At 69.3% G+C, this 55789-nt stretch carries 52 protein-coding genes and 6 pseudogenes (2 of these 58 cut by a window edge); 34 read left to right on the plus strand and 24 right to left on the minus strand.

From position 1 onward, the window contains the following. The 3 genes from ACZ7G1_RS04785 to ACZ7G1_RS04795 form a co-directional block, all read left to right on the plus strand. On the plus strand, positions 1-838 hold the 3' portion of the coding sequence (locus tag ACZ7G1_RS04785) for an ABC transporter permease (protein WP_470875218.1). 278 nt of this gene lie to the left of the window's left edge; only the last 838 of its 1116 coding nucleotides appear in the window; its start codon lies off the left edge, out of view; it ends in the stop codon at positions 836-838. Further along, complete coding sequence (yjfF, locus tag ACZ7G1_RS04790; protein ID WP_470875217.1) at positions 835-1842, plus strand: galactofuranose ABC transporter, permease protein YjfF; 1008 nt, start codon at positions 835-837, stop codon at positions 1840-1842. The genes ACZ7G1_RS04785 and yjfF overlap by 4 nt, the downstream gene beginning before the upstream one ends. Before the next feature lie 97 nt (positions 1843-1939). Continuing rightward, the gene (locus tag ACZ7G1_RS04795) at positions 1940-3007 is read left to right on the plus strand and encodes an aldose epimerase family protein (RefSeq protein ID WP_470875216.1); all 1068 of its coding nucleotides are present in this window, start codon (positions 1940-1942) and stop codon (positions 3005-3007) included. Between the two features lie 74 nt (positions 3008-3081). Here ACZ7G1_RS04795 and mmsB read toward each other — a convergent pair whose 3' ends face one another. Genes mmsB through chvE form a run of 3 tightly spaced genes read right to left on the minus strand, consistent with a single transcriptional unit; the run spans position 3082 to position 7018 of the window. Then, positions 3082-4326 (minus strand): multiple monosaccharide ABC transporter permease, encoded by a 1245-nt coding sequence (gene mmsB / locus ACZ7G1_RS04800; RefSeq protein WP_470875214.1) that lies wholly within the window; start codon positions 4324-4326, stop codon positions 3082-3084. Next, the gene (mmsA, locus tag ACZ7G1_RS04805) at positions 4323-5867 is read right to left on the minus strand and encodes a multiple monosaccharide ABC transporter ATP-binding protein (RefSeq protein WP_470875420.1); all 1545 of its coding nucleotides are present in this window, start codon (positions 5865-5867) and stop codon (positions 4323-4325) included. Before mmsA ends, mmsB begins: the two co-directional genes overlap by 4 nt. Before the next feature lie 41 nt (positions 5868-5908). After that, positions 5909-7018, minus strand: a complete 1110-nt coding sequence (gene chvE, locus ACZ7G1_RS04810; RefSeq protein ID WP_470875212.1) for a multiple monosaccharide ABC transporter substrate-binding protein — start codon at positions 7016-7018, stop codon at positions 5909-5911. A gap of 223 nt (positions 7019-7241) precedes the next feature. Here chvE and ACZ7G1_RS04815 point away from each other — a divergent pair, with 223 nt between their 5' ends. The 4 genes from ACZ7G1_RS04815 to araD all read left to right on the plus strand — a co-directional run bounded on the left by ACZ7G1_RS04815 (position 7242) and on the right by araD (position 12688). After that, positions 7242-8288, plus strand: a complete 1047-nt coding sequence (locus ACZ7G1_RS04815) for a LacI family DNA-binding transcriptional regulator (RefSeq protein ID WP_470875210.1) — start codon at positions 7242-7244, stop codon at positions 8286-8288. A 289-nt stretch (positions 8289-8577) separates the two neighbouring features. After that, entirely contained in the window at positions 8578-10284 is a 1707-nt protein-coding gene (araB, locus tag ACZ7G1_RS04820; protein ID WP_470875208.1) for a ribulokinase, read from the plus strand. Between the two features lie 194 nt (positions 10285-10478). After that, a complete protein-coding gene (gene araA, locus ACZ7G1_RS04825; protein WP_470875206.1) occupies positions 10479-11987 on the plus strand; it encodes an L-arabinose isomerase in 1509 nt (502 codons plus the stop codon). Next, positions 11984-12688 (plus strand): L-ribulose-5-phosphate 4-epimerase AraD, encoded by a 705-nt coding sequence (gene araD, locus ACZ7G1_RS04830; RefSeq protein WP_470875204.1) that lies wholly within the window; start codon positions 11984-11986, stop codon positions 12686-12688. Before araA ends, araD begins: the two co-directional genes overlap by 4 nt. A 73-nt stretch (positions 12689-12761) precedes the next feature. Here araD and ACZ7G1_RS04835 read toward each other — a convergent pair whose 3' ends face one another. The 4 genes from ACZ7G1_RS04835 to ACZ7G1_RS04850 all read right to left on the minus strand — a co-directional run bounded on the left by ACZ7G1_RS04835 (position 12762) and on the right by ACZ7G1_RS04850 (position 19154). Continuing rightward, positions 12762-14201, minus strand: coding sequence for an endo-1,4-beta-xylanase (locus ACZ7G1_RS04835; protein ID WP_470875202.1), 1440 nt, complete (start codon positions 14199-14201; stop codon positions 12762-12764). Positions 14202-14466: 265 nt separating this feature from the next. After that, the gene (locus ACZ7G1_RS04840) at positions 14467-15915 is read right to left on the minus strand and encodes a glycoside hydrolase family 43 protein (RefSeq protein WP_470875200.1); all 1449 of its coding nucleotides are present in this window, start codon (positions 15913-15915) and stop codon (positions 14467-14469) included. After that, entirely contained in the window at positions 15912-18131 is a 2220-nt protein-coding gene (locus tag ACZ7G1_RS04845; protein ID WP_470875198.1) for a beta-glucosidase, read from the minus strand. The genes ACZ7G1_RS04840 and ACZ7G1_RS04845 overlap by 4 nt, the downstream gene beginning before the upstream one ends. Positions 18132-18140: 9 nt before the next feature. Beyond that, positions 18141-19154 carry a LacI family DNA-binding transcriptional regulator gene (locus ACZ7G1_RS04850; protein ID WP_470875196.1) on the minus strand — a complete coding sequence of 338 codons (1014 nt, stop codon included), beginning with the start codon at positions 19152-19154 and terminating at the stop codon, positions 18141-18143. Positions 19155-19416: 262 nt separating this feature from the next. Between ACZ7G1_RS04850 and ACZ7G1_RS04855 the strand changes: the two genes are divergently transcribed. From ACZ7G1_RS04855 to ACZ7G1_RS04900, 10 genes are all read left to right on the plus strand, one after another. Next, complete coding sequence (locus tag ACZ7G1_RS04855) at positions 19417-20712, plus strand: extracellular solute-binding protein (protein WP_470875194.1); 1296 nt, start codon at positions 19417-19419, stop codon at positions 20710-20712. Further along, positions 20705-21694 (plus strand): carbohydrate ABC transporter permease, encoded by a 990-nt coding sequence (locus tag ACZ7G1_RS04860; RefSeq protein ID WP_470875192.1) that lies wholly within the window; start codon positions 20705-20707, stop codon positions 21692-21694. The genes ACZ7G1_RS04855 and ACZ7G1_RS04860 overlap by 8 nt, the downstream gene beginning before the upstream one ends. Next, positions 21691-22521, plus strand: coding sequence for a carbohydrate ABC transporter permease (locus tag ACZ7G1_RS04865; RefSeq protein ID WP_470875190.1), 831 nt, complete (start codon positions 21691-21693; stop codon positions 22519-22521). The genes ACZ7G1_RS04860 and ACZ7G1_RS04865 overlap by 4 nt, the downstream gene beginning before the upstream one ends. Before the next feature lie 87 nt (positions 22522-22608). Further along, positions 22609-23976, plus strand: coding sequence for a glycoside hydrolase family 30 protein (locus tag ACZ7G1_RS04870; RefSeq protein ID WP_470875188.1), 1368 nt, complete (start codon positions 22609-22611; stop codon positions 23974-23976). 44 nt (positions 23977-24020) lie between these two features. After that, positions 24021-25073 carry an endo-1,4-beta-xylanase gene (locus ACZ7G1_RS04875; protein ID WP_470875418.1) on the plus strand — a complete coding sequence of 351 codons (1053 nt, stop codon included), beginning with the start codon at positions 24021-24023 and terminating at the stop codon, positions 25071-25073. Further along, positions 25070-26116, plus strand: coding sequence for a Gfo/Idh/MocA family protein (locus ACZ7G1_RS04880; protein ID WP_470875187.1), 1047 nt, complete (start codon positions 25070-25072; stop codon positions 26114-26116). Before ACZ7G1_RS04875 ends, ACZ7G1_RS04880 begins: the two co-directional genes overlap by 4 nt. Next, positions 26113-26973, plus strand: coding sequence for a DUF6807 domain-containing protein (locus ACZ7G1_RS04885; RefSeq protein WP_470875185.1), 861 nt, complete (start codon positions 26113-26115; stop codon positions 26971-26973). Before ACZ7G1_RS04880 ends, ACZ7G1_RS04885 begins: the two co-directional genes overlap by 4 nt. Continuing rightward, a complete protein-coding gene (locus ACZ7G1_RS04890) occupies positions 26970-27704 on the plus strand; it encodes a cupin domain-containing protein (protein WP_470875416.1) in 735 nt (244 codons plus the stop codon). Before ACZ7G1_RS04885 ends, ACZ7G1_RS04890 begins: the two co-directional genes overlap by 4 nt. Next, positions 27704-29182, plus strand: a complete 1479-nt coding sequence (locus ACZ7G1_RS04895; protein WP_470875184.1) for a non-reducing end alpha-L-arabinofuranosidase family hydrolase — start codon at positions 27704-27706, stop codon at positions 29180-29182. Before ACZ7G1_RS04890 ends, ACZ7G1_RS04895 begins: the two co-directional genes overlap by 1 nt. 151 nt (positions 29183-29333) lie before the next feature. Further along, positions 29334-29729 (plus strand): hypothetical protein, encoded by a 396-nt coding sequence (locus tag ACZ7G1_RS04900; RefSeq protein WP_470875183.1) that lies wholly within the window; start codon positions 29334-29336, stop codon positions 29727-29729. A 35-nt stretch (positions 29730-29764) separates the two neighbouring features. On the opposite strand, the gene ACZ7G1_RS04905 is transcribed toward ACZ7G1_RS04900, so the two are convergent. Then, a complete protein-coding gene (locus ACZ7G1_RS04905) occupies positions 29765-29992 on the minus strand; it encodes a DUF7660 family protein (RefSeq protein WP_470875414.1) in 228 nt (75 codons plus the stop codon). Between the two features lie 139 nt (positions 29993-30131). Between ACZ7G1_RS04905 and ACZ7G1_RS04910 the strand changes: the two genes are divergently transcribed. Next, positions 30132-30647: a hypothetical protein gene (locus ACZ7G1_RS04910; RefSeq protein ID WP_470875181.1), complete on the plus strand. Its 516-nt coding sequence runs from the start codon at positions 30132-30134 to the stop codon at positions 30645-30647. Between the two features lie 176 nt (positions 30648-30823). Here ACZ7G1_RS04910 and ACZ7G1_RS04915 read toward each other — a convergent pair whose 3' ends face one another. Then, the gene (locus tag ACZ7G1_RS04915) at positions 30824-31210 is read right to left on the minus strand and encodes a DoxX family protein (protein WP_470875180.1); all 387 of its coding nucleotides are present in this window, start codon (positions 31208-31210) and stop codon (positions 30824-30826) included. A gap of 489 nt (positions 31211-31699) precedes the next feature. Here ACZ7G1_RS04915 and ACZ7G1_RS04920 point away from each other — a divergent pair, with 489 nt between their 5' ends. Beyond that, on the plus strand, positions 31700-32338 hold the full coding sequence (locus tag ACZ7G1_RS04920) for an HAD family hydrolase (protein WP_470875178.1): 639 nt from the start codon (positions 31700-31702) through the stop codon (positions 32336-32338). Between the two features lie 231 nt (positions 32339-32569). After that, complete coding sequence (locus tag ACZ7G1_RS04925; RefSeq protein WP_470875176.1) at positions 32570-33097, plus strand: ferredoxin; 528 nt, start codon at positions 32570-32572, stop codon at positions 33095-33097. Positions 33098-33111: 14 nt separating this feature from the next. Here the strand turns inward: ACZ7G1_RS04925 and ACZ7G1_RS04930 are convergent. After that, positions 33112-33788, minus strand: a pseudogene (locus ACZ7G1_RS04930) (transposase). Positions 33789-34041: 253 nt separating this feature from the next. Here ACZ7G1_RS04930 and ACZ7G1_RS04935 point away from each other — a divergent pair. Continuing rightward, the gene (locus tag ACZ7G1_RS04935) at positions 34042-34548 is read left to right on the plus strand and encodes a hypothetical protein (RefSeq protein ID WP_470875175.1); all 507 of its coding nucleotides are present in this window, start codon (positions 34042-34044) and stop codon (positions 34546-34548) included. Here ACZ7G1_RS04935 and ACZ7G1_RS04940 read toward each other — a convergent pair. Continuing rightward, positions 34493-35281 carry a DUF4436 family protein gene (locus ACZ7G1_RS04940; RefSeq protein ID WP_470875413.1) on the minus strand — a complete coding sequence of 263 codons (789 nt, stop codon included), beginning with the start codon at positions 35279-35281 and terminating at the stop codon, positions 34493-34495. The genes ACZ7G1_RS04935 and ACZ7G1_RS04940 overlap by 56 nt on opposite strands. A gap of 42 nt (positions 35282-35323) precedes the next feature. Between ACZ7G1_RS04940 and ACZ7G1_RS04945 the strand changes: the two are divergent. Next, positions 35324-35619, plus strand: a pseudogene (locus ACZ7G1_RS04945) (helix-turn-helix domain-containing protein); the annotation flags it as partial. A gap of 35 nt (positions 35620-35654) precedes the next feature. After that, on the plus strand, positions 35655-35969 hold the full coding sequence (locus ACZ7G1_RS04950; RefSeq protein ID WP_470875173.1) for a hypothetical protein: 315 nt from the start codon (positions 35655-35657) through the stop codon (positions 35967-35969). A 101-nt stretch (positions 35970-36070) separates the two neighbouring features. On the opposite strand, the gene ACZ7G1_RS04955 is transcribed toward ACZ7G1_RS04950, so the two are convergent. Beyond that, on the minus strand, positions 36071-38872 hold the full coding sequence (locus ACZ7G1_RS04955; RefSeq protein ID WP_470875171.1) for an AfsR/SARP family transcriptional regulator: 2802 nt from the start codon (positions 38870-38872) through the stop codon (positions 36071-36073). 558 nt (positions 38873-39430) lie between these two features. Next, positions 39431-39718, minus strand: a complete 288-nt coding sequence (locus ACZ7G1_RS04960; RefSeq protein WP_470875169.1) for a lysine transporter LysE — start codon at positions 39716-39718, stop codon at positions 39431-39433. 299 nt (positions 39719-40017) lie between these two features. Here ACZ7G1_RS04960 and ACZ7G1_RS04965 point away from each other — a divergent pair, with 299 nt between their 5' ends. Next, positions 40018-40413 carry a GNAT family N-acetyltransferase gene (locus tag ACZ7G1_RS04965; protein ID WP_470875167.1) on the plus strand — a complete coding sequence of 132 codons (396 nt, stop codon included), beginning with the start codon at positions 40018-40020 and terminating at the stop codon, positions 40411-40413. 45 nt (positions 40414-40458) lie between these two features. On the opposite strand, the gene ACZ7G1_RS04970 is transcribed toward ACZ7G1_RS04965, so the two are convergent. Then, complete coding sequence (locus ACZ7G1_RS04970) at positions 40459-40695, minus strand: hypothetical protein (protein ID WP_470875165.1); 237 nt, start codon at positions 40693-40695, stop codon at positions 40459-40461. A 354-nt stretch (positions 40696-41049) separates the two neighbouring features. Further along, positions 41050-41172: pseudogene (locus tag ACZ7G1_RS04975) on the minus strand (IS5/IS1182 family transposase); the annotation flags it as partial. Between the two features lie 159 nt (positions 41173-41331). Between ACZ7G1_RS04975 and ACZ7G1_RS04980 the strand changes: the two are divergent. The 3 genes and pseudogenes from ACZ7G1_RS04980 to ACZ7G1_RS04990 all read left to right on the plus strand — a co-directional run. Beyond that, positions 41332-42210, plus strand: a complete 879-nt coding sequence (locus ACZ7G1_RS04980) for a hypothetical protein (RefSeq protein ID WP_470875163.1) — start codon at positions 41332-41334, stop codon at positions 42208-42210. 35 nt (positions 42211-42245) lie between these two features. Next, positions 42246-42665 (plus strand): annotated as a pseudogene (locus ACZ7G1_RS04985) (transposase family protein); the annotation flags it as partial. Continuing rightward, positions 42644-43346 (plus strand): annotated as a pseudogene (locus tag ACZ7G1_RS04990) (transposase family protein); the annotation flags it as partial. The pseudogenes ACZ7G1_RS04985 and ACZ7G1_RS04990, both read left to right, overlap by 22 nt. Positions 43347-43380: 34 nt before the next feature. Here the strand turns inward: ACZ7G1_RS04990 and ACZ7G1_RS04995 are convergent. Next, positions 43381-43596, minus strand: a complete 216-nt coding sequence (locus tag ACZ7G1_RS04995) for a Rid family hydrolase (protein WP_470875161.1) — start codon at positions 43594-43596, stop codon at positions 43381-43383. A 269-nt stretch (positions 43597-43865) separates the two neighbouring features. Here ACZ7G1_RS04995 and ACZ7G1_RS05000 point away from each other — a divergent pair, with 269 nt between their 5' ends. After that, positions 43866-44057 carry a hypothetical protein gene (locus ACZ7G1_RS05000; RefSeq protein ID WP_470875160.1) on the plus strand — a complete coding sequence of 64 codons (192 nt, stop codon included), beginning with the start codon at positions 43866-43868 and terminating at the stop codon, positions 44055-44057. 406 nt (positions 44058-44463) lie between these two features. On the opposite strand, the gene ACZ7G1_RS05005 is transcribed toward ACZ7G1_RS05000, so the two are convergent. Beyond that, positions 44464-44835: a DUF4288 domain-containing protein gene (locus ACZ7G1_RS05005; RefSeq protein ID WP_470875159.1), complete on the minus strand. Its 372-nt coding sequence runs from the start codon at positions 44833-44835 to the stop codon at positions 44464-44466. A 506-nt stretch (positions 44836-45341) separates the two neighbouring features. Next, positions 45342-46253 (minus strand): LysR family transcriptional regulator, encoded by a 912-nt coding sequence (locus ACZ7G1_RS05010; protein WP_470875157.1) that lies wholly within the window; start codon positions 46251-46253, stop codon positions 45342-45344. Between the two features lie 119 nt (positions 46254-46372). Here ACZ7G1_RS05010 and ACZ7G1_RS05015 point away from each other — a divergent pair, with 119 nt between their 5' ends. Next, on the plus strand, positions 46373-46879 hold the full coding sequence (locus tag ACZ7G1_RS05015) for a nuclear transport factor 2 family protein (RefSeq protein WP_470875155.1): 507 nt from the start codon (positions 46373-46375) through the stop codon (positions 46877-46879). 101 nt (positions 46880-46980) lie between these two features. Beyond that, a complete protein-coding gene (locus ACZ7G1_RS05020; protein WP_470875153.1) occupies positions 46981-47757 on the plus strand; it encodes an SDR family oxidoreductase in 777 nt (258 codons plus the stop codon). Positions 47758-47969: 212 nt separating this feature from the next. Here ACZ7G1_RS05020 and ACZ7G1_RS05025 read toward each other — a convergent pair whose 3' ends face one another. Continuing rightward, on the minus strand, positions 47970-48431 hold the full coding sequence (locus tag ACZ7G1_RS05025) for an RICIN domain-containing protein (protein ID WP_470875152.1): 462 nt from the start codon (positions 48429-48431) through the stop codon (positions 47970-47972). A 1173-nt stretch (positions 48432-49604) separates the two neighbouring features. On the opposite strand from ACZ7G1_RS05025, the gene ACZ7G1_RS05030 reads away from it, so the two are divergent. Beyond that, complete coding sequence (locus tag ACZ7G1_RS05030; RefSeq protein ID WP_470875150.1) at positions 49605-50153, plus strand: hypothetical protein; 549 nt, start codon at positions 49605-49607, stop codon at positions 50151-50153. Between the two features lie 303 nt (positions 50154-50456). Here the strand turns inward: ACZ7G1_RS05030 and ACZ7G1_RS05035 are convergent. After that, positions 50457-51202 (minus strand): annotated as a pseudogene (locus ACZ7G1_RS05035) (IS630 family transposase); the annotation flags it as partial. A 177-nt stretch (positions 51203-51379) separates the two neighbouring features. Continuing rightward, positions 51380-51937: a hypothetical protein gene (locus tag ACZ7G1_RS05040; protein ID WP_470875149.1), complete on the minus strand. Its 558-nt coding sequence runs from the start codon at positions 51935-51937 to the stop codon at positions 51380-51382. A gap of 409 nt (positions 51938-52346) precedes the next feature. On the opposite strand from ACZ7G1_RS05040, the gene ACZ7G1_RS05045 reads away from it, so the two are divergent. The 3 genes from ACZ7G1_RS05045 (at position 52347) to ACZ7G1_RS05055 (ending at position 54736) form a co-directional block, all read left to right on the plus strand. Next, on the plus strand, positions 52347-52784 hold the full coding sequence (locus ACZ7G1_RS05045) for a peptidase inhibitor family I36 protein (RefSeq protein ID WP_470875148.1): 438 nt from the start codon (positions 52347-52349) through the stop codon (positions 52782-52784). Between the two features lies 1 nt (position 52785). After that, positions 52786-53682 (plus strand): hypothetical protein, encoded by an 897-nt coding sequence (locus ACZ7G1_RS05050; RefSeq protein ID WP_470875146.1) that lies wholly within the window; start codon positions 52786-52788, stop codon positions 53680-53682. A gap of 286 nt (positions 53683-53968) precedes the next feature. Next, on the plus strand, positions 53969-54736 hold the full coding sequence (locus tag ACZ7G1_RS05055) for an SCO4225 family membrane protein (protein ID WP_470875145.1): 768 nt from the start codon (positions 53969-53971) through the stop codon (positions 54734-54736). A gap of 92 nt (positions 54737-54828) precedes the next feature. Here the strand turns inward: ACZ7G1_RS05055 and ACZ7G1_RS05060 are convergent, their stop codons facing one another. The 3 genes from ACZ7G1_RS05060 to ACZ7G1_RS05070 all read right to left on the minus strand — a co-directional run. Further along, positions 54829-55200 carry a ClpX C4-type zinc finger protein gene (locus tag ACZ7G1_RS05060; RefSeq protein ID WP_470875144.1) on the minus strand — a complete coding sequence of 124 codons (372 nt, stop codon included), beginning with the start codon at positions 55198-55200 and terminating at the stop codon, positions 54829-54831. A 75-nt stretch (positions 55201-55275) separates the two neighbouring features. Then, the gene (locus ACZ7G1_RS05065; RefSeq protein ID WP_470875142.1) at positions 55276-55677 is read right to left on the minus strand and encodes a hypothetical protein; all 402 of its coding nucleotides are present in this window, start codon (positions 55675-55677) and stop codon (positions 55276-55278) included. Positions 55678-55754: 77 nt separating this feature from the next. Further along, on the minus strand, positions 55755-55789 hold the 3' end of the coding sequence (locus ACZ7G1_RS05070) for a hypothetical protein (protein ID WP_470875140.1). The gene runs 193 nt beyond the window's last position; the window shows 35 of its 228 coding nt (coding positions 194-228); its start codon lies off the right edge, out of view; it ends in the stop codon at positions 55755-55757.

Consider the following 55789-nt stretch of genomic DNA (forward strand, 5'->3'; position numbering starts at 1 on the left):
CTCGACGGTCGCCATCTCCGGCGCCCTGGCCTGCGAGCACATCGCCACGGCGAAGGACCCCGGAAGCCTGCCCACCGTCATCACGGCGATCGCGACGGCCCTCGGCGTGGCCGCCGCCATCGGACTCCTCAACGGCTTCCTCGTCGCCCGCCTCGGCGTCCAGCCCATCGTCGCCACGCTCGTCCTCATGGTCGCCGGGCGCGGCGTGGCCCAGCTCATCACCGACGGCCAGATCATCAGCGTCTCCAGCAGCGCCTACAAGATGATCGGCGGCGGCTACTGGCTCACGCTCCCCTTCGCCGTCCTGCTCGCCGCCGCCCTCGTCGCCGTGACCTCCCTCGTCACCCGGCGGACCGCGCTCGGCATGCTCATCGAATCCGTGGGCGGCAACCCCGTCGCCAGCCGCCTCGTCGGCATCCGGGCGTCCGGCCTCCTCGTCACCGTCTACATCGTCAGCGCCGTGTGCGCCGCCGTGGCCGGCCTGATGATCAGCTCCAACGTGTCCAGCGCCGACGGCAACAACGCGGGCCTGTGGATCGAACTGGACGCCATCCTCGCCGTGGTCATCGGCGGCACCGCCCTCACCGGCGGCCGCTTCACCCTCGGCGGCACGGTCCTGGGCGCCCTCGTCATCCAGACCCTCTCGACCACGATCTACACCCTCGGCGTACCGCCCGAGACCACCCTCGTGTTCAAGGCCCTGGTCGTCATCGTCGTCTGTCTCGTCCAGTCGCCCGCGTTCCGCGCGCGGCTCTCACGCAGTCGCCGCCCGGCCGCACCGGACCCGGCCCCCGCCGCCGGCGACGTCGCGGGCCGCCGGCAGGAGGTCCACCCGTGAGCACCACCCTCAGCTCCCTCACCAAGCCGCTCCAGCAGTTCTCGGTACGGCACGCCACCCGCCTGCCGCTCATGGTGACGGCCACCCTGCTCGTCGCGATGTTCACGGTCGGCTCCCTGAACTACGAAGGCTTCTTCTCCGCGCAGGTCCTGCTCAACGTCCTCATCGACAACGGCTTCCTGCTCGTCGTCGCCATCGGCATGACCTTCGTCATCCTCACCGGCGGCATCGACCTGTCCGTCGGCTCCATGGTGGCCCTGTCGACCATGCTGACGGCCTGGCTCGTCGAACAGAACGGCCTGCCGCTCGCCCTAGCGATACCCGTCGTCCTGCTCGTCGGGGCCGGCGGAGGCGCGCTGATGGGCTGGGTCATCCACGCCTTCGAGATCCAGCCCTTCATCGTCACCCTCGCCGGCATGTTCCTCGCCCGCGGCCTCTGCTACATGATCAGCACCGAGTCCATCTCCATCACCGACCCGACGACCACACGGATCGCCCAGACCCGGGTGCTCCTGCCCGGCGGCCTGTTCGTCTCGCCCGCCGTGGTCATCGCCCTCGTCGTCCTCGCGCTCGCCTTCGTCGTCCTGCACCACACCCGCTTCGGCCGCAGCGTCTACGCCCTGGGCGGCAACGAGTCCTCGGCGCGCCTCATGGGCCTGCCCGTGGGACGCACCAAGGTCGCGGTGTACGCCGTGAGCGGCCTCTGCTCCGCCCTCGGCGGCCTGCTGTTGACCTTCTACATGCTGTCCGGCTACGCCCTGCACGCCGTCGGCATGGAACTCGACGCGATCGCGGCCGCCGTCATCGGAGGGACGCTGCTCACCGGAGGCTCCGGCTTCGTCCTGGGAACGGCCCTCGGCGTGACGGTCCTCGGCCTGATCCAGACCGTCATCAGCTTCCAGGGCACGCTCAGCTCGTGGTGGACGCGCATCGTCATCGGCAGCCTGCTGTTCGTCTTCATCCTCCTCCAGCGGCTCTTCGGCGGGACCCGCCCGGCGGAGTGACCTCCCCGGCGGACCGACCGCGCAACGACCGCGCCCGGAACGGGGGCAGGGACTCCCTGCCCCCGTTCCGGGCACTACCCCACGGACAAGGAACCCCATGAACCCGTATCCACCCGCCCTCACCGGAGTCCCGCCGGTCTGCCGGCCCTGCGGGGACTCCGGAGACAGCTGGACCTTCGGCTTCCCCGGCGGCATCACGGCGGAGGTGCACACCCGCGGCGCCCGCCTCCACGGACTGTGGGTGCCGGACCGGTTCGGCACCCTCGCCGACGTCGTCCTCGCCCCCCGCGACCCGGCCCTGACGGCCACCACCGCCCGGTACTTCGGCGCCACCGTCGGCCGCTACGCCAACCGCATCGCCCACGGCAGGTTCTCCCTGGACGGGAAGCCGTACCAGCTGACCACGCAGGAGGACGGCCACTCCCTGCACGGCGGAACCGACGCCTTCGACACCCGGATCTGGGAAGCCGAGAGCGTGCACACCGCCGAGTGGACCGGCGTCCTCCTGCACCTCCGAAGCCCCGACGGCGACCAGGGCTTCCCGGGCAACCTGGACGTCACGGTCAGCTGCCTCGTCAGCCGCGACAACGAACTCTCCTTCACCTACGCGGCCGTCACCGACGCCCCCACCCTGGTCAACCTGACCAACCACGCCTACTTCAACCTGGAGGGCGAGGGCGCGGGGGACATCCTCGACCACGAACTGACCGTCGACGCCACCCACTACACACCGGTCGACGCCGACCTCATCCCCTCCGGCGACCACCGCCCGGTCACCGGCACCGCGTTCGACCTCCGCCGCCCGCTCGGCATCGCCCGGGCCCTGGCACGCCCCGGCGTGGACGGCGGGTACGACCACAACTTCGTCCTGAGCCCGCACGGCGGCGCGACACCGCGCCGGGCCGCCTTCCTCCACGCGCCGGCCACCGGCCGCTGCATGGAGGTGCTCACCACGGAACCCGGACTCCAGATCTACACGGCCGGGCAGTTCGACGGAACGGTCCTCGGCAAGAGCGGCACCCCCTACCGGGCGGGCGCCGGCATCGCCCTGGAGACCCAGCACTTCCCCGACTCCCCGAACCGCCCCGGCGACCCCTCCCCGGTGCTGCGCCCCGGCGACGAGTACCGGTCGAGCACGGTGCTGCGGTTCAGCACCCGCTACTGACCGGGCGCCGAAACGCCGACATGGCTGTGCCCGCCGGTGGGGAACCGGCGGGCACAGCCATGTCGGGAGCGGTGTCAGGCGCCTGCCCTGCGCTTGTTCCACACGTCGAAGCCGACCGCGGCGAGGAGGACGAGGCCCTTGATGACCTGCTGCCAGTCGGTGCCCACCCCGACGAGGTTCATGCCGTTGTTGAGCACGCCGAGGACCAGGCCGCCGATGATGGCTCCCAGGACGGTCCCGACGCCACCGCTCATCGACGCGCCGCCGATGAACGCGGCGGCGATGGCCTCCAGTTCGAAGTTCACGCCGGCCTTCGGCGAGGCCGCGTTGAAGCGCGCCGCGAAGACGAGTCCGGCGAGCGCCGCGAGCATTCCCATGTTCAGGAACACCGCGAACGTCACCTTCCGGTCCTTGACCCCGGAGAGCTTCGCCGCGGGCAGGTTCCCGCCGATGGCGTACACGTGACGGCCGATCACCGCGTTGCGCATCACGTACCCGAAGGCCACGAGCAGCGCGGCCAGGATCAGGAGGACGACCGGGGCGCCCTTGTAGCTGGCGAGCAGCATGGTGGTGACCAGGACCGCGGCGACCAGCGCCGTCATCTTGAGCGCGAACAGACCGGTGGGCAGGGTCTCCAGGGCGAACTCGCGCTGGCGGCGACGGTCCCGGACCTCCTGCACCACCACGTAGGCGACCAGCCCGAGGCCGAGGAGCAGCGTCAGGTTGTGGTAGTTGGTCTTCGGCCCGACCTCGGGCAGGAAGCCGTTGGCGACCTTCTGCAGCCCGTCCGGGAACGGGCCCAGGGTCTGCCCCTTGAGGAAGATCTCGGTGAGCCCGCGGAACAGCAGCATGCCGGCCAGCGTCACGATGAACGACGGTATGCCGACGTACGCGATGAAGAACCCTTGCAGCGCGCCGGCGACGGCTCCCAGCAGCAGCGTGAGGAGCACCGCCACGGGCCAGGACACATGGTGCTCGACCATGAGTACGGCTCCGATGCCGCCGACCAGCGCCATCAGGGAACCCACCGACAGGTCGATGTGCCCGGAGATGATGACGATCATCATCCCGATGGCCAGGATGAGGATGTAGCTGTTCTGCAGCACCAGGTTGGAGACGTTGCGCGGCAGCAGGAGGTCGCCGCCCGTCCAGACCTGGAAGAGGATCACGATCAGACCGAGCGCGAAGAGCATCCCGTACTGGCGCATGTTCCGCCGGACACCGTCCAGGAGCACCCGGACCATCGGTGTCCCGGCGGCCGGGGACCCGCTGCCCCGGGCGGCGGGGGCGGTCGTTTTCGTACTGGCGTCGGTGCTCATGCCTGGTGTCCTTCGTCGGATGGTGCGGTGTCCTGCGTCATGTGCCGCATCAGGACTTCCTGGGTGGCGTCCGCGCGGCCGACCTCGCCGGTCAGCCGTCCGGCGGCCATGGTGTAGACGCGGTCGCACATGCCCAGCAGTTCGGGCAGTTCGGAGGAGATGAAGAGAATCGCCTTGCCCTCGGCGGCGAGCCGGTCGATCACGGTGTAGATCTCGTACTTGGCTCCCACGTCGACCCCGCGGGTGGGCTCGTCGAGGACCAGGACGTCCGGTCCGGCGAGGATCCACTTGCTGAGGACGACCTTCTGCTGGTTGCCGCCGGAGAGCCGGCCGACCGGTTCGAGGACGTTCGGCGCCTTGATGTTCATGGTCCGCCGGAACCGTTCGGCCACCCTGCGTTCCTCGTGCCCGTCGACGATTCCGCGGCGGGCGAGGGCGCCGAGGGACGCGAGCGAGATGTTCCGGCTCACGGAGTCGCCGAGGTCGAGACCGTAGTGCTTGCGGTCCTCGGTGACGTACGCGATGCCGTGCGCGACCGCCTCGGGGACGGTGTGCGTCCGTACCTCCCGGCCGTTCCTGAGCACCGTGCCGCGCTCGTACCGGCCGTAGGAGCGCCCGAAGACGCTCATGGCGAGCTCGGTACGGCCGGCCCCCATGAGCCCGGCGACCCCGACGATCTCACCGCGGCGGACCTGGAGCGAGACCCCGTCGACCACCTTGCGGCCCCGGTCCAGCGGGTGACGCACGGTCCAGTCCCGGATCTCCAGGGCGGGAGCGGCGTCGGCCGCGCCCTCGTACGGGGTGCGTTCGGGGAAGCGGCTGTCGAGGTCCCGGCCCACCATGCCGCGGATGATCCGCTCCTCGGTGGTGGCCGGGTCCCGGACGTCGAGGGTCTCGATGGACCGCCCGTCGCGCAGGATCGTGACGGAGTCGGCGATCCGGGAGATCTCGTTCAGCTTGTGCGAGATGATGATCGAGGTGATCCCCTGGTCCTTCAGCTCGCTCATGAGGCGCAGCAGCTTCGCGCTGTCCTCGTCGTTGAGCGCCGCGGTGGGCTCGTCGAGGATCAGCAGCCGGACGTCCTTCGCCAGCGCCTTGGCGATCTCCACGAGCTGCTGCTTGCCGACGCCGATGTCGGCGACCCGGGTCTCGGGGTGCTCGTCGAGGCCGACCCGCCTGAGCAGTTCGGACGCGCGGCGCAGCGCCTCGTGCCAGTCGATGACCCCCCGCCGGGACGGTTCGTTGCCGAGGAAGATGTTCTCGGCGATCGACAGGTAGGGGACGAGCGCGAGCTCCTGGTGGATGATGACGATGCCGCGCCGCTCGCTGGCCCGGATGTCCCTGAAGCGGCAGGGCTCGCCGTCGAAGAGGATCTCGCCCTCGTAGGTGCCGTGCGGGTGGACGCCGGAGAGCACCTTCATGAGGGTCGACTTCCCGGCGCCGTTCTCCCCGCACAGGGCGTGCACCTCGCCGCGAGCCACGGACAGGGTGACGTCGGAGAGCGCCTTGACGCCGGGGAAGGTCTTGACGATGGAGCGCATTTCGAGGACGGGGCCCTCGGGCGTGGGGGCGGGGGTGGAGGTCACTTCAGGGCGCCCGCGTCGATGTAACCGGAGTCGACCAGGACCTTCTGGTAGTTCGTCTTGTCGACGCTGACCGGGTCGAGCAGGTAGGCCGGGACGACCTTCTTGCCGTTGTCGTAGGTCTTGTCGTCGTTGATCTCCGGCTTCTTGCCGTCGAGGACGGCGGTCACCATGTCGGCGGCGACCTGCGCGAGGGCGCGGGTGTCCTTGTAGACGGTCTGGGTCTGCTCGCCCGCGATGATCGACTTCACGGAGGCGACCTCCGCGTCCTGTCCGGTGACGATCGGAAGCGGCTTGGCGGCGCTCCCGTAGTCGTCGGACTTCAGGGCGGACAGGATGCCGATGGAGATGCCGTCGTAGGGGGAGAGGACGGCGTCGACCCGGGACGAGGCGTACGCGGAGGTCAGCAGGTCGTCCATGCGCTTCTGGGCCGTGCCGCCGTCCCAGCGCAGCGTGGTGACCTGGTTCAGCTGGGTCTGCCCGGAGCGCACGACCAGCTGCTTCTTGTCCATGTACGGCTTCAGCACCTTCATGGCGCCGTTGAAGAAGTACTTGGTGTTGTTGTCGTCGTTGGAGCCGGCGAACAGCTCGATGTTGAAGGGGCCCTTCTTGGCGCCGGCCTTCAGCCCCAGCTTGTCGACGATGTACGTGGCCTGCAGCTCGCCGACCTTCTCGTTGTCGAAGGAGGCGTAGTAGTCGATGTGCGGGGAGCCCAGGATGAGCCGGTCGTAGGAGATCACCGGGATGTGGGCGTCGGCCGCCTGCTGGAGGACGTTGGACAGGGCCTCGCCGTTGATGGCGGCCACGACGAGGGCGTCGACGCCCTGGGTGATCATGTTCTCGATCTGGGCGACCTGCTGGTCGGGGTCGTCCTCGCCGTACTGCAGGGTGGTGGAGAACCCGGCCTTCTTCAGGCTCTCCGTCATGTTCTTGCCGTCGGCGATCCACCTCTCGGAGGACTTGGTGGGCATCGCGATGCCGATGGTGAGGTCCTTCTTGTCCTTCGTCTCCTGGCTGCCGCCCTCGCTGTTCTGCCCGCAGGCGGTCAGCAGCAGGGCACAGCCGGTGGTCACGGCCAGGAGGGCGGATGCGGATCGGAACTTCTTCATGGGGGATACCCATCCCGTCGTCGAGGGCGGCTCCGACCGGGGCGGGCTCGGGGGTGGCGCGTGTCCTCGCACCACCGGGACGGCACCGTTCCGGTTGGGGGGTCCAGGGCGTCGGCACCCTGGTCGAGCTAGATTGTTAGCGCTCACAACGCCGTGATACAAGAGGCGATAAGGTTTTTCTCGCATCGATACACAGCCGTGAGCACGGAGAAGGGAGGCGAACGTGGCGCAGTCCGCGGAAGACGTCCGCCCGCCGACGATGGCCGACGTCGCACGAGAGGCGGGGGTTTCCCACCAGACCGTCTCCAGGGTGCTGAGCGGACACCCCAACGTGCGCGAGGCCACCCGCGACCAGGTCACCCTGGCCATCGAGCGGCTCGGTTACCGCCGCAACTCCGCCGCCCGCGCCCTGGTGACCCGCCGCACGAGGACACTGGGCGTCATCGCCGTCAACACCGCCCTGTACGGCCCCGCCAGCACCCTGACCGGCCTGGAGGAGGCGGCACGGGAGGAGGGCTACCTCGTCTCGACCGTCAGCCTGCGCACCGGAGCGGGGCAGGGGCTCAAGGACGCCATCGACCACCTCGCGGCCTGGGGCGTGGAAGGCGTCGTCGCCATCACTCCGCAGCGCTCCCACGTGCAGGCGCTCGCCGAACTCGACGCGCCCTTCCCCGTGGTCACCGTCGAGGGCGGACATCAGCTCGACCTGCCCGGCGTCTCGCTCGACCAGGAGCTCGGCGCCCGCATGGTCACCGAGCACCTGCTCGCCGCCGGGCACCGCACCGTCTGGCACGTGGCAGGCCCCGAGGACTGGCTGGAGAGCGAGGCCCGCACCGCGGGCTGGCGCGCCGTCCTGGAGGAGAACGGCATCCGCCCGCCCCGCGTGCTCGCGGGGGACTGGAGCCCGCTGTCCGGCTACCGGGCCGGACAGGAACTGGCGGGCCTCGCCCTGGCCCGCCGCGGCACGACACCGGTCACGGCCGTCTTCGTCGCCAACGACCAGATGGCGCTCGGCGTCCTGCGGGCGCTGCGCGAGGGCGGCATCCGCACCCCCGCACAGGTGGCCGTCGCTGGCTTCGACGACATCCCGGAAGCCGAGTACTTCCCGCCGCCGCTGACGACGGTCCGCCAGGACTTCGCCGCGATCGGACGCCGCAGCATCCAGCTCCTCGTGGACCACATCGAAGGCCGCGCCAAGAAGCCCGAACACCTCCTGGTGCAGCCGCAGCTCATCATGCGCGCGAGCACGCGCCCCTCGAACGAAGCCTGACGCGGCGGGCGACCCGCGCCGACGCCTCCCGGGTGCAGGCGCCTCCCGGGCGTCGTCGCCTCCCGGGCGCTGGCGGCGGGCTCGCCGCCGGCGGGCGCGGGAGTGCCGACGCGTCCGCGTCCGGCGGCGAGCCCCAGGCGTCGGCCTCCTCAAGTGAGCGCTCACTTTTGAGGCCCTCTTTTCTCGCCGAATATTCCACAGAACCGCGCTCAGCTCTTGTCCAACACGATTGTGAGCGTTAACAATCTGGGTGCTCCCCTGGCCCCGCTCATGACGAGAGAGACGTATCGTGACCCCACATGCCCTTTCCGACCCCGCGGCCCCACACCACCCCGAGGCCTGCACCATCGGAGTCGACTTCGGCACCCTCTCCGGGCGCGCCGTCGTCGTCAGGGTCCGGGACGGCGCCGAACTCGGTTCGGCGGTCCACGAGTACCGCCACGCCGTCATCGAGGACCGCCTTCCCTCCACCGAGGCCCCCCTGCCCCCCGACTGGGCGCTCCAGCACCCCGAGGACTGGCGCGACGTCCTGCGCACCGCCGTACCGGCCGCGCTCGCCGACGCCGGAGTCGACGCGGCCCACGTCATCGGGATCGCCACCGACTTCACCGCCTGCACGGTCCTGCCGACCACCCCGGACGGCACCCCGCTCGCCCTGACGCCCGAGTGGGCCGACCGGCCGCACGCCTGGCCCAAACTCTGGAAGCACCACGCCGCCCAGGAGCAGGCCGACCGCATCAACGCCCTCGCGCACGCCCGCGGCGAGAAGTGGATCGCACGGTACGGCGGCAAGATCTCCTCCGAGTGGCAGTACGCCAAGGCCCTCCAGGTCCTGGAGGAGGACCCGGCCGTCTACGCCGCCTGCGCCCGCTGGATCGAGGCGGCCGACTGGATCGTCTGGCAGCTGACCGGCGCCGAATCCCGCAACACCTGCACCGCCGGCTACAAGGGCATCCACCAGGACGGTGCCTACCCCACGCCGGAGTACCTCGCCGAACTCCACCCGGAATTCGCCGACTTCCCCGCCACCCGCCTGGAGCACCCGCTGTCACCCCTCGGTTCCCGGGCCGGCGCGCTGAGCGTCGAGGCGGCACGCTGGACCGGGCTCCCCGAAGGCATCGCCGTCGCCGTCGGCAACGTCGACGCCCACGTGGCCGCACCCGCGGCGGGCGCCGTGGAGAACGGCCGGATGCTCGCCATCATGGGCACCTCCACCTGCCACGTACTCAACGGCGACACCCTCGCCGAAGTCCCCGGCATCTGCGGAGTCGTCGACGGCGGCATCGTCGACGGCGCCTACGGCTACGAGGCCGGCCAGAGCGCGGTCGGCGACATCTTCGCCTGGTGGCTCCGGCAGGGCGTACCGGACCACTACCGCGCCGAAGCCGAGGCGTCGGGCGAGGACCTGCACCAGCTCCTCACCCGCAAAGCCGCCGGCCAGCCGGTCGGCGCACACGGCCTGGTCGCCCTCGACTGGATGAACGGCAACCGCTCCACCCTCGTCGACCACCACCTCTCGGGCGTCATCGCCGGCCTCACCCTCGACACCCGGCCCGAGGACGTCTACCGAGCCCTGCTCGAAGCCACCGCCTACGGCACCCGGACCATCGTCGAGACCTTCGAGGACGGCGGCATACCCGTCGAGGAGTTCATCGTCACCGGAGGCCTGCGGAAGAACGCGCTGCTCATGCAGATCTACGCCGACGTGCTCCGCCGCCCCGTCTCCCTCGGCACCTCCGAACAGGGACCGGCGCTCGGCTCCGCCATCCACGCCGCCGTCGCCGCGGGCGCCTACCCCGACGTCCGCTCCGCCGCCGCCGTGATGGGCAGCGTCCAGCGCCACGCGTACCTGCCCGACCCGGCACGCGCGGACGCCTACGACGCGCTCTACGGCGAGTACCGCGCCCTGCACGAGCACTTCGGCACCGGCCCGGACCTCCTCCTGCACCGCCTGCGCCGCATCCGCAACACCGCACGCCTCGCCGTGAACGCCTGACCGGGGGCACCTCCCCGCCCACGGTCCCACCGGCCGGCCGGGGCACCTCCCCGCCTCCGGCCGCCACCACCGGCCGGCCGGGGCGCCTCCCCGCCCCGGCCCGCCTTCTCAGCCCCCCTCTCCACCCCGCCGTCCCCACCCAGCCTTCTCCACCCAGCCTTCTCCACCCCGCACCTCCGAGGAGCACACCCGACATGACGCTCGCCCAGCCCGACCGCGAGATCTGGTTTCTCACCGGCAGCCAGTCCCTCTACGGCGACGAGACCCTGGCCCAGGTCGCCGACCAGTCCCGCGCCATCTTCGACACCCTCGACGGCCAGCCGCAGATGACCGTCCGTCTGGTGTGGAAGCCGGTCCTCACCGACGCCGCCGCCATCCGCAGGATGTGCCTCGAGGCCAATGCCGACGACCGCTGCATCGGCCTGATCGCCTGGATGCACACCTTCTCCCCGGCCAAGATGTGGATCGCGGGACTCGACGCCCTGCGCAAGCCCCTGCTGCACCTGCACACCCAGGCCAACCGCCAACTGCCCTGGTCCACCATCGACATGGACTTCATGAACCTGAACCAGGCCGCCCACGGCGACCGCGAGTTCGGCTTCGTCCAGACCCGCCTCGGTGTCCCGCGCAAGACCGTGGCCGGCCACGTCTCCACCCCCGAGGTCGTCGACCGCATAGCCGGATGGGCCCGCGCCGCCGTCGGCCGCGCCGAGCTCACCACCCTGAAGCTCGCCCGGTTCGGCGACAACATGCGCGACGTCGCCGTCACCGAGGGCGACAAGGTCGAGGCGCAGCTGCGGTTCGGCGTCTCGGTCAACACGTACGGCGTCAACGACCTCGTCGCCGTGGTCGACGCAGCCCCCGAGGACTCCGTATCCGCCCTCGTCAAGGAGTACGGGGACCTCTACGCCCTCGCTCCCGAGCTGCGGCCCGGCGGCGAGCGCCACGACTCCCTGCGGTACGCCGCCCGCGTCGAGGCAGGTCTGCGCACCTTCCTCACCGAAGGCGGGTTCCGCGCCTTCACCACCAACTTCGAGGACCTCGGGGGACTGCGGCAGTTGCCCGGGCTCGCCGTACAGCGCCTGATGGCGGACGGCTACGGCTTCGGCGGCGAAGGCGACTGGAAGACCTCCACCCTGCTGCGCACGCTGAAGGCGATGGCCCACGGCCTGCCAGGCGGCACCTCGTTCATGGAGGACTACACCTACGACCTCACACCGGGTCAGGAGCTCATCCTCGGCGCCCACATGCTCGAGGTCTGCCCTTCGCTGACGACGGCGAGGCCCAGCTGCGAGATCCACGCGCTCGGCATCGGCGGGCGCGAGGACCCGGTCCGTCTCGTCTTCGACGCCGACCCGGGCCCGGCCGTCGTCGTGGGTCTGGCCGACATGGGCGACCGCTTCCGCCTGGTCGCCAACCACATCGACGTCGTCACCCCGCCCGAGCCGCTGCCCAAGCTCCCCGTGGCCCGGGCCGTCTGGCGCCCCCACCCCGACCTGCGCACCTCCACCGAGGCCTGGCTGACGGCCGGAGCCCCGCACCACACCGTCCTCACGACCGCCCTCGTCGGCGAGGAGCTCGACGACCTCGCCGAGATGCTGCGGACCGAGCTCGCGGTCATCGACGAGGACACCACCGTACGGCGGTTCACGCGCGAGCTGCGCTGGAACCAGGCGTACCACCGTCTGGCGCAGAGCCTGTGAGCGCCAAGGACCTGCGCCGGGAGGTGCTGGAGGCCAACCTCCGCATTCCGGAGGCCGGCCTCGCCACCCTCACCTGGGGCAACGTGAGCGGTGTGGACCGGGACGCCGGCGTCTTCGTCATCAAGCCCTCGGGCGTGGCCTACGACGTGCTGAGCGAGGAGGACCTGGTCGTCGTCTCCCTCTCCGACGGGAGCGTCGTGGAGGGCCGTCTGCGACCGTCCACCGACACGGAGACGCACCGGAGCCTCTACCTGGCCTTCCCCTCGATCGGAGGCGTGACCCACACGCATTCCACCCACGCCGTCGCCTTCGCCCAGGCCCGGCGTCCGATACCGGTGCTCGGCACGACCCACGCGGACACCTTCAACGGTCCCGTCCCGGTCACCGAGCCCCTCACCGCCGAGCAGTGCGCCACGGACTACGAGTACAACACCGGCCAGGTCATCGTGGACCTCCTCGAACGCGACGACACCCGGGCCCGGGAAGTCCCCGGCGCGCTGGTCGCCCACCACGGCCCCTTCACCTGGGGTGCGAGCGCCACCAAGTCCCTGGAGCACGCCATCATCTGCGAGGCGGTGGCGGAGATGGCCCTCCACACCATCGCCCTGGGCACGGTCGAACCTCCGCAGCACGTCCTCGACCGCCACTTCACGCGCAAGCACGGCCCCGACGCCTACTACGGCAATCCGCCCTCCGCCTGAACCCGTGAACGCACCGAGGGGAGCCAGGATGATCCTGGCTCCCCTCTTTCAGGCCGTGTGCGGGTCGTACGGGTCAGGCGCGGGTCCAGCGCTGGTTGGTGCCGTTCCAGCACGTGTACAGCTGGATCAGCGTGCCGTTGGCGGTGCCGTTGGCGGCGGCGTCGAGGCAGAGGCCGGACTGGACGCCGACGATGGTGCCGTCGGTGTTCAGGCGCCACTTCTGGTTGTCGCCGCCCCAGCAGCTGTAGATCTGCACCTTGGAGCCGTTGGCGGTGCCGGCGGCGTCGAGGCACTTGTCGCCGTAGACCCTGAGTTCACCGGCGGAGGTGAGGGTCCACTGCTGGTTGGTGCGGCCGTTGCAGTCCCAGAGCTGGACCTGGGTGCCGTCGGTCGTGGAAGAGCTCGGCACGTCCACGCAGCGGCCCGAGGCGACGCCCTTGATCGGTCCGGCGCCGGGGGTGGGGTTCGGGTTCGGGTTCGAGGAGCCGCCGTTGAGGGCGTTGAGTACGGAGGTGTACGCGGCCTTCTTGCTGCCGTCGCCGTTGAACAGCAGCGGCGTGTCCCCGGCTCGCCAGGAGTCGGTGTCGCGCACGCCCCAGACGGTGATGCCGAGGCAACGCGGCACGGCCAGGCAGTCGTTGGTGACGTTGGCGTAGGTCGTGCCCGAGGCGCCCTGGATGTCGAGCTCGGTGACGGCCACGTCGACGCCGAGGGCGGCGAAGCTCTGGAGGGTGGTGCGGAAGTTGCTGTTGTAGGGGCTGTCGCTGTTGAAGTGCGACTGGAAGCCGACGCAGTCGATCGGCACACCGCGCTGCTTGAAGTCCTTGACCATGGAGTACATGGCCTGGGTCTTGGCCCAGGTCCAGTTCTCCACGTTGTAGTCGTTGTAGCAGAGCTTGGCGGCCGGGTCGGCGGCGCGCGCCGTGCGGAACGCGACCTCGATCCAGTCGTTTCCGCTGCGCTGCAGGTTGGAGTCGCGCCGCGCTCCCGAACTGCCGTCGGCGAACGCCTCGTTCACGACGTCCCACTGGGCGATCTTGCCCTTGTAGTGGGTCATCACGCCGGTGATGTGGTTGTTCATCGCCTGACGCAGCGCGCTGCCGCTGAGGCTCTGCATCCAGCCCGGCTGCTGGGAGTGCCAGGCAAGGGTGTGGCCGCGCACCTGCTTGCCGTTCTGCACCGCCCAGTTGTAGACGCGGTCGCCGGCGGCGAAGTTGAACTGTCCCTGCTGGGGCTCGGTGGCGTCGATCTTCATCTCGTTCTCGGCCGTCACCGAGTTGAACTCGCGGGCCGCGATCGACGTGTACGCCGAGTCGCCGAGCCTGCCCGAGGCGATGGCGGTGCCGAAGTAGCGGCCGCTCTGCGCGGCCGCGGCGCCCAGCGTGCTCTCGGCGGCTTGGGCGGCAGGCGCCGCGAGGACGGTGGCGGAACCGAGGGCGCCGACGATCAGCGCCGCCCACAGGCCGGTCGCTTTCCGGCGGACGGTGGACCGGGGAACGGGGTGTGAACGCATGGAGAGACCTCCAGGAATGAATCCACGGATGGGTGGGGGAGTGCGGCGGAACGAATCCGCGCCGATGATGTCCGCGTCCACGGAAAGGGACTGCGGAAAGGCGCGGTGACGCCTGGGAAACAGTCTGGAAATACGTTCTGGGCATGTCAATGGTTTCGAAGATGTTTCGAGACCGGGGAATTCCACTGGGGTGGCCAAAAAGCGGCCCCCGTCGAAAGTGTTTCGACGGGGGCCGCTCGCCTGATAAACGAATACGTGGGTCGGTTCAGTTTTCCCGCTCGGGATACGTGAGGGCGAACCACGGGAAATGTGCCTCGTTCGCGGAGGAACGCCCCTGGGAGGAGGCGTACGGACCCAACTGGACACTCGTGAACAGCGGTCTGAGGAAGGTCGCCTCGACGGTGGCCAGGTCCTGCCAGGCGCCGTCGGGCGCCGCGTGGACGAAGGTGTGGCGGAAGCCGCGGATACGGACCCCCAGGCGAACGGGGCCAGGGGGGACGGGGACGGATGCCAGGACTTCGGGCCCGCGGCGGAGGCTGAGACCCTCCGCGGTGCGCAGCAGGAGGAGGTGCTTGTCGTCGTCGACGACGACGGCGAGGCCGGCCTCCTCGCCCGGGCCGGCCGGGGTGAACCGCAGCTCGGTGGACACGTCGCAGTCGGGCTGTTCCTGGGGTCTGACCAGGAGGGACGGGACGGCGGGCGCGCCGAGGCGTTCGGGGCGGAGCCGGAGACGCAGCCCGTCGCCCGTGGTCCAGAACGGCTCGCGGGGGGTGCGCAGCGTGCTCCAGTCGGCGGAGAGGGTGCCGAAGTCGTCGTGCAGGGGGCGCGATTGACCGGCGTGGGCGACGGGGGAGAAGGCGGGCCGACCGTCCTGCCAGGTGACTCGGCTGAGGAAGGTCTCACGACCGAGGGCTGAGCCCGGGCGGATGCCCAGAAGGACGGCCCGCCAGTCCCCGTACGGCGTCTGGACGAGGTCGGCGTGGCCGGTGCAGGTGACGGCGCCCTTCGGAACCGGCGGCAGGACCGGGTTCCCGGGGACGCCCTCGTAGGGGCCGGTCACGTCGTCGGCGCGGGCGGCCACCACGCTGTGGTCCACATCGGTGCCGCCCTCGGCGGTGAGCAGCAGGTAGGCGCCGTCGATCCGGTAGAGGTGCGGGGCCTCCGCCCACCGGGCGTCCGGGTGGCTTCCCGACCACAGGACGTACTCGGGACCCGTGAGCCGTCGCTCGCCGGGCACGTACTCGCGCATCCAGATCTCGGTGTGGCCGGCGGCCTCGTCCCGCACGCGGGCCGCGGTGAACCAGGCCCGGCCGTCGCCGTCCGGCCCGTCGTCGAAGAACAGCGACGGGTCGAAGCCCTCGCCCTCCAGCCAGTCCGGCTCCGACCACGGTCCGGCCGGGTCGGTCGCCGTGACGACGAAATGACCGGGACCGTCCATCAGCGTGCAGACGAGGTGGAAGATCCCGTCGTGGTGACGGATCGTCGGCGCGAACAGGCCGCGTGACGGCCCGCACCCGTCGAGGTCGAGCTGGGACGGCCGGTCGAGGGCGGACCCGAGACGCCGCCAGGTCACGAGATCGCGACTGTGGAACACGGGTAGTCCCGGGAACCACTCGAAGCTGGACGTCACCAGGTAGTAGTCGGCCCCCACCCGGCAGACGGACGGATCGGGCCGGAACCCGGGCAGTACGGGGTCACCGAACGATCCGGTCACGGCGCCGGAACGATCTCGACCGGCACGGACAGGACGCGGTCGGCCCCCGGGTGACGCACGGGGCCTCGCAGGGTGAAGGACCCCTGGAGCGGAAGGTCGCCGCTGGACCGTCCGACGGCCACGCCGATCTCTCCCGGTTCCACTCGTCTGCGCAGGTCGACGCCGGTGAAGGAGGTCCGGTCGGCGTGGACGGAGAAGGTGAGCCGGGCGGCCTCGCCCGGCCGCAGCTCGACCCTGCCGAACCCGGCGAGCCACCGCCGCGGCCGGACGACGGACGCCTCGGGGTCCGAGAGGTACAGCTGGACCACGTCGGTGCCGGCGACCTCGCCGACGTTGCGAACGGTCACCGCGACGGAGACGGCTCCGTCGGTCGGGGCGGCGGCGTCCACCGAGAGATCCGAGTAGTCGAAACGCGTCCAGCTCAGCCCGTGACCGAACGGGAACAGCGGAGTCGGGTCCACCGAGCTCCAGTCGGTGCGACCGCCCAAGGTGGAGTGCAGATAGGTGCCGGGCTGTCCGCCGACCTGGCGGGGGAGGGACACCGGGAGCCGCCCGGACGGTTCCGCGGCCCCGCTGATGATCCGGGCCAGCGCCGTCCCGCCCTCCTCACCGGGGAAGAAGGCCTGGACGACGGCCGCCGCGCGGTCGGCGAGCGAGCCGAGCGCGTACGGCCGGCCGGACACGAGGACCAGGACGGTCGGCACCCCGGAATCGAGCACGGCGGAGGCGAGCGCGGCCTGGTCGCCGGGCAGGTCGAGGGTCTCGGCGTCGCAGCCCTCACCCGAAGTGCCCCGGCCGAACATGCCGGCCCGGTCACCGAGTACCAGCACGTTCACCTCCGGATCGTCCGCGGTGACGGTGAACCCGGCCGCGGCGAGCGCCTCGCCGAGCGTCGGGATCTCCACGCCGGGGTCGCCGGGCAGCGCGACGTGGTTGGGGAAGGAGTAGCAGCCGAGGAAGGCGTGGGGGTCGTCGGCGTACGGTCCGATGACGGCGACCCGGCACGGCCGCAACGGCAGGATGCCGTCGTTGGCGAGCAGCACGGTGGACCGCTCGGCCAGAATCCTGGCCAGCGCACGGTTCTCCGGCGGGTCGAGGTCGATCGGCTCGGGCTTCAGGGGTTCCCACTCGGGGTCCAGCAGGCCCAGTTCGGCCTTCTGCAGCAGGACCCGCTCCGCGGCCCGGTCGACGAGCGCCTCGGGTACCTCTCCCGACCGTACGAGTGCGGTCAGCGGCTCGCCGTAGCAGCGGGCCGTCGGCAGTTCGACGTCGATTCCGGCCGTCAGCGCCAGCGCCCCGGCCGCGCCGCGCGATCCGGCCACGCCGTGCCGGGACTCCAGGAAGGAGACGGAGTAGTAGTCGGCCACGACGGTCCCGTCGAAACCGAGCTCGTCCCTGAGCAGTCCGGTCAGCAGCCACGTGTCGGCGGCGACCGGGACGCCGTCCACGTCGGTGTAACTGTTCATCACCGACCGGGCCCCGCCCTCGCGCAGCGCCCGGACGAAGGGCTCGACCAGCACGTCGGCGAACTCGCGCGGCCCCACGGCGACCGGGGCCATGTTCCGGCCGCCGCGCGAGGACGAGTACCCGGCGAAATGCTTGAGCGTCGCCACGACGCCCGCGCTTTCCAGGCCCCGGACGTAAGCGGTGCCGATCGCGCCGACGAGATAAGGATCCTCGCCCATGCACTCCTCGGTCCTGCCCCACCGGTAGTCGCGGACCACGTCGAGCACCGGAGCCAGCCCCTGGTGGACGCCCACCCGCCGCATCCCGTCGCCGATGGCGGCGGCCATGCGCTCCACCAGCGCGGGATCGAAGGAGGCGCCCCAGGAGAGCGGCCCCGGGAAGACCGTGGCCCCGAGCGTCATGAACCCGGTCAGGCACTCCTCGTGGGCGAGGGCCGGGATGCCGAACCGGCCGGCCTGCGTCACCTGCCGCTGGAGCGCGGCGAGCCGCTCCATCCCGGTCTCCGCGGCGATCGGCGCGGTGCCGTACACCCGGGTGAGCTGGCCGAGACCGAGCCCGATGATGTCGTCCAGGCCCGGCGCCGGCTCGCCGGAGTCGTCCTCCATCGGCGCCACGGGTGCGCCGGGATCGGAGGGCAGGGCCCAGAAGCCCGCGAGTTGCCCCGCCTTCTCCTCCAGCGTCATACGGCTCAGCAGATCGGCGACCCGTACGGAAGCGGGCAGGAGGGGGTCACGCCAAGGCTCGGTCACGGGGTACTCCTAAGAACGGGGCGGGGCGGTGGAGACACGGACCTTGAGCTCGGTCGAGAGCTCCATCCGGGGGCTGACCAGGGGCTGGTCGGTCAGAAGCTGGAAAAGCGTGCGGGCGGCGAGCCGGCCCATCTCCTCCAGCGGCTGACGCACCGTCGTCAGCGGAGGGGACAGCCACTCGCACATCGGCAGGTCGTCGAAACCGACCACACTGAGGTCCCGCGGGATGCTCAGTCCGGCCTGCCGGGCGGCCTCGTAGACGCCCATCGCCTGCTGGTCGCTGCCCGCGAAGACGGCGGTCGGCGGCTCGGGCAGGGCGAGCAGCTCCTGGGCGCAACGGAAGCCGCCTTCGTGCTGGAAGTCGCCGAACCGGATCAGGTCACGGTCGACCTCGATTCCGGCCCGCTCCAGAGCCGCCCGGTAGCCGTCGATGCGGGCCTGGCTGCAGAGCATCTCCTTGCGTCCGCCGATCGCGGCGATCCGGCGATGTCCCAGCTCAAGCAGGTGCTCGGTGGCGGCGAGGCCGCCGGCCCAGTTGGTCGCGCCGATGCTCGGAACGCCGTTGTCCGGCAGGTCGATCGGGTCGATGACGACGAGCGCCACCCCGCCCCGCTCGACCTGGGCGCGCTGCGCCTGGGTGACGGAGGCGGTGACGAGGATGACGCCGTCGCTGTGGTGCTGGACGGGCAGCGCGGACCAGCTCGACGGGGTGGCCTCGCCGGGCGGTACGAGCGACACGACGGTGCCGACGCCCCGCTGGGCGCACTCGGCCTCGACGCCGCGCAGGATCTCCACCGCCCAGGCGCTGTCCAGGCCGCCGATGATCAGGTCGACCAAGCCCGATCTGCGAGCCCGGTTCTGCCGGCCGGGCTGGAGGTAGTTGTGGGATCTGAGCAGGCCCTCGATCCGTTCGCGGGTCGCGGGTGCGACGTCGGATCGGCCGTTGATCACCTTGGAGACGGTGGCCTGGGAGACCCCTGCCTCCGCGGCGATGACGGCCAGAGTCGCACGCTGCTCGCTCAACTTCTCTCCTCTTCGACGCCGCCGGTCGACGACATGTATCGCAAACTTTCGAAGAGTTTCTGGGTGACGTGACTGCTTGTCAAGACCAGGTTGCGAGCGGGTTTCCGAGATAAATCGGCGAGAAGTCTTGACCGTGACGGCTGTCGTTCCTAGTTTGTGGCACCACGGAATTCGAGAGTATTTCGAAAAAGTTTCGAGCGCAGACCGGCACGAACCCGGCAACGGCTCGGCATCCAACCGGCATCCCCCTCACGGAGGTCCCATGGCCAGCACCAACCCGAGCCGTCGCAGCTTCCTGGCGCTCGCGGGCTTGACCGCACTGTCCGTCCCCCTGGCCACGGCCTGCGGGTCCGGCGCCTCGGGCGGCGGAGCGGCGGCCGACGGCAAGGTGGCGTTCGACTGGTGGAACATCGCCACGACGGAACCCGGCAAGTCCCTTTTCCCGCAGATCTCCAAGGCGTTCACCACCGCCCACCCGAAGATCGCGATCAACACGACCTCGTTGGAGAACGAGGCGTTCAAGTCCAAGCTGACCGCGACCACTTCCTCGGGCAAGCTCCCCGACGTCTACCAGACCTGGGGCGGCGGCGTGCTCCAGCAGCAGGTCGACGCGGGTCTGGTCGAGGACCTCACCGACCTCATCGGCGACTGGTCGTCCCAGCTCACCCCGGTCTCGCTCTCGGCCTACCAGATCGAAGGCCGCACCTACGGAATCCCGTACGACATCGGCATGGTCGGCTTCTGGTACAACAAGAAGCTCTTCGCCAAGGCCGGGGTCACCACTCCGCCGGCCACCTGGGCCGAGTACCTCGGCGTCGTGAAGAAGCTCAAGGCCGCGGGCATCACCCCGATCGCCCTCGCCGGCAAGGAGAAGTGGCCCGGCCACTACTACTGGGCCTACCTCGCGATGCGCGTCGCCGGCCTCCCCGCCCTCCAGAAGGCCGCCACCAGCAAGGACTTCACCGGCGCCGGCTTCGTCCAGGCGGGCGTCCACCTCAAGGAGCTCGTCGACCTCCAGCCGTTCCAGCCGGGCTTCCTCGGCGCGGGCTACGCCACCCCGGGCGGCCAGGCCGCGTCCGTGGGCAACGGCAAGGCCGCGATGGAGCTGATGGGGCAGTGGGGCCCGTCGGTGCAGAAGGACGCGGGCGCCGACCTCGGAGCGGACCTGGGCTTCTTCCCCTTCCCGACGGTCGACGGCGGTGTGGGGCAGGCGACCGAGGTGTTCGGCGGCGGCGGTGGTTTCGCTCTGCGCAAGGGCGCCCCGAAGGAGGCGCTGGACTTCCTGAAGTTCTTCGTCCTGGACAACGAGTCCAAGCTCCTCGCCTCCAACGGCTACCTGCCGGTGGTCAAGGGCGCGGAGAGCCAGCTCACCGACGCCAACAAGAAGGTGGTGGCCGAGAGCCTGGTCAAGGCCACCGGCTTCCAGCTCTTCCTCGACCAGGCCTACCCGCCGGCGGTCGGCCAGGAGGTCAACGACAGCGTCGCCGACCTCATAGCGGGCAAGAAGACCCCCGAGCAGGTCACCGCCTCGATCACCGAGGCTGCGAAGAGTGCCTAGCTCCGTGTCCACCCTGACCAAGGAACGGACGGAGGAGTCCGTGGCGACGCCCACGCCGCCTCCCGCCCGTTCACGCCTGAGCCGGTGGGGTGCCTGGGGCTCGGTCGCCTGGTTCCTCGTCCCGGCCCTGGTGCTCTTCCTCGTCTTCGTCCTCGCCCCGATCGTCGTCGCCGTCTGGACGGGCTTCTTCAAATGGGGCGGCATCGGCCCCATGGACGACTTCGTCGGCCTCGCCAACTACACCAAGCTCTTCGACGACCAGGTCTTCATCGGCGACCTGGGGCGCGGGCTGTACCTGATCCTCATGTCGGTCCTGGTGCAGCTGCCGTTCGCCCTGTTCACCGCGGTCCTGCTCAACCAGAAGCTCCGCGGGCGGGCCGTCTACCGGATGCTGTTCTTCGCGCCGTACATCCTCTCCGAGGTCGTCACGGCGGTCCTGTTCACGATGATCTTCCTGCCCGGTGCGGGCATGGCCGACCACATCGCCGGCTTCTTCGGCCTCGAGGGCCTCCAGGGCAAATGGCTCGCCGATCCCTCCACGGTCATGCCGACCCTGTTCGTCGTCATGATCTGGAAGTACTTCGGCTTCCACATGATGCTGTTCCTCGCCGGGCTGCAGAGCATCCCGTCCGAGATCCTCGAAGCCGCCTCCATCGACGGCGCCGGCGCCTGGCAGCGCTTCCGGCACATCACCCTGCCGCTGCTCGGACCGACGATCCGGATCAGCGTCTTCCTCTCGATCATCGGGTCCATCCAGCTCTTCGACCTCGTCTGGGTCATGACATCCGGCGGGCCCAACCACTCCTCCGAGACGATGGCCATCGCGATGTTCCAGTTCGGGTTCAAGCGATACCAGGTCGGCTACGCCAGCGCGATCAGCGTGGTGCTGTTCATGATCAGCCTCGTCTTCTCCCTCTTCTACCAGCGGTACGTGCTCCGCCGTGACCTGAGCGGTGCCGTCACCTCGGGAGGTGACCGATGAACGCCCGTCGGACGGTACGCGGCCTCTCGCTGCACGCCGTGGTCTGGCTGATCGCCGCCTTCGTCGCCGTACCCCTGCTCTACGCCGTGATCTCCGGCTTCAAGAGCACCGCGGAACTGACGAACAACCCGTTCGGACTTCCGGAGCACTGGAAGATCGGCAACTACACCGGAATTCTCGGCGACGGCATGTTCTGGCGGCAGATCGCCAACAGCGCGGGCATCGCCATCGGCACGACGGTCTGCACCGTGGTCGCCTCCGCCATGGCGGCCTTCGTCCTCGCCCGATATGCCTTCCGGGGAAGGGAGTTGTTCTATACGCTCTTCACCATCGGGCTGATGTTCCCGTTCGCGGTGGCCGTCCTGCCGCTCTTCCTGATGCTGCGCACCTTCGGCCTGCTCGACAATCCGCTCGGAGTGATCCTCCCGCAGGCGGCATTCGGGCTCCCCATGACGATCGTGATCCTGCGCGGTTTCTTCCGGACCATCCCGGCGGAGATCGAGGAGGCCGCGACCATGGACGGCTGCGGCAAGTTCCGCTTCTTCTGGCAGATCCTGCTGCCGATGGCGCGCCCGGCGCTCGGCACGGTCTCCGTCCTCGCGGTCGTCGCCAGCTGGAACAACTTCTTCCTGCCGCTGCTCGTGTTCAACGACCCGAAGTGGCAGACGATCCCGGTCGGCGTGCAGCAGTTCCAGGGCCAGTACTCGACCGACTTCGCGCTCGTCCTGGCCTACATCGTGCTCGCCATGGTCCCCGCCCTCGCCTTCTACGCCGTCGCCGAGCGACAGCTGATCGGCGGCCTCACCGCCGGCGCGACGAAGGGCTGATCCGTACCCGCGCGACCCTCTCTAGGAGACTCCGTGAAACGCCTGACCGCGTTGACAGCCGTCACATTGTTAGCGCTAACAACCCAGGTGGCCGCCGCCGACCCCGCGCCGCAGGCCGCCGACCCCGCGCCTCCCGCCGGCGCCACCGCCCGCCCCGCCATCGACTTCCGGGCCGACCTCCAGCCCATCGACGGATTCGGCTTCTCCATGGCCTTCCAGCGCGCCGACCTGCTCCACGGCGCGCGCGGGCTCAGCCCGGCCAAGCGGCGCGAGGTGCTCGACCTGCTGCTCAGCAAGGACAAGGGCGCGGGCCTCTCGATCCTGCGCCTGGGCATCGGGTCCTCGACCGACCGGGTCTACGACCACATGCCGACGATCCTGCCCACCGACCCGGGCGGCCCGGACGCCACGCCGACGTACGTCTGGGACGGCTGGGACGGCGGCCAGGTCTGGCTCGCCAAGGAGGCCAAGGCGTACGGCGTCAAGCGGTTCTACGCCGACGCCTGGAGCGCGCCGGCCTTCATGAAGACCAACGCCGACGAGAACAACGGCGGCGAGCTCCTGCCCGCATGGCGTCAGGCCTACGCGAACTACCTCGTCCAGTACGCGAAGTTCTACCAGCGCGAAGGAATCGGCATCACCGACCTCGGGTTCACCAACGAACCCGACTGGACGGCGACCTACGCCTCGATGCGCTTCACCCCACAGCAGGCCGTCGACTTCCTCAAGGTCCTCGGACCGACCGTCCGCGCCTCCGGACTGAAGACGGGCGTCGTCTGCTGCGACGCCGCGGGCTGGGACCGGCAGATCGCCTTCACCGAGGCCATCGAAGCCGACCCCGAGGCCGACAAGGCCGTGCGAACCGTCACCGGCCACCGCTACAGCGGCCCGACCACCGTCCCCCAGCCGACCGACAAGCACGTCTGGATGTCCGAATGGTCACCGGACGGCACCACCTGGAACGAGAACTGGGACGACGGCAGCGGCTACGACGGCCTCACCGTCGCCGCCGACATCCAGAACACCCTGACCGTCGGCAACGCCAACGCCTACGTCTACTGGACCGGCGCGTCCCTCGGCGCCACCCGCGGTCTCATCCAGCTCGCCAACCCCGGCGACGACTACCGCGTGTCCAAGCGGTACTGGGCCCTGGCCGCCTTCAGCCGCTTCATCCGCCCCGGCGCCGTCCGCGTCCCGGTCACCCACGCCGACCCCGCACTGCGCGTCACCGCCTTCCGTAACAAGGACGGCAGCCGAGTCATCGAGATCCTCAACACCGCGACCACCGAGAAGTCCGCCGACTTCACCCTCCGCGGCGGACACGACAAGCGCCCCGCCGGCTACGTCACCGACGGGACCCGCTCGATCACCCCGGCCGACATCGCCTCCACCCACGGCACGACCCTCACCACCAGGCTCGCCCCCCGCGCGCTCACGACGATCGTTCTCGACTGAACCGTCCATCACCCGAGGAGTCACCCATGTCCCTGCCCAAGGTCATGTCCAAGCCCAGGTCCCTGTCCCGGCACCTGATCGCCCTCTCCGCCGCCGTCTGCGTCGCCGCCGGCCTCGCCGCCACCCCGGCCACCGCCGAACCCCGCCCCAAGACCCTCGGCGAACTCGCCAAGAAGCACCACAAGTACTTCGGCTCCGCCACCGACAACCCCGAGTTCACCGACGCCGCCTACCTGAAGGTCCTCGGCAGCGAGTTCGGCCAGACCACCCCCGGCAACGCCATGAAGTGGTACGCCACCGAACCCCAGCCCGGCGTCTTCGACTTCACCGCCGGCGACGAGGTCATGGCCTTCGCCAAGGACCACCACCAGAAGGTCCGCGGCCACACCCTCGTCTGGCACAGCCAGCTCCCCGCCTGGCTCACCGACCGCACCTGGACCGCCGCCGAACTGCGCCCCGTCCTCAAGAACCACATCCAGACGGTGGCACGGCACTACAAGGGCAAGGTCATCCACTGGGACGTCGTCAACGAGGCCTTCAACGAGGACGGCACCTACCGCGAGTCCGTCTTCTACAAGACCCTCGGCCCCGGCTACATCGCCGACGCCCTCCGCTGGGCCCACGAGGCCGACCCGCACGCCAAGCTCTACCTCAACGACTACAACGTCGACGGCATCAACGCCAAGAGCGACGCCTACTACAAGCTCATCAAGCAGCTGAAGGCCGACGGCGTCCCGATCGAAGGCTTCGGCCTCCAGGGCCACCTGGCACTCCAGTACGGCTTCCCCGCCGGCGTCAAGGAGAACATCCAGCGCTTCGCCGACCTCGGCGTCGACGTCGCCGTCACCGAGCTCGACATCCGCATGCAGCTCCCCGCGACCCCCGAGAAGCTCGCCACCCAGGCCACCTGGTACGCCGACTACGTCAAGGCCTGCCTCGACGTCAAGCGATGCGTCGGCGTCACCATCTGGGACTACACCGACAAGTACTCGTGGATCCCCGGAGTCTTCCCCGAGGAGGGCGCCGCCCTGCCCTACGACGAGAACCTCCGGCCCAAGCCCGCCTACCACGCCATCAGGAAGGTGCTCGGCGGATGATCAGGACGGCGATCGTCGGGACGGGCGGGATCGCGGGCATCTGCCACGTCCCCGCCCTCCGGGCCCAGGCCCACCGCACCGAGATCGTGGCCGCCGTCGACGTGGACGCCGTGCGCGCCCAGGCCTTCGCGGCCGAGCACGGCATCCCCGCCGTCCACACCGACCTGGACACGATGCTCCGGGAGGAACGCCCGGACCTCGTACACCTGTGCACACCGCCGTACCTGCACGCCGAACAGGCCGTGGCCTGCCTGGAAGCAGGCGCGTGGGTGTGGTGCGAGAAGCCCGTGGCACTCTCCCTCGCCGAACTCGACCGGATCCACGCCGCCGAGGGCCCCGCCGCCGCGGGCGCGGTCTTCCAGCACCGGTACGGCTCGGGCGCCCGATACCTACGCGACCTCATCGCCGCCGGCACCCTCGGACGACCCCTCGTCGCCCAGTGCGTCACGGCCTGGTACCGCGACGACACCTACTACGACGTCCCCTGGCGCGGCACCTGGGACAGCGAAGGCGGCGGCCCGACCGTCGGCCACGGCATCCACCAGATGGACCTGCTGCTCGCCGTCCTCGGCCCCTGGGCCGAAGTACGCGCCATGGCCGGCCGCCTCGAACGCGACGTCCAGACCGAGGACGTGTCCACGGCCCTCGTCCGCTTCGACAACGGAGCCATCGCCACGGTCGTCAACAGCGTCCTCTCCCCCCGCGAGGAGAGCTACCTGCGCTTCGACCTCACCGACGCCACCGTCGAACTGCGCCACCTGTACGGCTACTCCAACGCCGACTGGACCTTCACCGCCAGGACACCCGCCACCAAGTGGGAACCACCGCAGGACGTACCGAGCTCGCACACCGCCCAGCTCGCGGAATTCCTCGACGGATACGAGGCCGGGACCCGCCCCGACCTCGGCAGGCCCACCATGGAACTCGTCACGGCCCTGTACAAGGCCGCGATCACCGGGCGTCCCGTCGTACGCGGGGAGATCGACGCGAGCGACCCCTTCTACACCTCCCTCCACGGAGGACGCCCGGAGGTGTTCCGATGACCTTCGAACTCCTGCGGGACGACGACGCGTTGACCGTACGGGCGCGGGGCACCGAACTCTTCCGCTACGTCCACCGCCCGGTCATGGACCCCTTCGAGGCGCCCAAGCCCTACCTGCACCCGGTCCGCACCCTCGCCGGCCACGTCGTCACCGGCTACCGCCCCCACGACCACCGCTGGCACAAGGGCATCCAGTTCACAGCCTCCTGGGTGTCGGGCCAGAACTTCTGGGGCGGCGGCACCTACCTCCGCGGCCAGGGCTACGTCGACCTGCCCAACCTGGGCACCATGCGCAGCCTCACCGTCTCCACCGAGACGACGCACGATCGCGCCGACATCACCGAACACCTCGCCTGGCACACGATGGCGGGCGACCACTGGATCGACGAACACCGCACACTGACCGCACGCGACCTCGAGTCCGACTCCTGGACCCTGGAGGTCACCACCACGCTGACCAACGTCCACGACACCGACCTCGTGTTCGGCAGCCCCGGCACCCAAGGCAGAGAACTCGCCGGCTACACCGGCCTGTTCTGGCGCGGCCCCCGCGCATTCACCGGCGGCGACGTCATCGGCCCCGGCATGGGCGAACAAGGCGACTGGCTGGCCTTCACCGGCAAGCACGACGAGGTCGACCACTCCTCCACCCTCCTCTTCCTCGACGACCCCGACGCCCCCTGCCACTGGTTCGTCCGCAGCGAACCCATCCCCGCCGTCAACCCGTCCCTGGCCTTCGACAAAGAACTCCCCCTCGCCCCGGGCCACACCCTGTCCCGCCGCTACCGCATCGTCGTCGCCGACGGCACCTGGGACCTCTCCCACGTCCTCCGACACCTCGAGGACCATCCGTGGTGACACCGCTCCCCGGCGGTGTCGGGATCTCCGGCCTGACCGTCTACGACTGGGAAGCCGCCGACGGCCTCTGCGGCGGCACCCCCCACATGCACCTGGTCTGCTCCGAGGCCTACCTCGTGCTCGACGGCCGCGGCAGCGTCCAGACCCTCACCACCTCCGGCTTCGCCGACACACCACTACGCCCCGGCGACCTCGTCTGGTTCACCCCGGGCACGATCCACCGCCTCGTCAACGCCGGCGACCTACGCCTCGTCGTCCTCATGCAGAACAGCGGGCTCCCCGAGGCGGGCGACGCCGTCTTCACCTTCCCCACCCCCGTACTCTCCGACCCCGCCGCCTACCAAGCGGCGGCCACCCTGACCGGCGACCACGCCACCGCGGCACACCGCCGCCGCGACCTGGCACTCGAAGGCTTCCAGACCCTGCGCGAAGGCGGCCTGCGCGAATTCCACACCGCGGCCCACCACCTGAAGCGCGACCTCCTCGACACCTGGTGGACCCGCTGGCGCGACGGCCCCCTGGCCGCCACCCTCGCCACCGGCGCCCAACTGGCCTCACTGAAGACCGGCGACCTCTCCCACCTCGACCACGGCCAGGTATCACGCAGGGAACGCCCCGAGGACCAGCTCTTCGGCATGTGCGGGCTGCTCCGTCCGTATCAGGTGGCTATGCCCGTACCCGACCCCATCCTCGACCCGCTCACCCCTCAACCCCCTAAGGAGCCGTCCTGATGAGATTCCGCCGCCCACCCCTCATCCTGACCCTCGTCCTCGCGGTCCTGTCGTCCCTGCTGCTCGGGGCCACCCTCCTCACCGCCCCGCCCGCCGCCGCGGCCACCGTCGACACCAACGCCTGGTACGTCCTGGTCAACCGCAACAGCGGCAAGGCCCTCGACGTCTACAACCTGTCGACCAGTGACGGCGCCCGCATCACCCAATGGACCAGGAACGACCAGAACCAGCAGCAGTGGCAGTTCGTCGCCTCCGGCGACGGCTACTACCGCGTCAAGTCCCGCCACTCCGGCAAGGTCCTCGACGTCCAGAACAGCTCCACCGCCAACGGCGCCGCGATCACCCAGTGGACCGACGCGAACGGCACCAACCAGCAGTGGCGCCTGGCCGACAGCACGGACGGTCACATCCGCCTCATCGCTCGCCACAGCGGCAAGGCCCTCGAAGTCCAGGGCGCCTCCACCGCCGACGGCGCGAACATCGTCCAGTACGACGACTGGGGCGGCGCCAACCAGCAGTGGCAGCTCGCCAAGGTCGCCGGCGGCGGCACCCCCGGCACCTGTGCCCTCCCGTCGACGTACCGCTGGTCCTCGTCGGGCCCGCTCGCGCAGCCGAAGTCGGAATGGGCCTCGCTCAAGGACTTCACCGTCGCCCCGTACAACGGCAAGCACCTCGTCTACGCGACCACATACGGCGCCGCGGGCACGGGCAAGGGCTGGGGTTCGATGAACTTCTCGCCCTTCACCAACTGGTCGGACATGGCCACCACCGCCCAGAACGGCATGACGAACTCCGTCGTCGCCCCCACGCTCTTCTACTTCGCGCCGAAGAACATCTGGGTGCTCGCCTACCAGTGGGGCAGGAGCGCCTTCTCCTACCGGACGTCGACCGATCCCACCAACCCCAACGGCTGGTCGGCGGAGCAGGAGCTCTTCTCCGGCACCATCGCCGGCTCGGGAACGGGCCCCATCGACCAGACCCTCATCGGCGACGGCACGAACATGTACCTCTTCTTCGCCGGTGACAACGGCAAGATCTACCGCGCCAGCATGCCGATCGGGAACTTCCCGAGCAGCTTCGGCTCCTCGTACACGACGGTCATGAGCGACACGGAGAAGAACCTCTTCGAGGCGCCCCAGGTCTACAAGGTCAAGGACCAGAACCAGTACCTCATGATCGTCGAGGCGCGCGCCTCGAACGAGCAGCGCTTCTTCCGCTCCTTCACGGCCACCAGCCTGAACGGCACCTGGACGCCCCAGGCCGCCACCGAGACCAACCCCTTCGCCGGCAAAGCCAACAGCGGCGCCACCTGGACCAACGACATCAGCCACGGCGAACTCATCCGCACCACCGCCGACCAGACCTTCACCGTCGACCCCTGCAACCTCCGCTTCCTTTACCAGGGCCGCGACCCCAACTCCGGCGGCGACTACGGCCAGTGGCCCTACCGCCCCGGCCTCCTCACCCTCCAGCGCTGACCCCCTCCGCCGCGGCGGGCCCGGCCGACCCCACGCCGAGCCCGCCACGGCCCGTGGCACCCGCCCTGGGCGCAATCGAGCGAGGCCCTCACCCGCACCACGCACCCGCTCCCGCCCTCAGCACCACCAACGGGTCGCGGATGATAGAGCCATGCTGGTCACCACCCACCCAGTCCCGCGGACCCCTCCGCACCCGCCGACAGTCCGCGTCCACACCCCCATAGGCGACGCCACCGTGGTCTGGCACGGCGACCCCCAAGCGACACAAGGCCGCCACCACGTCGAATGGACCGTCGACGAGGACATCCTGTGGGGCCAGAACACCCGGCCGGCCACGGCCCCCGGCCCGGCCCTCCGCGAAGACGCGGACCGCGTCGTGATGCGCGGCCTCCTCTACGGCACCGCAGACGGTGCCGCGTATCTCCAGATGGCCACCTGGATCATCCTCTTCGACCTCGCCTCACCACTCCCCGACACCATCGACGGCACGTGGGTGGAGATCAGCGCGGAGCGAGGCCACGTCGCCCTCTTCCCCTATGACACCTGATGTGACCTGACCGGCGGGTGAGCGCGCGCAAGGCGCTACTCGTAGATCGAGGCCGCGTGAAGCGCCCCGGCGAAGAAGGCCCAGTCGCCGCCCTCCGGCAGCTCCATGCCGAAGTTCCGGTACAGACTCGGGGCGTCGTTCACCCAGGCGGCGAGGGCTTCGAGGAAGCGGTCGAGCGTGTTGTTCTCCCACTCCTCTCCGCGCTGCTGAAACTCCTGGTAGAACTCGCGAAGGAACACGACGAACTCGTCGCGGCTGCGGATCTCCTCGTACGGTCAATCGGTCATGGAGGGAACCTACCCCGCGGCCAGAGCACGGGAAGCCCCACCCGGTCTCAAGATCTTCGCCGGAGCCAAAGGCTCAGGCCAGCCCTGTGGCGGTGGGCGCTCGTCACGGCCCTCCGTGGACACCCCCGAACCTGACAGCCTCGTCCCCAGCGCCTATCAGGCCCTGGCAGAGACAGCGTGGCTCTATCAGGCGGATCAGCTATGCCCGGAAGACCTGCCGATGACCGCCGCCCACGCACTCGCCATGAGACTGGACACGCCGATCCTGTGCGAGCTGGCCGGTCTGTCGCGTCACGCGGACCCCCGAGACATCCGCGACACCTTCGAGCAAGCTCTCGAAGAACTGGGAATCAATCTTCCTGATCGCCGACTGGCCCGAAGATACGCGCTGCGCAAGCTGGCCACACGATGCACCGCCGGGGAGGTGGATCTCGCCGAGCTGGCGTCGGACGAATGGCCGGAGACGGAAGTCGAGACGGCTGAGGAGCACGCTTTCGTGGCCCTACTCCCCACGTGCATGTGCTGCATCGAGTACACGCTGGGGCCCGACGAGGCGGCCTGGGAATCCCAACTCCGCAATGCTGCGCGCGCTTTGGCCGCGCGTCCAACCGTCGGGCCGCACGGCGGGTAGACGGACCGCCAGCTGGCGGTTGGTGCGGCTCGGTCGGCCGGCACAGCACACCACGGACCACGCTCTCCGACCCAAGGACCGTCCCTGTTGTAACCCGACTCACGGAGAGCCCGGCCCCGCGGCGTTGACGACGTCACCGCCCCCACCCACACCCACACGTCAGGGGCGCGCCGTGGTCAGCCGACGAAGGACTCGGGGCCGAAGCGGCCCCACGCCACGAAACCGGCCAGGACCACGTAGACGAGGTCCACGACCACGTACGCGGTCTCGTGGCGTCGGATGCGGGTGACGGTCGCGCCGAGCATCAGCAGGACGAGGCCGACGGCGGCCACAGGCACCAGCACCGGCGCGACGTCGAGCAGCGCGGGGAGCACGAGACCGACCGCGGCCAGGACCTCCAGGGCTCCGATCACCTTGACGCCGGTATCGCTGAAGTCGTCGGCCCATCTCGCGCTGGGGCCGCTGGCGACGACCTTCTCTCTCGGCGTGATCAGCTTGAACCCACCGCCGGCCAGGTAGGCGAGGGCGAGCAGTCCGGTGACGATCCACAGGGCGATGTTCATTGGGGTTCTCCTGGCGGAAAGGGTGGGGGGCGTCGGCGCCGTCGGCAGTGAGGTAGGGGCGGCGGGTGCGTCAGTGCCGGCCCGGCTGGTAGTGGCCGGCGGGCTGCTGGAAGGTCGCGATGAGGTGTTTGAAGGGGCAGGGTCGAGTCGGCGAGCGTGTTACCCGCCGCGATGATGTGATCCCACGCCGTTGCGGCAACCGGGCTGGCGACGACATCGAGTCGAGCGTCCATCGTGGATTCCTTTGCCGTCGTTTCCCGTTGCCCCTCTAGACGAGATAGGTCGGAGGGCTGTGACAGGCGTGGACGTGACCCGCGTCTCCCTGGTGGGGCGTGTTCCCGCAGTTCCGGCTGGGGTGAGTTGCGACGGGGCTGTCACAAGCGTCCGAGATCACTTGACCTTGCCCCGGCGGCAGAGGCGACAGTGGCAGTCGATCATCTGGGCGGGCAATCCGGGCTCGCCGGCCATGGGCGAATAAGGGGAGTTCACATGACCGCGACGTGCGTCATTCTCGACATCGGCGGCGTACTGGAGTTCACGCCGCAAACCGGATGGGTGCAACGGTGGGAAGAGCGACTGGAGCTGCCACCCGGCACCATCCACCAGCGCATGCGCGACGTCTGGGTGGCCGGGAGCGTCGGCACCATCAGCGAGCGCGACGTCCACGAGCAGGTGAAAGTCCGTCTGGGTCTCGACGCCCTTCACGGCGAAGCCTTCATGGCTGACCTCTGGACGGAGTATCTGGGGACTCCGAACGAGGAACTCATCGACTATGTAAGAGGTTTGCGAGGCACCTGCCGGCTGGGAATCCTGAGCAACAGTTTCGTCGGCGCCCGCGAGCGGGAATGCGCGCTCTACGGCTTCGACGAGTTGGTGGAGCAGATCGTCTACTCCCACGAGATCGGCATCGAGAAGCCCGACCTACGCGCCTTCGAAGCCGCGTCCGCCAGCTTGAACGTACGGCCTGAGGACTGCCTGTTCATCGACGACGTCGCCGTCAACGTCGACGCCGCCCGAGCAGCCGGCATGCAGGCCCACCTGTTCGAAGACAACGCCCGCACCATCACACGCATCGCGGCTCACGTGAACGCCCGGCGCCTGGTCCCAGGGACTGCCCCAACGATCTGACGTCGGCCCGGCCGGTTTCCCCCACCGCCGGCCAGGCGGCTCCAGGCCGGGACCGAATGGGAAGAGACCGTCGCGCGATTCACACCCGAGACGATCCTCGGGAACCTGCCCGAGTTCACATCAAACTCTCCACGGAAACCGCTGACGAACGGCACGCTGCCCTGATCGTTGCCCGTCTGGCCGACCAGGGCGTCTTCGGTGATTCGTTCGGAACGCGGCTAACCTTCCGCCGTGGACCTCTACTTCGATCCGGTGCCTCTCCTCAACGATGCGCGCGGAGCGTTTCTGGGGCGGTGGTCGGAGCGGAAGTGGCTCAACGTGCCCGGACCTTTCTACGGTGCCGAGACCGACAGCTGCGGAACTGGCCGTATCCATGCCCCCGGGCTCGTGCTCTACGAGGCCGACTACTTCACCGAGTACGTGTACCGGCAGCCCCGGACGCCGGAGGAGCTTCAGCATCTGGTCGACGCAGCAGAAGCCGAGGTGTTCGGTGGCTACGGCTGTGACGGTGACACCCACTGGACACCGGAAGCGGTGCGGGAATGGTGGCGCGACCGAGGACGGATCAGGGAGTACCTGGCAAACCGGCGAGCCGACTGGGAGGCCGACGACGCGAAGGCAGGGCAAGGTGTGGCGGCGGCTGCCCTGAAGTACGCCGCCTACCTTGACGGCGACCTGGCTGCGCACCTCCGCGTCTATCTTTTCTGGCTTGAGGAGCGCCGCTCTCCCACAGCTGCGGACCGGCTGCCGCAGCTCTGACAGCGGTGACAGCATCAGTTACGGAGCCAGAGACGGAGTGCGGCGACGGTCACGGTGCCGTGGAAGACGTAGGCGCACTTGTCGTAGCGCGTCGCCACGGCGCGGAAGCCCTTCAGCCTGTTGATCATGCAGTCGACCGCGTTGCGACGCTTGTACGCGGCGCGATCGAAGGCGGGTGGGCGGCCGCCCGCTGAACCCCGGGCCAACCGGTGGCTCACCTGGTCCTTCTTCTCCGGGACGCTGTGGGGGACTTGGCGTCTGCGCAGGTAGATCCGTATCCGGCGGCAGCTGTATGCCTTATCGGTGGTCAGTGCGATGAGCCGTTGGCCGGGGCGCCCTTCCTTGCGCCTGCGGCGTGCTGAGGGGCACGGCAGGTGCTTGAGTCGATGCTGACCTGGCTCCAGTCCAAACGGCCCTCCATGGCGGCTTGGGCCTGGACAGCTTTCAGGATCGATCCGGTCCCATGTCCCCTTCCGTCGACCAGCGACGATGGCGCTCATGGACGGTCTTCCACTCCCCCCAATGCACAGGCAGATCCCGCCAGGGGACGCCCGTGAGCTCGCGGAAGCACATGCCATTCAGCACACGACGGTGGTCACTCCACTGTCTACTGTCTACCCCGCCCGCCGTTGGCAGGCAGGTGCGGCAAGAGTCGAGCCCATTCCTCGTTCTTTCGATCGCCCCCTCCCACGCCACCCAAACGATCAAGGAAGCCCGTCCGGTTCCAAGATCGAATGACGATTCACCGGACAGGCTCTGATTCGACGCCCCTGAGCGGGGCGAGGCCGAACTGCTTCGGGCCGATCCTCCCTAGTTCGGCTTCTACCGGCGCAATCCGGGGGGGGGGGGGTAGCGCCAATCGGCAGCCGATGGAAACCGAATCCGGAGAACACCTGATGCCGAGTCCAAAAAGGAAAGCGCGGCGTGCTCAGTAAGATCGTCGCATGACTGAACCGGGCCTCTTCGTGCATCCTCGCTGGGGCGGCCAGTTCCATTGGTGGGCGGTGGATCCGTTCGGCCGAGTCGGGCTCTTCTACTCGGCATTCGGCCCGGTCCCCTGGGCGGCCAACGCTCATGCGCGGACTCTGGACGAGGCGACGGCCTGGGCCAGGAAGCGCCACCCGGAGTGGTTCGACGCGGGGTGCGCGGAGGAGGACTGCCCTCAGCACTGCGTCGTCGAGCTGGGACGGGCGCCGTATCTGTTCACCTGGGACGAGGAGTACGACGACCGCTACACGCGATACGGCGTGCCGGCACAGCCGCTCGTGGTGTCCGAGTTGCCGGAGGCGATTGCTGTGGCGGTGCGGCTCGTCGAGGTCGACTTCTCCTTCGAACAGGCCGCGCGAATCGACCTGGCATACCCCGAAGGCCGGGAAGTCGTCTCGGCCTCGGCGCTCACCCCCTGGACCACCTGCCAACGGCACCGGACCGGCGGGACTGGCAGACCGTAGGAGGCGCCGATGTCGGGGGCCATGCTGTCGTCGGTGAAGGTCCGGGGGTCGCTGAGTGGCCGAGGTCGTTGTTCTCCTGCCGAGTGTCCGGAAGTCCTCCACGCGCCCGCTCACACGAGAGCTCGGCTCTGGCTCTCGCGGAGGCTGCCGCGCTGGCTGTCGCACTGGCTGTCGCGGTGGCGGCGAGTCGGCCGCGTCGTCGACGAACGTGTGGCGCTCGTGGTCCGCGTACCCGTGACCTGCGGCGCCCTGGGGGAGTGGGAAGGGGACTGGGAGTGGGGCCGGGGCCGCCGAGACGGTGCTCGATGCGGCTGCCGTGCAGGACGAGACGGGTGAGGCGGAGGACGTTGAGGGCCTCGGCCCTGTGGAAGGCCAGGCTGCCGTTGGGTGGGGACCCCGGGGCTGCGCCGCGCAGGCCGACGAGGGTGAAGCGCCTCACGGCCATCCAGCCGAGGGCAGGCCAGATCAGCCCTCTGTGTTGGCCGACGACGGGTCGTGGTCCCTGACGCTCACCGCGCCGGGGACTCGGGTTCCAGGAGTCGTCGCCCTGCCGAACCCGCGTACCGGGCGCCGTACGGTGTCCCTGCTCGCCTATCGCCACCCTCGTCGCGGCGATAGGCTGCCCCGCCACCACTGGCGCCACCACCGGCAGCCCGGTGCAGGCGCGCGCCACGCAGGTGGGGGAGGCCCCCTCCGCCGCGGCCGACGTGGAGGCCGAGCGGGCCTCCCGCATGGCGGGCAACGACTCGGCCTGCTACACCGCCGACCAGCCGCGCGCCCAGGTGCGGACGCGGTACGCAAGGGCAGTCCGTGGAGCCTCCACTGGAGGACCGGGCCCTGCTGGTCGCTGCGTACCGGCGAACCAACGTGACGATGCGCTGGCTTGCCCCGCTGTTCGGATCTCGAAGTCGGCGGCGGACCGCATCATCGACCATCTCGCGCCGATGCTCACGCTCCGGCCCCGCAAGCGGTTCGCCAAGGACACCGTGCTCATCGTGGACGGCACCTTGGTCCCTACCCGCGACCACACCATCGCCGAGCGGTCGAAGAACTAGCCGCTACTCCACCAACCCTCCCTGCCCCTCTCGCTCATCGCCTCCGAGGACATGAGCACCATGATCCGCTTCACCGACGACACCGGAAGCGAGTGGATCGGCGTCGGCGGCACGAGCCTGGCCGCCCCGCTCTTCGCCGGCGTCATCGCCCTAGCCGACCAGCACGCCGGCGAACGCCTCGGCAGCGTCAACCCCCGGCTCTGCACCCTCGCCCGCATCCCCGAGTCCGCCCAGCAGGCCGGCATTCATCACATCACCACCGGCACGACCGGCACGACCGGCAAGGACGGCTACCGCGCCGCGCCGACTACGACCTCGCCACCGGCCCCGGCACCACCGACGCGTCCGCCCTCCTACCCGCCCTGACACGACTGACCTCATCCCGGCCCCGACCCGCCCTGATCCACCAGGCACGCGTCGGTACGGGCGCCGCGCTCGCACACCGTAACCGCGAAGCAGGACGACGCTCAGTCGTCCGATGCCGCCAGCCCGCTCAGCGCGGCCCCCAGGCGGACCACTCCCTGCGCTGCGACGAGCGAGCTGCCGTGGGCGTCGACTCGGCGCATCAGAGGAGTCATGAGAGGGAGCCCGGAGGGAGGCTGGTCCGCGCCCACGGCGACGTGCAGACGCGCTACGAACCGGGCGAAGCCTGCGGGGCTCGCCGGGTCGTCAGGATCGCCCGCGAAGCGTTCGGCCCGGGCCATGGCCGCCTCCGACTCTCCGACGCGTCCAGTGGCGCGCAGGATGAGCGCCAGCAGGACGCCCGACATGTGCAGGCGGTGGGCGCTGCCGGTCGCTTCGGCCCAGTCGAGGACCTCGCGCAGGTCCGTCTCCGCCGCCGCGTACTCGCCCACCAGACACGAGAGCCAGGCCCGTGTGTGCAGCGCTCGGGCCCGGTACTCGGGTTCGCCGGCCTCCGCCGCCCGCTGAGCGGCCGAGTCGGCGAGCCGACACGCGTCCTCGTAGTGACCACGGCTCGGGAACAGGCTGCAGACCGCGATCAGCGTGAGCAGTTCCACGGCCGTCCGAAGGGAATCGGGGGCCGACACCAGCGACCGTTCCACGGTCGAGGTCAGCACGGCGTGTTCCGCGCGGAACCAGGCACGGGCCTGCTCCGTGCCTTCGAAGGCGATGCCCGGATGGCCCGCCGCGCCGAGCCAACGGGGCCACGGGACATCGTCCGGCAGCGCAGTCCGTGCCACACGCACCGCGCTGCCGTAGAGGAGGGCCAGCACCCGGCGCAGCGCCGCGGCCCGGTCCTCGGCGCGATCGGCGGATTCGGCCCGGCGCCGACCGTAGAGCCGGAGCAGATCGTGCAGGCGATACCGCCCCGGAGCCGGAGACTCCAGCATCCCGGCGTCGACCAGCCCCTCCGCGAGCCCCTCGGCCACGTGCTCCTCGACACCGAGCAGGGCGGCGGCAACGGGCAGCGGCACGTCGGGGGCATCGAGAAGCGACAACAGCCGAAAGGCCCTGGCCTGCTCGGCCGTCAAGGCCCGGTACCCGAGCTCGAACACGGGCTCCACCGCGTGGCCGTCGTACGTCAGCTCGCCGAGCAGCGTACGACCGTCGGCCAGCCGCGCCGCGAAGTCGCCCAGACCGTGTCCAGGCAGGGCCGCGAGGCGGGCCCCGACGATCCGGACGGCGAGCGGCAGACGACCGCAGGAGTCGGCCAAGGCCCGCGCGGCCTCGGGCTCCGCGGCCACTCGCGCGGAGCCCGCAAGGGTGCCGAGCAGCGTCACCGCCTCGCCTCCGTCGAACACGTCCACGACGAAGGAACGGGCGCCCGGCACCGCGATATGCGGAGCCCGAGTCGTGACCAGCACCGCAGAACCGGCCGTACCGGGCAGGAGGGGCCGCACCTGCGCGGCGTCCCGGGCGTCGTCCAGCACCAGCAGCACACGACGATCGGCCAGCAGCGTGCGCAACAGCGCGCCCCGCTCGTCCACGTCCCGCGGCAGCCGCTCGGGAGCGACACCGAGCACGGCGAGAAGATCGGCGAGCGCACCCGCCGGATCCGCCGGAACAGCACCGGCACGCAGACCGACGTACAACTGCCCGTCAGGGAAGTCCGCACGCAGCCCATGCGCCACGTGCACCGCGAGCGCGGTCTTGCCTACGCCTCCGATGCCGGTGACGATCGCGATCGGCATTGCCATCGTCGCTGTCGCAGGGCTGTGGCCGGGGCGACCCTGGAGCAGATGATCCCGTATCTCGCTGATGAGCGACTCGCGCCCGGTGAAGTATCCGATGTCGGAGGGGAGCGGTGCCGCGGTCTTCCTCGATCCGCCCGGGATGTGGCCCGCGGCGCCAGGCGCACCAGTGCGCCGGCCCGCCCCCACGAACGGCTGCCGCTGGCGGCTCAGGGCCCCGGCTGATCGGGACGCGGGCGGGTACGACACAGGCGGGACGACCGTGGTGGCAGCTGAGCCGTCCCCACCAGGTGTTCCGTATTGGCGACCGACCGCAGCCACCGCCCGGGTGGAGAGCGACGGACGGACGCCAGTACCCCCTGGCCACCCCAGACCATTCACCCTCTGCCCCGAACGCAGCCCACGATGCAGCTCCCTAAGCTCCTCCGACGGACGCGTCCCCAGCTCCCGCGCCAGCACCTCGCACGCATCGTCGAACACCCGAGCCGCCTCCACCTGGCGCCCGGTGCGCTGCAGCGCCAGCATCAGCAACCCGTGCGAGCGCTCCCGCAGCGGGAACTCCCGCACCATCGAACGAAGTTCGGTGACCACCTCCCCGTACCGCCCCAACTCCACAGCCGTGGCGTACAGGTCCTCGCGCGCCGCCGCGAACGACTCGACCAAATGCTCCCGACGGCGCTCCGCCCACGGCCCCGGCACCCCGGCCAAGGGCACGCCCTGCCAGCGCCCGACCGCACGCGCCAGCCGCTCGTACACGACCTCGGCCGTCCCACCCCGTTCCGCGACCTCGCGCCCGAACACCTCAGCGTCCACGACAACCACCGGCGCGCAGAACCGATAGCCGCCACCCTCCGCGGTGACGATCACCCGGCTCGCCGACCGCACCGGTCGCTCCGGCTCCAAGGCCGCGCGCAACCCCGAGACATACGTACGGACCACCGAGGACGCACTCCGCGGCGCGGCCCCCGCTCCCCACACCCCCTCCACCAACTGCCCCACCCCGACGACCTGCCCCCGCCGCAACACCAACATCGCGAACACCGCCTGCTGCTGCGGCGGCCCGAGCACGACCCGCTCCCCGCCCAACCAGGCCCGGACCGGCCCCAGAATGTGCACCGCCGCATCCCGCGACCGTCCCCGCGTCTCCATCGACCCCCGCATGACCAACGAACCAACCAACCTTCCCCCTGGCCCACCCGCCCCCGGAACCTCCGTCGCCCGCTTCGACTGGTCGACGTCGAACCGTTCAAGGCCGGGGTCTTCGACGGGAGAGCGTCGCGGAAGACACGAGGGCTACACCTCGAGTCCCCGCGAGTCCCCGCGAGTCCCCGCGAGTCCCCCTGAGTCGTCCAACTCGCCCAACCCACCCCTGCTCACGGGCCGTGAACCGGAAAGCGACTCGTAGTAGGACATCTGCCGATAGACGGTTGATCAACAACCGATCAACGGCCCCTCCCATGCCCTTCCGCTCAAGCAACCGTGACGAGGGAAGAGCAGGCCTCCTCTGGTCGTGCTCGGCCGCGTTGCAGCTCGGACGACTCGGCGCCACCGCATGGGGCCCCCACACCAGCGCTGAAAGCCCAAAGTGGCGTAACCGCATTCGGCCCGCCGACCTCCGGCTCCGACCTCCGGCTCCGACCTCCGGCTCCGACCTCCGGCCCCCGACCTCCGGTCTTAGAAGCAGTCGCAGCCCGTGGCGTAGAGGAGCAGAAAGAGGGCCGTCACGCCGGTCACGGTGAAGCCGGCAGCGGTCAGCGCACCGAGGCCGCGACGGCGCTCCTTAGCGGGCCTGCGGAGCCTGTGCCAGGCGCCGTGGGCCAGGAGCAAGGTGATTACGCCGGCCCCCGCGATGGTCCAGCGCGGACTGAAGGACCAACTCAGGTAGCCGGCCAGAGCCAGGATGCCGAGCAGGACGCAGGCGAGCACGCTGAGGACCATCTCCCCGACGACTTCTCCCGCCATCTCCAAGAGAAACTTCCCGCTTGCTTTCGCTGCCTTGCGGACCCTCACGACGACCCTTCCCCCCGCATCCGATGTACCCATACAGCGCCCGCCCCGTAGCAAGGACCACTGCCGACGAGGAAAGGTTGCCGAGTGCTTCGAGACGTGCGACGGCCGACTGCAAACGACCCCCAGCCACGCCTCACCCACGGCCACGCCGCTTCCGCGCAGTCTCGGGCCTCTGGGCGGCTCGACCGGATGGCTCGACGTTGCCCGAAATGCACCCGCCACCGTTCTCGGCACCCGCATACGATCGCGCCGTGACGATCAAGTACGAATGGCGTGCCGACTTCGACAACGCCGACCTCAACGCCCTACACGCCGACGGCTTCGGCCCCCCGCTCGCTCAGACCGACTGGCGACAGCGCCTTGAACGCCACAGCCTCGGCTGGGTCTGCGCATCGGAAGACGGCTCTCTGATCGGCTTCGTCAACGTCGCCTGGGACGGAGGATCCCACGCCTTCATCCTGGACACGGTGGTCGCCCGCCACCACCAGTCCACAGGAGTCGGAACCACACTCGTCGCGACAGCGGCCAACGAAGCCCGAGCCGCGAACTGCGCCTGGCTCCACGTCGATTTCGAGGAGCACCTGCGCCCCTTCTACTTCGACTCCTGTGGCTTCAGGGAGACGGCGGCTGGACTGATCGCCCTGTAGCACGACAGGCCAAGTGGCTCGCCTGCTGCTTCCGTCCCATCGGTGCTAGAAGGCCTGTCGCGAACCACGGCCGTCCAGGCGCGCGGTCCGGGCTGTGTTGACACCCGGCCCGCCGCTCACGCGCTTCGCCCGGTTCCCCTCGGGGCTGAGGTGGGCGAGATAGCCGTCGACGATGACGCCGGAGCAGTACAGGCCGCAGCGCCACACGTCAGGAGTGCGATACAGGATGAATGTCCTCGGTGTGCCGAACCCGATCCGCCAGGCCTCTCGTCCGCGCTTCATGCTCGGATGCTAAGGGCGGGCCCGTAACTGCCAGGAGTCGTGACGATCCCCTCAAGCCCCCTTGCGGTCTGTTGCTGCGGTCCAGCCAGGCCCGCACGGCACCAGCTCGCTCGGCATCCGTGCCGAACCGCAGGTAGTCCACCGACGCCGCCATCACTCGGCGACGTCCGAATGCGTAGACCGCCGGCTCGACGAACCAACGACAGAAGCTGGGATTTGGGTCGTACACGGCTGCGGCCATCAGCGAGGCGAACAACTCCTCAGGAAGACTCGCGCGTTCGAGCAGAGACTTACGCACCGCATAGGCGAGCACGAACCCGCCCATGCGGCAGCTCGCTCCGCTGAGCGTTTTCGGCGCTGCCTTTCCAGGGTGAGGACGGCTGAGGCGATTGACGTCATGCGGTTGGGCCTCATACGGGACCGACGGGAGATGCGCCAGGGCTTCACCCGTGCCATCCCGCGTTCGACGGGTGCTCGGACCTGGTCCCAGGGCTCGGTTGACCGCGCAGCTGCGAGCCGACCTCCACCTCGACCTGCTCCAACTCGCCTGCAGCGCCATCCGCTTGCGATGCCCGCGAACCTCAATCTGAAATGATCAAGTAGAGACAAGAACGTCCAACGCCTACGATCACGCCCATGTCCCTCACCTCACCCATACCCGTCCTGCGTGGTTCCGGCGGAGCCGTCCTCCAATTTGAAGGCGACGACCTGGTACTGAGCCGGACGGATGTGGAGACGCGGATTCCGCTCCAGGCCGTTCGGCGGATCCGCGCCGAGGGGAACGCAGTCGCCGTGGAGCTCACCGCCCCGGCCGGGACGATCCCGGCCGTTCACCGCGTCGACGGCGTGAGCGAGGCGGCGGCCACGGTCTTCGCCGACGCGGTCAACGCGACCCTGCCCGAGCGTACCGACGAGGCCGGGGAGACTGCCGACGGTTCGGCCCTCGTCACCGTCCGCGCCTTGAGCGAGTCCCAGCAGGCCATCGAGTCCCAGCAGGTCAGGGGGACTCGCGCGCTCAGGCGCTGGGTCGGGGCCGTCGCCCTCCTGACCGTCGTGCTCACCGTGGCCGTCTGGATCGCGGCGCCGGCGATCATCGCGCTCCCGATACTGGTCACCCTCCCCTTGGGCGCGACCGCTACCACGCTCGGCATCATGGGGCTGAAGATCGCCCGCGACGAGTGGTACCTGCCCCGGAAGGGCATCACTGTCGAGGCGGTACGGCATGAGAACATGACCGACTCGTTCGGCAAGACGGGGAACTACGTGTACACGGACATGCACGGCCAGAGCCGTGCCGTGTACGCCCAGAAGCGCGCCGAGGTCATCCAGGTCGCCTACCACCCGCAGAACCCCGGCAACGTGGTCGTCTGCCAGTCGTTGCCGCGCAGGTCCGTCAGGACTGTCGTCTGCGCGGGCATTCTCTTCTTCGGCCTCGCCGTCGACCTCCTCGTCGTCGGCCTGGCCATCGGCGCCTTCCTGGGCTTGTACGACAACTACGGAGGCACGGCGAGCTGACCCGCGCGACCCGCGCCCCCACCCGGTCTGGTGATCCGCTCCTGCTCAAAGTCCTGCGAGAGAGTGATCCGGACGACGTGCTGCTCGATGCCACCCTCGCGGAGTGCGACCGGACCGGAGACGGGCGGGCCGACTGCTACCACAAGCACCGCCGGCACGGTGTGAGCGTGCAGGTCGTGACCGACCCGACGGGCCACATGCCGTGGATCTCGCCCGCGCTGCCCGGCGGTGCCCACGACCTCACCGCGGCCCGCGCGCACCGGATCATCCGAACCTGCGAACGCCAGGGCGTCCCCGTCCTTGCTGACCGCGCCTATCAGGGAGCCGGACGGTGGGTGACCACCGGGCGGAAACGGCCTCCTGGCGGCGAACTCCCCCCGACCCAGCGCGCGGTCAACCGAGCACTGGCCCAGGCCCGGGCACCCGTCGAGCGCTCCCGCAAGCGCTCGTCGAGCATGTTGCCTGGCTGCTGTACGAGCACCGCCGGACCCGCAACACCCCGCTGGCGAAAACTCGGCTGCTTCGACCAGGCACTGCTCACCCTGGTCCACCCGCGTAAGAACGAGACGTTCGCCCAGCTCGTTGCCGGGTTCGCTATATCGCAGGCCACCGCCTGGCGCTACGTGAACGAAGCCCTGGACGTCCTCGCGGCCTGGGCGCCAGGTCTGCACGAGGCTCTGACCCGGGCTGGGCGAGGGCGACCTCGTCATCGTCGACGGCACGCTGATCCCACCGACGGTGTCCACGTCGACGAGCAGTACTACTCGCAGAAACACAAGAAGCACGGCATGAACGTGCAGGTCATCGCCCGTCCCGATGGCACACCGCTGTGGTTCTCCCGCGCGACACCCGGTCGCACGTACGCACGTACGCACGCACGACCTGACCGCGGCCCGCGCCTACCAAGGTGCTGGAGCCACCTTCCGCACCCCGCACTACCGCCACCGAGAACAGCCTCAGCATTAGCAGCACTTCAACCACGACCAAGCCCGGCTGAGAACCCCCGGCGAACGCGCCTTCGCCCAGTTGAAAGCGTGGCGGCTGCACCGGCGAGCCAGATGCTCCACCCGCCCCGTCGCATCGGCACCGTCGTCCAAGCTGTCCACACGCTGTTGACCTGCAACTATTCAGGATGAAAAAGGGCCGAAGGAATCATGCCGGCCTCCTCACCTATGGCTTCACATCGAGACGCACGAGCGCGCCAATCTCCACGAGTTGGTCCGGCAGTGCCAAGTCGGAAACGCCCATGACCGTGCTGGCGGGCCGGTGCTCCCCGAAGTACTCGGCGTGGAGGCGTGCTGTCGTGTCGAAGTTCTCCCGCAGGTTCCTCACCAGAACCGTGGTCTCCACTATCTGGCTACGCGCGGCCCCGAACTGCCTCAGCACCAGGTCCAGATTCTCCAGCGGGCGCGGACCTGCAGTTCGAAGTCGCCGGCACCCACGAAGTTGCCGTGACGGTCATGAGAAAGCTGCCCCGACAGGCCCCTTGCACGTAGAAGTTACGGGTCTGCACAAATGATGCTTGTCTGGTAGCACATTCCAAGTGTTCTCCGCGCGCACAAAATTGGCTGCAGTGGGCTCCGCCGGGCGCCGATGCGATGAGTGGAACCCGGCGAAGGCATTCGAGGCCGCATAGCCAGTTTGAGCAGGCCCTGGTGGAGATCTCGGCGTCGGTCGTTGCGGAAGCAGAGCCGCTGGAACTGGTGCAGCAGCGAGGCGAAGACGCGCTCGACCACCCAGCGCACCTTGTCCGGCCTGGAGCCGTGCGCGACGCCGAGTTGGGCGATCATCGGCTTGATGCACTTCTTCCACAGCAAACGGCGGCACTTGTCGAAGTCGTAGCCTGATCGGCGTACGGCGCCGGGGCTGGCGGCAAGAGACGGCCCCGTAGACCCCGAATCGCTGTGAGTGCGTCCAGCAGTTGGCCGGGGCTGGGTGACATCGTGGCGGTTGCCGCCGGCGAGCGCGACGGTGAGCGGGGTGCCGTGGTGGTCGACGATCAGATGGTGTTTGGAGCCCGGACGGGCACGGTCGACGGGCGAGGGGCCGACGTGCCCCCCTCTTTGAGGGCCCGGACGTGAGAAACCGTCCACGGCGCAGTCGTCCAGGCCGAGAAGGTCAGCGTGGCGGAGTTCGGTCAGTAGTGCGGCGTGCAGACGTGGCCAGACACCGGCCCCTGTACTCAAATGGCCAGGCCCTGCACGCGGGTGTCGTTCACCCCTGAGGCCCCATGCATGTGCCTCGCGAACGACATCACTCACTGATCTGAGTGTGTGCCGATCCTGAGTCGTAGCGGTCGAGAAACGCAGCCACTGGGAGGTCGAGCGCATGCAGTTGGGAGAAGACCTCCGTACCCGCGCCGATCTCCTCGCCATCATCAGAAATCCGGTATGCCTGCACCATGTCGAGGACTTCAAGGTCGCCATCCCTGGCGTACTCGGCCGACTCGCGCTCGGCCAGTTCGATAGCCTCGTCCAGGGACCGCGCCCGGAACAGCACGACACGTTCCTCGAACGGACGGTTTTCCCAGGTCAGCCATCGGTAAAAGGTTCTGGCGCTGTACCACGCCTTCGGCTCATCGCTCATTGCCGGTCCGCCATTCCTTCGCGCCAGAACTGCGATCATCGCAAGGCAAGATCCATTTACGCAACAGGCTTTGATTTGGAGAGTGCTGTGGGTAGCACATCGTGCCGGCCTCACGGCGACCCCATGCCTGGGCACTGACTCACACCGACCTCAGCTCGCACGTGCCGCCGCCTTTGGGAGGCCGGTGGTCATCCTTTCCGTTCGGCTGTCCAGCAACGCGACCACGCTGTGGGCAGCGGGCATCGCCACCCGCTCGCGCCACCGCTCCTCCCCACCGTTGTGGCATTGTGCGAGCCCGACCTCCAAGGTGTGAGGTGCCTCGCTCAGTGCGATGAGAGGAACCTCCCGCCACAACGCCCCGTCGCCCGTCGTGAAAACCCACACCCGGACCAAGCCCACGAATCTGCCGCGGCACTCGTGCTGCGCTCCAAGGGCGGTTCACGGGCGGTCGAAGGCTGGGCATGGGCGGAACACGGACGGCCCACGACGCCCCTCCGCCCTCTCACACCTCACTGACCAGCGGTTACGAGACAGCCGGACAGCCCTCAGACGGCAGGGGCCTGATCCTGAACGAGGTCGAGTGCCGCCTCGCTGAAGGCCCGGACGCGGGCGGTGGCGCCGTCCGCGAGCCACACCAGGGCCCATTCCATCGGCACGGTCTCAGTCAGAAGCACATAGGCGACGTCCGGGCGGGCGAAGTAGCGTCGGGTGTGGGCGCCGACGACTGCGACGCCCGCGCCCGCGCCGACGAGTGTCAGCAGCTCGGTGAGCGTCGTGGCCGATGGTCCGAGAGTGATGGGCTGTCCGGAGGGGGTTCGGCGTGGTGCGCGATCGTCGCGCGGGGAGTCCGGCAGCGTCTCGGGCAGTTGCAGTACGGGGACGCGGGCCAGGTCCTCCATGGAGACGCTCGGGCGGCGGGCGAAGGGGTGGGCTGCCGGTACGGCGAGCATGCGTGCCTCGCGTACCAGGACCGGCCCCGTGGCGATGCCGTCCACTCGCATGGGGTGGCAGGTCAGCGCGATGTCCCCCTCTCCACCGCGCAGCCATGGCAGTACTTCCGGGAGTGGTACTTCGCGGATGTGGACGTCGCAGTCGGGGTGTCGGGCGCGGAATACCTGCGTCGCGCCGACCAGCAACTGGCCGGCCGCCGGCCCGTTGAAGGCGACGCGCAGCACTCCGGTCAGACCGCGTCCGGCATCGACGGCTCGCCCAAAGGCGGAGGCGATCCGGTCCCAAGCGGGTCGAGTCTCCTCGTACAGCTGCCGTCCGACCGCTGACAGTTCCACTCTGCGACTGGTGCGGTGGAACAGCGGCACGCCGATCCGGCGCTCCAGCTTGGCGATCGTCTGGCTTACCCGGGCCGTGGACAGGCGGAGCCGTTCGGCGGTGCGGCCGAAGTGCAACTCCTCGGCGAGCGTCAGGAACGCGTCCAGCTCGTACCGCTCCATCATCCCCATGCACCTCCATCGTCAACCAGAGCTTAACGATCGTTGCTCAGGTACGCATTGATGCCCCATCGGGCCTCCAGCAGGATCAAAGGCGTCGGAACACCACTTGACCTGCACCGGAGACCACCATGTACGTCACCCACGACCGCGCCCTGACCGCCCCCGCCCACGACACCACCGCCGTCGTCGCGGAACTCCGCGACCGAACGGAGATCACCGACGCTCTCTACCGCTTCGCCCTCGGCCAGGACCTCAAGGACAAGGACCTGTTCGCCTCGGCCTTCACTGCCGACGCCGAGCTGGACTTCCGCCCGGCCGCCGCGAAGTGGGGAGCCAAGCCGCCGCTGATGACCGGCCGCGAAACCATCGTCACGACCATCCTCGCCCTGTTCACCGGCCGGGTCGACACCACCCACCAGATCACCAACCCGCGCATCACCATCGACGGCGACACCGCCTACCTCACCGCCCTGGTGGAGGCCCAACACCTGCTCACCGCCGACCACACCACGCACGCACTCCTGAAGAACCCCTACGACGTCGAACTCGTCCGCGACGGCGACCGCTGGCTCATACGCCGACTCGTCATCGACAACACCTGGTTCCTCGGCGACCCGACCGCCATCTTCGGCTGATCCCCGCACGCGCAGCACCGCGCCGCCGCCGTCGCGCTCCCCAAGCCCCGCACTCCCCACCTCACCCACCCCACCCAATAGCGCGTCCAGGAAGGTCTCACATGAGAATCGCAGTGATCGGCGGCACCGGCCTGATCGGCTCCAAGATCGTGGAAACCCTCACCAAGGACGGACACGAAGCCCAACCACACGCGCGATCCACCGGCGTGGACCTCCTCACAGGCGCCGGACTCCTCCCGGCCCTGGCCGGCGCCGACGTCGTCATCGACGTGACCCAGTCGCCCACCACCGACGAGGCCTCCGCCGACTTCTTCCGCACCGCGACCACCAACCTCCTCACCGCGGCAGAGACAGCCGGCGTCCAGCACGCCGTCTTGCTGTCCATTGTCGGCGTGGCCCGGGCTCCAGGCCTCGCCTACTACCGGGCCAAAGTCCTGCAAGAGGAACTGTTCAAGGCCGGACCGGTCCCTTATTCCATAGTCCGCGCCACCCAATTCTTCGAGTACATCCACGAGATCATGTGCTGGACGACCCAAGGCGACACCATCCGCCTGCCCACCACCCTCCTCCAGCCCATCGCCGCCACCGATGCCGCCCGCGCCCTCGCCGACGCGGCCACCGGCACCCCCTCGCAAGGCATCCGCGACGTAGCCGGCCCAGACGCCCTCCCCTTGAACGAAATCGGCCGATTGACCCTCACAGCTCACGACTGCAACGGCACCACCCTCCTCACCGACGACACCGCCGGCCCCTTCGCCGCCGCACCAGACCACGCCCTCACCGCCCCCGACGGCGCACACATCGCCCCTACGCGCTACCGCGACTGGCTCGCCGCCAGATCGCGGTCCGCCGACGCCCCCTTGGGCGCGTGGGCCTGAGGCTGGATGCCGATTTCAAGGGCTGGCGCGGGTCGGTCGTTTGCCGACAGATCGGATCGATCCCACACGGGGACAGTCAAACGAACATGCGCAGCTCCTGGTGGATCGGACCTTGCCTCGGGCGACAGCCGAACCCCCAGGAGCCTCCACTCATCCCCGCTGCCACCCCGCGTAAGTCAGATGACAGTACGGGGTGGCGGGAGTGGGATCACTCAGTTATGCCATCCGTAACCGGACGCGAGGTCCGACCCTCGCCCGGAGTCGGTCTGAATGCGCGTCTGCCCCATGGCGTGGAGCCACATACCCGTTGCCTTGTTCTGATAGGCCCAACCCGGAAGATTCAGGTACGCCGACCACTGCTGGTAGGCGCCACCATTGCAGGGCAGGGTGTAGACGTCACCATTGGCGTTGCTGTCCAGGCATCGGCCAGTCGCCGAGTTGATCAGGTGCCCGGTGCTGCCCGCCGTGCTGCCGGCGTCCCAGTACCACCTCTGATAGGCCCCGCCGTTACAGGTGATGACGTAGACGTCACCGTTGGCATTGCTGTCGAGGCATGCCCCAGTTCCCTCGTTGACGAGGTTGTAGACACCACTGGCTGACGCTTCGCCAACCATTCCGAAGGCGAGGCCCACAGCTGCGGCAATCGCGCCAATCGCCAGTCGAAGATTCTTCATTGAAATCCCTCCGTGTAGGGCTTCGCCTGCCAATGGCAGGCGAGCGGTGCAACAGAGACCGCCCTGCTTGGCTGTTCTGCTCGATGTGCAGCCCTCCCGGTCCATGTGGCCCATGGGGAAATCCAGGTGTCCATGCGGTCGATCTCTTGGTAGGTAGAGAGTGAGCGAGGGCGATCCAGGTGGCGTAAACGATCGATATACGTGCCATCGGCCGCGGCAACTCACCGGTCTGCAGCGTGGTGTACATGGCGTCGTTCGGGCGGTGTTCGGGCGGTGTTTGGGCGAGTCCCCTGTGGGGGTGGTGAGCTGAGGGTTGCTGAACTTGATTGGGTCACGTCGGTGTCGTTCGTCTGAAGGCGCAGCAGGCCGGACCGAAGGTCATCAGTGGCTGTCGCGCCAGCGCTGACCTGTCCCGCGACCCGTGGGCATCGGGTCGTCGGACCCGAAATTGATCGAAGCTCAAAGCCGCTGGTCAGCTACGGTGCCGGCATGACTGACAGGCTGCCCGCGGACGCAACCCCCGTGCTTGAGCTTGTGCTGAACCCGGACGACCCAGCGCACCTCGCGCTCCGACGGCAGGTGCCCCAACTCAGGGTTGAATCCCGTTGTGGGTGCGGATGCGGAACTGCCCACTTCGAACTCGACAGCGACGCGGTTGAGCCCGCGGCAACGGGGCTCGGGTGTCTGACCAGCCAGGTACGGAGCGTCTGAGCCGCAAGGTACGCAGCATCTGACCAGCAGGGTACGAAGCGGCAGAGTGCTGTCCCAGCGGCTGCGTCCACCGGCTGCAGCTAGGTGGTGCGGCAGGCTTCCGTGCTCGTTGGCCGCCCTTCGATTGCGGCGAAACCGAGAGGTCATCAGGGCCCCTGCCAGCGCGCCGCCAAGCGACCCCGTCGACCAGCGTGTCCGGTGTGATGAACGAGGTCAGAAGCCGGGGCAGCCGGCGGTGGCGGCGCGAACTAGTGCTGTAGGCGCGAAGGTTGGCCGGGTTGCCAACTTCCATACCCCCGTAGTCGCAGGTAGTGGCGCGATTCCGGGGAGATCCCGCCGCCAGACGCGTTCGGGGAGCAGTCACAGTGACCGGTCCCCGCACGGAGGCTCTGGTGTCGATGAGCCTGACGCATGGTTGTGGCCATTGCCGAGGTGTGGGGCAGGCCTTGAGACTGCACCCTCATGGACCTCATGAACCTGACACCCGTCCAGGCGACCCTGATTGCCACGGTGGTGACGACAGTGGTTACGACGTCGACCGTTGCCGGTACTCATCTGCTCACCCGCGCCCGCGAGCGCCGCCACCTGATCTGGAACCGTCGCATGGACGCCTACGGGGCGGCGGTCCAGTCCTGTGTCGCCCTCGGGCGGATGCGCCAGGAGATAGTCGCGCATGTGAACCGTGGGTCAGACGACCACACCGTTCCTGACATGACGGCTTTGGGGCTGATCGGGGCGCAAGTGGAGATGTTCGGATCGCGGCAGATCGCGGATATTTGGGACGAGTTCTTCGCAGCTGCCCGCGAATGGATATCTGCTCTGGACTATGTCGAAGGGCGGATACGGGTGATCAGGGGAGGCGCTACTCAATTCCTCGGGGGGCCGCTCTCAGAGGAGGAGCAGGAGGCCAATCTGCGACGGTTCGACGCGGCCGAAGCGCGCGCGACCGCCGCCGATGCACGGCTCCTTCAGGCGATCAAGCGCGAGGCCAGGTTCCAGCGGGCCAGATAGCAGAGGGAGGTTGAGGAGCTCGCCGCCTCTGAACTGAAGTGCAAGGCGGCTGCTGGCGGAGTACGGCAACTCTGCCTGCTCGCCGGAGGCCTGCTGGGCGCCTGGGCCGGGGCGTCACGGGCAGTGCGGATGCGCAGCGCCACCCTGTGGAACGGCTTTGACCGGTAGGCGGCATCCGCCCAGCCGTACAGTGCTACCCCACGGCAAGATCGAATGAGAAGGGGCAGCGGTCACCACCGCGACCGCGTCCTGGACCCCACGTTGACGGGGGCGTACCCGGCCCGAGGGGCTCTACTGCGAGGGCCGTAGCGGTCCGAAGTGCGCCTCGATGGGGTCGGCCCAGGACGCGTAGGTCGGGGTGAAGCACAGCTCGACCTTGTTCCGGGCCGCCCACCTGCGGATTCTCCAGTCGAGGTGGGAGGAGAGGTTATCCAGGACCACGTAGATCGGGGCGCCGTCCGGGCGGGCCGCCCGGATCGTTCTCAGGGCGGCCCAGGTGTGGTCGACGCCCTTGCGGGGCCGGTTGGTCCCCCACATCTGGTCGTCGCCGACGGAGTAGCAGCCGTGGAAGTAGGTGATGCCGTGGGTGCGCCGGTATGTGGCCGACAGGCGGTCGGGCCGGGTCTGCTCGGCCCAGCAGGAGCCGGCGGTGGGGCGGATTCCCAAGGGTCCGAACTCGTCGAACGCGAAGGTGCGGTCCGGCCGCTCGTTGATCGCGTACTCGATCCGGGCCAGCTTGACGTCGAAGTCCGGGTCCGGGGAACTCCTTCCAGGTCTTCGTGCGCTGGAAGGAGATCCCGCGGCGGGCGAGGAAGCACGGCAGTGCCTCCCGGCCGATGAGGACGGCGAGGGCACGGTTGCGCCGGCAGATGATCGGCAAGCTGGCGGATCGACCAGCGGGTGAAGGGCTTGCCCAGCGCGGCCGGGCTGGTGGTGGCCGACATCGCCCTCCGAAACCGCACCGAACTCGTGCTGCCCCGCCGGACGGTGTGCTGGAGCTACTGGTCCTCTTGCTCCGTCAGCCCAGCGAACCCGGGCCCTGCGGCTATGCCAGGCACTTGGTGGGCCCTGTACGCGGAGGCAAGGACTTTTCCGTACCTCGTCGTCTCATCACCTCGTTCAGGCAGCCAAAGGCGTGCTGTCGGAACCTGGGCCTAACCGCCCGACACTGGTTGGCGGTTAGGCGCTGCACGGTCCTGGCTGCTTCGCGTGTGTGAAAGGCGGGGTCAGGGCCGGAGGAGGCCGGCGGCCTCGCGGGCGGCGTCGATGGCTCCGGCGCGGGCTGCCTGCCGGTTGTCGTCGCTGCGGGCGTAGCTGAGGGAGATCAGCATGTTGCTGCGGCGGAAGACGACCTGTGCGGTGATGTTCTTGCCGGGGGTGGGAGGTCGGAAGCGGAGGAAGGCCTCATCGCCGAGGCCGATCAGGTTTTCCTGGGTGTCCTTCTCCCATCCCAGTTCGTCGCCGCGCTGCTCGCGGAGGTCCTCCCGGGCCAGTTCGACGTTGAGGCGGCTGGCGAAGAGATGGACGTTGGCCCGGTACTTTCCCTTCTCGCGCGGGGCGGACCAGGTGCAGGACGCTCTGTCCTCTCGCCCGCCGTACGCCTCCGGCACGAGCCTGTGGATCGTCTCGGGGGTGACCAGCTGGCAGAAGCTCGGATCGGCGCTGAACTCGCCGTCCTGGGCGTGGTCCCACCACCGCCAGGCCCCGAAGGCGGTGAAGGATACGACGGTCACCGCGATGAGTGCGATGAAGGCCCGACGCGAGGGTATGGTTGCAGTGGTCACCGCCGCAGCATAGGCGTCCCGGCCCTGGAGGGTCCCCGGGATCTCCCGGCATCGGATTCCCGGCTGTTCTCGGTCCACTCCTGTTTCCCGCAGAGCGTCCGCCGCCGCGCCGCCGCCGCAGGCGGGCGAGTTCGAGGGGACGCGAGGCGGTGCAGGCCGAACGCGAACTCCCACACGGGGAAGGGCGGACGCGATCCGGGTCCGGGCAAGACCCACCCGCTCCGCCCCGTGAAATGTATGCGGATCAATGGATTCCTCTGTCGCGTGTGCCGCAGTACTGACAAGCTGCGTGCGGCCCCGGTGAGGGGCGCTCTGACCAGCCGTATTCGGGCTGACCTGTATGTCGTGTCGTCTTGGGCTCACCTATGTGATTGCCACGTCGGGAACCGCCATCGCAAAGGAGATCAGAGTGATCAGAAACGTACGATCCAAGCTCGCCATGACCGGCGCCGCGGCCCTGGTGATGGCAGGCACCTTCGCCACACCGGCGGCTCAGGCGGATTCCGACGCTGCAGAAATCGCCGCCATCGTGTCGGGCACGAACGACTGCCCGAGGGGGTACGCCTGTCTGTGGGTGGACTCGAACTGGGAGGGGTCCCGGTGGCAGGGCCAGAACAACAACCCGACCCTTCCTTCGTTCATCGACGACAAGGCCTCGTCCACGTTCAACAACGGCAATAGCTGCCCTGTTCATTTCGCCACCGCTCAGTGGTACGGCGGTCACGTCATGACCGAGGGCCTGGGCAGCATCCGGCAGAACCTGGCGCTCAACCCGATTCCGAGCGGGAACGGGTCCTGGGACAACTTCAATGACCGGTTCTCGTCGATGTACTGGTGCAGCTACTGACATGCGTCGCGCCACCGTCAAAGCCACCCTGTTGGTGTTGATGGCCGCTGTGCTCTCCGGCTGCGGAAGCTCGCAGCCGGAGGGCGCACGGGTTCCTGAGCACCTCGACCGGCGCACCGTGGACATGGTCACCAACACCGGCAGCTACCCGGCTCGGATGTACCAGGTGGCGCTGGTCGACCTCGCGCTGACCGAGAAGTGCATGAGGGACGCCGGGATCCCGTGGAAGGGCAGCGTCGACCGGCCCAACCCTGACGGCGACGACGGCGGCGGCGGCGTCAGCGCCGACTGGGTGCGCCGGCACGGCTACGCCCTCTCCGAGGCCAAACCGTCCGACGGACAGAATCGCCAAGCCGGCGACAGCGACCATCCCCAGCTGCGCGAAACCCTGCTCGGGCCGCGCACCGCACTCGCCAAACTGATCGCCCCAGGCTCGATCGTCTACTGGTACCCGAAGCAAGGGTGCGCGGCGCGAGCCCATACCGCCGTGTACGGAGACCTCGACACCTGGGCACGGATCACGTACATCCCTCAGGAGATCAGCCTCGGTCTGTTCAAGAGAGCGACCTCCGACCAGCGTTACCAAGCCGCGCTCGGGCGCTGGCGGACGTGCATGCGCCAGTACGGGTACGGCTACGACTCGCCGGCCGATATCCCGCCGGCCCTGAGGAAGGCGTACGCGAGCTCAACCGAGCCCCTGGACCAGCGCCGGAAGAAGGAAATCACCATCGCGGTACGGGACATGGGCTGCGACCAGCAGGTCGCACTCTCCAAGACCGGGCTGGAACTGCGGCGGGAGTTCGCGCGCACCATCGAACCCCAGCAACGTGCGGAGATGACCCGGCTGTCCGGCCTGTTCACCAAAGCTGAGGAACGCAGCAAGACCCTCTCCCGCTGACCGTCGACGAGCGCGCCCACGGCGAACCGCAGGCCGGCGAACAGAAGGCCGTTGAAGCGTAAGCCAGCGGTCAACAGGCCGCCCCACAGGGCTGCCATCAGACCCTCGGCACGGCCTGCGAGGACGGTCCGCCGGTGCGCCGGCCTTCGCGGAGTGAGAGGTCATGCGCAGGGGCGTGGGGATTGTGCGGTCGTGCGGGTGAGTACCAGTACTCATGTCCCAGCGCCCACCGTGGTCCACCGTGGAGATCAGCAACCGACCGCCCGATCGACCCAAGGAAACTCCGATGCCGACTGCGTCCCTCACCCGCTCCCGCCGCCTCCCGCGTCTGCGCCGAATGGCTGCGCTCGCTACGGGCAACTGGCTCGCCCGGGGCTACCTGGCAGTGTTCGCGGTCTGCTTCGCGGCCATGTTCCTCTTCCCGGAGAGCGTCGTCGGCGGGAGCGCGTTGATGCTGACAGCGCCCCTGTCCTTCCTGGGAGTGTTCTTCCCTCTCGACCCCGGCAGCGAGATCGAGGGGGCGGCCGAAGCGGCGGCGGTCGTGGCCTTCGCCGTATGGCTCGTACTGTGCGCCCTCGTGAACGCCGCCGTGCTCGGCGCTCTCGCCACGAGGGCCGCGGCCGCGACTTCGCCCGGCGCGCTTGAACCCCTCGCACACGTCGAGGACCCGGCCGAGCAGACGAGAACGGAGAGCACCGGCCCCACGAACACGCGCCCGCGTGGGCTTCGCGCCCTGCTGGCGCCCGCCCTGGACAACTGGCTCGCACGGGGCTACCTCGCCGTGGTCGCGGTGGCACTGGGGATCTACTGGGGCGCCGCTCTCCTGCTGCCGGATCCCGGCCTCACCGGCATCTGGCCGCTCATGGCCACGGCACCCTTCAGCCTGCTCGCGATGGCCGTGACGGCGCCCGTTGAGTACTACGCCTCGAGCACCTGGCCGAGCCTGCTGATCTTCTCCACCGGCGTGGTCCTGTCCGGGCTCTTCAACGCCGTGCTGCTCGGCCGCCTCGCACACAAGCTGAGGGCGACGCCGCAGCCCCGCCCGGCCGCCTGAGGCAAGCACCGGTCCGGAGCTGGCTCAACTTCCGCGTATACGTAGACCAGTTCCGACCGCTCCGACTGTGCAGCGGATCCGAAAGAGAGGTCTCACTCCTCGCCGGAAAACCGCTCCCACGCCGACTGGCGAGTGATACCGAAGGTCTCTCCGATCCGAGTCCAAGTCACCCCGCGCCGCCGTAGTTCCTGAACCCACAGCCTCAAGTCGGCCTCGGCTCGGTCGATGTCCGCGGCCACTTGGGGGAGATGCTTCAGAATCTCCTCGTCCGACATGGCGGCCCACACCTCGGCGCGCTGCGGGGAGGGCTCCCCGAGCGCCTCGGCGACAATCCGTTCAGCCAGGGCCACGCACTCGTCGCAGATGTAGACCCCCGGTCCCGACACCAACTTGCCGACCTCGTAGCTCGGTTTCCCGCAGAACGAGCAATGCGTGGGCTCGGTGGCGTGGGTAGCGGCTGTCATGACTTCCTCCAGCGTGTCAGGATTCTCCTGACACGCTAGGCAGTCAGGGAGACCCTGACAAGGTTCGCGGTGTCGTCAGGCTGTTGGGTACGCCTCCGGCCAAGCGCGACGTTCCTGAAGCCGGCTGCGTGTGGCGACGTACCCGCCGCAGAACAGCAGTGGCAGTCCGCAGACAACGAGGAACGAGTCGGCGGCGATTGCCCCGAGTGCCAGGACCAGTCCGGCGAGCGTCGTGAAGACCGGGATGAGCGGGACGACCGGGAGTAGTGGGACGAGCAGTGGGGCGCGAAGGCTGGGCGCCTGGGTGACGGTGACTCTGAGAGCGACGCCAGGTACCGCTCCGACCCCATGGCCGATCGCGTCGTGGAGGGATCTCTGCTCGTGCTCGGAGACGTCGAAGGTGGGGTGCCGGCCGTCCTGGTCCGCGTACCGCAGCCGCTGCCAGGCACTCGCGGGCAACGCGGTCGGGCGTTCCACGGGGTTCGTGGAGACGATCGTGAGGCCGTGCGGCAGGAGGCCGGTACGGCCCCACCGCGACCGGAAGGCAAGCGAGCCTAGGCTCCCGGCCCCGTTCGAGCCGCCGAGATGC

It is taken from the genome of Streptomyces sp. NPDC037273, from assembly GCF_055603625.1.

Excerpts from the sequence above, each read along its gene's own strand:
- ACZ7G1_RS04795 (WP_470875216.1), top strand. The coding sequence starts at position 1,940 with ATGAACCCGTATCCACCCGCCCTCACCGGAGTCCCGCCGGTCTGCCGG.
- mmsB (WP_470875214.1), bottom strand. The coding sequence starts at position 4,326 with ATGAGCACCGACGCCAGTACGAAAACGACCGCCCCCGCCGCCCGGGGC.
- mmsA (WP_470875420.1), bottom strand. The coding sequence starts at position 5,867 with ATGCGCTCCATCGTCAAGACCTTCCCCGGCGTCAAGGCGCTCTCCGAC.
- chvE (WP_470875212.1), bottom strand. The coding sequence starts at position 7,018 with ATGAAGAAGTTCCGATCCGCATCCGCCCTCCTGGCCGTGACCACCGGC.
- araA (WP_470875206.1), top strand. The coding sequence starts at position 10,479 with ATGACGCTCGCCCAGCCCGACCGCGAGATCTGGTTTCTCACCGGCAGC.
- ACZ7G1_RS04835 (WP_470875202.1), bottom strand. The coding sequence starts at position 14,201 with ATGCGTTCACACCCCGTTCCCCGGTCCACCGTCCGCCGGAAAGCGACC.
- ACZ7G1_RS04855 (WP_470875194.1), top strand. The coding sequence starts at position 19,417 with ATGGCCAGCACCAACCCGAGCCGTCGCAGCTTCCTGGCGCTCGCGGGC.
- ACZ7G1_RS04865 (WP_470875190.1), top strand. The coding sequence starts at position 21,691 with ATGAACGCCCGTCGGACGGTACGCGGCCTCTCGCTGCACGCCGTGGTC.
- ACZ7G1_RS04875 (WP_470875418.1), top strand. The coding sequence starts at position 24,021 with ATGTCCAAGCCCAGGTCCCTGTCCCGGCACCTGATCGCCCTCTCCGCC.
- ACZ7G1_RS04880 (WP_470875187.1), top strand. The coding sequence starts at position 25,070 with ATGATCAGGACGGCGATCGTCGGGACGGGCGGGATCGCGGGCATCTGC.
- ACZ7G1_RS04885 (WP_470875185.1), top strand. The coding sequence starts at position 26,113 with ATGACCTTCGAACTCCTGCGGGACGACGACGCGTTGACCGTACGGGCG.
- ACZ7G1_RS04895 (WP_470875184.1), top strand. The coding sequence starts at position 27,704 with ATGAGATTCCGCCGCCCACCCCTCATCCTGACCCTCGTCCTCGCGGTC.
- ACZ7G1_RS04900 (WP_470875183.1), top strand. The coding sequence starts at position 29,334 with ATGCTGGTCACCACCCACCCAGTCCCGCGGACCCCTCCGCACCCGCCG.
- ACZ7G1_RS04915 (WP_470875180.1), bottom strand. The coding sequence starts at position 31,210 with ATGAACATCGCCCTGTGGATCGTCACCGGACTGCTCGCCCTCGCCTAC.
- ACZ7G1_RS04920 (WP_470875178.1), top strand. The coding sequence starts at position 31,700 with ATGACCGCGACGTGCGTCATTCTCGACATCGGCGGCGTACTGGAGTTC.
- ACZ7G1_RS04935 (WP_470875175.1), top strand. The coding sequence starts at position 34,042 with ATGACTGAACCGGGCCTCTTCGTGCATCCTCGCTGGGGCGGCCAGTTC.
- ACZ7G1_RS04940 (WP_470875413.1), bottom strand. The coding sequence starts at position 35,281 with ATGCGGGAGGCCCGCTCGGCCTCCACGTCGGCCGCGGCGGAGGGGGCC.
- ACZ7G1_RS04950 (WP_470875173.1), top strand. The coding sequence starts at position 35,655 with ATGAGCACCATGATCCGCTTCACCGACGACACCGGAAGCGAGTGGATC.
- ACZ7G1_RS04960 (WP_470875169.1), bottom strand. The coding sequence starts at position 39,718 with ATGGCGGGAGAAGTCGTCGGGGAGATGGTCCTCAGCGTGCTCGCCTGC.
- ACZ7G1_RS04970 (WP_470875165.1), bottom strand. The coding sequence starts at position 40,695 with ATGAAGCGCGGACGAGAGGCCTGGCGGATCGGGTTCGGCACACCGAGG.
- ACZ7G1_RS04980 (WP_470875163.1), top strand. The coding sequence starts at position 41,332 with ATGTCCCTCACCTCACCCATACCCGTCCTGCGTGGTTCCGGCGGAGCC.
- ACZ7G1_RS05005 (WP_470875159.1), bottom strand. The coding sequence starts at position 44,835 with ATGATCGCAGTTCTGGCGCGAAGGAATGGCGGACCGGCAATGAGCGAT.
- ACZ7G1_RS05010 (WP_470875157.1), bottom strand. The coding sequence starts at position 46,253 with ATGGGGATGATGGAGCGGTACGAGCTGGACGCGTTCCTGACGCTCGCC.
- ACZ7G1_RS05015 (WP_470875155.1), top strand. The coding sequence starts at position 46,373 with ATGTACGTCACCCACGACCGCGCCCTGACCGCCCCCGCCCACGACACC.
- ACZ7G1_RS05020 (WP_470875153.1), top strand. The coding sequence starts at position 46,981 with ATGAGAATCGCAGTGATCGGCGGCACCGGCCTGATCGGCTCCAAGATC.
- ACZ7G1_RS05025 (WP_470875152.1), bottom strand. The coding sequence starts at position 48,431 with ATGAAGAATCTTCGACTGGCGATTGGCGCGATTGCCGCAGCTGTGGGC.
- ACZ7G1_RS05030 (WP_470875150.1), top strand. The coding sequence starts at position 49,605 with ATGGACCTCATGAACCTGACACCCGTCCAGGCGACCCTGATTGCCACG.
- ACZ7G1_RS05050 (WP_470875146.1), top strand. The coding sequence starts at position 52,786 with ATGCGTCGCGCCACCGTCAAAGCCACCCTGTTGGTGTTGATGGCCGCT.
- ACZ7G1_RS05055 (WP_470875145.1), top strand. The coding sequence starts at position 53,969 with ATGCCGACTGCGTCCCTCACCCGCTCCCGCCGCCTCCCGCGTCTGCGC.
- ACZ7G1_RS05060 (WP_470875144.1), bottom strand. The coding sequence starts at position 55,200 with ATGACAGCCGCTACCCACGCCACCGAGCCCACGCATTGCTCGTTCTGC.